Origin of the sequence: Undibacterium sp. 5I1, assembly GCF_034314085.1 — a bacterium.
GTDB lineage: Bacteria > Pseudomonadota > Gammaproteobacteria > Burkholderiales > Burkholderiaceae_D > Undibacterium.
On record NZ_JAVIWI010000001.1, the window covers coordinates 57,672 to 115,342 of the forward strand.

Here is a 57,671-nt window from a genome sequence, read left to right on the forward strand (position 1 = left end):
GGTGCATTGCGATGTCTCCCGCTTTATTAAAGAGATGAAATTAGACGAGGGTGATGCCGTGCCGACCGAGGCAGAAACGATCACGCCGCAAAATCGTCTGGCGAATTTGAAAGCCTTGTTAAGTCGTCCAAAAGAATAAAATTGAGAGATATTTAAGCCGATTTAAATATACTCCCCATTATTTTTATAGAAATAGCCTTATTGTCCAATGATTATATGGACAACTTAAATATACTAATAGGGAGTAATATAGTTTGAAGATTCGTTTAGCAGGCAAAGAATACCGTGCACACTTGAGGATTGATTTTATTTCCATCTGATGAAAACTATTTTGAAATGACGAATCAGACCGACGATAAGCTAGTTTCGGTTGACGGGCAAAGTACAGAGCAGCAAGCAGTACAAGGGGTGATTGAGCAAGCATTCATACCAATATCGCCGTCAAACCCGTCAAACTCAGCAAACGGCTTGCATCATTATTGCAAAACCGAGTTACAAGATTTCTGGCGATTTATTAAACGTCCTACCCGCCGTTTGCAACCATCATTAAATGCCGGAGGACGCTGGCAGAGGCTAGCTTTTTTTCTATTCCTGAGTGTGTTGTTCTACCTGATTTATATGGTCACGATAGGTTGGGCAATTGATGCGCTGACGAGTATCACCTCAGATTTAGATTTCTCTAATTTAAAATTATTTGCCTTTGCCGCATTGATCATAGCGCCCATTTTGGAGGAATTAATTTTCCGTCTTGGGCTTAGAAATGCGACCTACACCTTATTTTTCGGACCTATCTTAGTGACGATTTTTTCGGGCAGTTTTTTCGTCACGCTGGGATTGACGGCTGTGATCGTTTTAATGGCGTTGGTGTTTGAAATTCAAGAACGCTATCGAACTAGAAATGGAAAATCGGGGCATAATTTTTATCTAGGACGCCAGTTTATCCAGGCTTACCCTAAGGTATTTTGGCTATATGCATTTGCTTTTTCGTTCGTACATATTGCCAACCACAGCTTTGACGATGCCTCTGGGTTTCTGGTAGTTTTTGCTGTTATCCCACAATTGGTATTGGGTATTTTTCTTGGCTACTTACGCTTACGTGATGGCATTACCAGCGCGATGAGCCTGCATTTTTTGAACAATCTGCTGGCAGCTAGTCTGATTTTTATTTCGCCAGATTCTTAAGCGAAAATCTCAATCGACATCAGACTGAATGATCGCGATTAGTCTGCCTTATTGGTTTTCCTTGCTTCCCTTACTTTCCAATCCGCACGCGATATTGCATACGTAGCCGTGTCCATATCGTTCCAGCGCTCAATGCCGCGGTACTGCATGCCAAGTTTTTTCATGACATTGGCAGATCCGACATTATCCTGATCACAGATTGCAAACAGTGAGTCGCCGCCGATCTGATCAAAGGCAAATTCTGCCATCCGCTGCGCTGCCTCGGACGCAAAACCTTGGCCCCATTTATCTTGCCGCAGGCGCCAGCCAATTTCTAAAGGATTTGCGGGATCACGTCCCAAATACTGTATGCATCCAGCACCGATAAGCTCGTTAGTCTTCAGCTCAATAAAACTCCACCAGGAAAAGCCAAATTCGATCCAGCGTACTTTGATGCGTTCAATCATTGCGATTGTCTCTTCGCGGGTTTCGGGTTTGCCGGTGATATAGCGCATGACTTCCGGATCACTGTTCAGGCGGAAAAGACCATCAAGATGGTCATCATTTAAAGGTTCCAGGCGCAGACGTTGGGTAGTGAGTATGCTCATATTCAGTCGGATTAGATTAGGACTTGCGCAAAACTGCCCTTGCTGCGATGCAGTGCTTGTCATTCTAATTATCTCAGGCATGTTTGCTCCGAAAATAACATCTTGACGGAAATGTCACATGCATTAATATCATGATAAGCCCACCATATGATTGCTGTTTTATTTTTATGTAATTGTTGCCACCAATTTTAGTCAAACCGTGGAAATTTGTTGTTCTATAGCTTAATTCCTGCTTTGGTATATGATCAATTTCAGGCAAATAGTGACCGTAATTAGCTAGCTTTAGAGCTAGTCATTTATCTACCTATCCAGTACCCACCCCATAGCTATTGAATACTTCCAATACTAAACATTCATGAATCAAAGTCAGCCAAACAATAATGCCCGTCCTAACGCAGATCAGATTGATGATGGTAATCAACGTGTGCTGTTACTGTATCAAGCCTGTTTAGCAGAAATTGCAAAAAATGCACCGCTGGCTGAAACCCTTAGTCTGGTTACACATGGTATTGAAGAGCAATGCTCAGGATTGATTGCCACCGTTTTAGTGCTGACAGAGTATCATCAGCTTGGGATGGTGGTTGCACCCTCTCTGTCGCCAGCTTGCGTTGCTGCGATCAGCAAAATGACGGTTGGTATGGACCTACTAGGATGTCGCTGCAATGTGGTAAGTGCGCCTGATATTGAAACTCGAGCTGACGATCCATGTACATACACCAGCTTGTTCTGGAATAACTTACAAGTGTTGGCCGCGCAACACGAGTTGTTTGTCTCGTCAGCTTTACCTGTTGTTAACGGATCAGGTACCCTGATCGGGATGATTGCTTTGTTTGCAAAACATAGCGGCAGAATTTCTGTAGCCGATCATCACAGGATCTCTGGACTTAGTAGTTTAGTTGTCATCAGCATAGAGCGCCATCATGACCAACGCAGAACTATTGTAGCCAACGAGGCAATGAGACAGAGTGAAGCCAATATGAGCCGTATGGCATTGGCGATTGAGGGCAGTGCGACTGGCATCTGGGATCGCCATATTCAAACCGGAGAAATTCATTATTCGTCAGGCTGGAAAGCACTATTAGGCTACACCGAGTCAGAAATATCCAACCGGATTGAAGACAGCTATACCCGCGTTCATCCTGATGATCTGGCTTATGTGCAAGCAACGATCCGTGCTCATTTTGAAGGTAAGACCGATAGCTATGCAGTAGAACATCGCGTGCGCTGTAAAAACGGCAGCTATATCTGGGTTTCTAGCCGCGGTAAAATTGCGGTTCGTGATGCCGACGGTACCCCATTACGCATGATAGGTACCACTACCGATATCACAGCAATGCACCTGCTGTCAGACCGGCTGCAACACAGCGTTGATCTTGTCACCAATCTCACTAACGAAGTACCTGGATTGGCATATCAATATCAACAACTACCCAATGGCCCAGAACATTTTTCTTATGTCAGCGAAGGCATCAAGGATATTTATGAGTTGTCGCCAGCGCAAATCACGGATACAGTTGCGCTAGTCCATCAACTGATACATCCAGACGATTTTGGCGCTTATCGTGCTGCGATCGATGCATCTGCCAAAGACCTGCATCAGTTGCACTTAGAGTTTCGCGTTAATCTGCCGCAACAAGGGTTGCAGTGGCGTCAGATGGCGGCTCGTCCACGCCGCTTGCCTGACGGGGGCACCTTATGGCACGGTTTCATTACCGATGTCACCGAGCGTAAACGGCTAGAAATTGAGTTGCAGGCACTTGCCACTATCGATTTTTTAACTCAAATACCCAACCGTCGTTATTTTATGGGACGCATGGCAGAAGAGCTGGCGCGCGTTCAGCGCGCCGTTGGTAAACCATCGGCAGTGCTGATGTGCGACCTTGATCATTTTAAAAGTATCAATGACCGGCATGGGCACGCCGTCGGTGACCTTGTATTAAAACACTTCGCTAACATTTTGCGCGACGAACTACGCAAGAGCGACTCCGCAGGCAGAGTTGGTGGTGAGGAATTTGCCGTCGTCTTATCCGGTACCAGCATCTTAGATGCGAATGTGTTTGCCCAGCGCGTCCAAAAACAGTTGCATGACACTCCGGTCAACGCCAACAATCAAATAATTCCAATTACTGTTAGCATCGGTATTGCCATGATGTCTGCCAGTGACACCAGCCCAGATGCCTCGCTGTCCCGTAGCGACATGGCTCTGTACCTGGCCAAGGAAAGTGGCCGCAATAAGATTACGATTGCGGCAGACTAATTCGTTTTAGGCGATAAAAATATCGCTTTGTTAATGCATCTTCAAAGAAATTTAGCGGTCTATTAGAAAATCTGGGTTGAATATACTCCCCTACTTTTTTCTTAAAATAAGCCGGATGCCCAGACTTTGATTAGATAATTAAAACATATGGGTAGGGAGTAATTTTTTAATGCAGGCAGTTTGCAAGCATCCAGCTGCTACCGGTTAATTTTAAGCCCTGACATCCTTCAATTTTTCTATCCGGCGTTGTAATACAAAAATCGGTTGCGCCCACTCGGTGTCTTTTTTCTTTTTGCTGGTGATCAGCGTCAATTCTGATGGATCGTAGACGTCGGTGTTGTGTGTCAGCGGGGTGGTCATTAGATACTGTGCATCGGTGTTTTTCAGGAATTCACCGACTAGCTGAATATTGCGGATGTCCAGATGAGCAAATGGTTCGTCAATGAAGACAAAGCCGCCGGAACCATCTTCGGATTTCAGCAAACCGATTAGCAGGATCAGCGATTTCATCACTTGCTGACCACCAGACGCTTCGCCGTCATTCATACCGATCGGGCCTTTGCCGTCGAACTTAAATCGCACATGCAGGCCAGCTTGAGATAACTGGATGTCGTCATTCTCCAATTTGACCGGATCGGTATGGACTTCGATCCCTGCGAGTTCGCCCAACTGTTTGATGTTTTTGCTGTAAGTCTTAATCGTAAACCGCAACCGGTCCATGTAGGCAGCACGGGCATTAACGGTGGCTTCTGAGGCGCGGTTATTCTGGTAGCGACGTTCGTCAGTTTCTGCCTGTCGACCTTGCAGCAATGCGTTGAGCCGGACAAACTGATCCACTACTGTGGAGTCAATCTCCCAGTCTACACGCGCCAGATTATTGCCCAGACTACGCAAGCGTAATTCTATCTGGTGGACGTTTTCATGTTCTGCGACTAGCTGTTGTCTGTGCTTGGCGCGCTTCCAGTTGAGGGGTAATTGATGCCAGGTCTGGCGCATGCTGGTTAGCGTTTCAAAATGTCCTTTACGTTCATCTGCCAAGCGTTTTTCTGCACTACGTAATTGGGATTCTGCGTCGGCAATCGCGGCTTTAGCTTGTTCCCATTTCAGATGGGCGACGGTACGTTGTTCGGTCGCTGATTTAAGCAAAGGCGAAATCTCACCAAGGCGGCTACCGACGACGATCCTTTGCTGTCTGAGAGGTTGTATGTGATGGCTAGCCTCTTCAAATTCAGCGTGACGGGCGCTGAGTTCTTTTGCCGCATCGACACCGGCCAGGCGCGCTTTAAAGGCACTGATTTCGCCAGCAAGTTTGCTGATGGTAATCGTGAGCTGGTCCTCTTGCGATTGTAATCGTGGTAAAGAGCGTTGCAATGCCTCCAGCCTTTGTGTACGACCTGCACTGCCAAAACGATAGCGTGAAGCCTCGACAAACAGCGACCGACCACCACGACGTTCGCCGTGATAGGCGTCGGGTGTGATCCATTCTTGTGACTTGGATTTTGAGTCGGACTGTGATTTATTAAAACTAAGGCCGACCTCAACAGAGTCGACCATTTCAATACGTTGCAATTGCTCGATCAACCAGGCAGGGGCAGCGGCGGTGAAGTTGACTACCGATAGCAGACTTTTATCTTTGACCACCGGTGCGTGGATACGTTCTGGCACGATGAAGTGACCATAGCGTTGCTTCTCACCGACGCGATAGGCTGCGCTGGCATCACTGGCTTTATCCAGCAAAATGACCGAGGTGTAACCGCGCAAGACACCTTCGACCGCGCCTTGCCATTTGGGATCAGTCACTTCGACGATCTCCGGCAGCATACTGTGTGAAATGCCTGCATCGTTCAAAGCACGGCGCATATTGCGTACGTTCTCAGGATCGGGCAAGGTAGCTTTGCCTTGCAAGGCGGCGATGGTTTCCAGCTCGGCTGCGATGCGGTTAGACAGCGTGTCGCGCTCTTGTTTATTGCGTGATAGTTCGGCTTCTTTTTTCTCTAAATCGTCCGCAACGTTAGCGACGTCGGCATCTGCCTCTGCCGCAAGTTTTTGCAAGCGCGCTTTTTGCTCAAGCAGACTTTCTTGCGGCTTCAGCTTAGCGTTGATGTGTTGTAGTTTTTCGCGTAGCTGTGATTCTTCTGCTTCTAATGCTGCCTCGTGTTGCTGCGCTTCGGAGCGACTTTGTGCTTGCATTGCCAGGTTGCCACGGCGCTCTGACAAACCGTCTTCTTGCGTTTTTAATAGACGTTTTCCATTGCGCAGACTTTGACTGGTAGCAGACGCCTGTTGCAAGGCCTCGTGATATTGCAGCGTTGGCAAAATCTCTTCCTGCAAATCACGCTTTTCTTTATTCAGACTCTCCCACTGGTGATAATTGGCTACGCGCAGACGCAGACCTTCCAGATTGGTTTTTGCGCCTTCGAGTTCGGTCTCAAAGCGCTGTAATTCTGTTTCTGTATCTCGCTGGTGGCGCTTGGCATCGTCGTAGGCGTCCAGTACTTCTTTGTCACCAAATACCTGAAAAACCAAATCCAGCAATTGACGTGGTGCGTACTCACAGAGTTTGTCTGTCTCGCCTTGTTCCAGCGCGAGAACTTTGCCCATGGCGGTCGATAAGCCCGCATGGGACAGGCGTTTCCTGTAGCTTTCTACGCCCAGCCAATCATTGGCTTCCTGAATATCTTCGATCTCGACTTTGCCGCTGCGCATCAGGTATTGACGCTTCCAGTCGCCGCCATTTTTTTGGATCTGGCAAAACAGCGTGACCTCATCCTCGTACAGGCCGGACATGCGGAAAGGACGATTAGAAATCTGCGGCCCCACCGCGCTGTTATCCACTACCGCGCGTATCCAGGCAGTTTGCTGGCCAGAGTGACGGGCGTAATGTTTGTACGAGCGCCCCATTGAACATTCGAGCCCGAACAGGGTGCGCAATGCATCCAGCAGTGTGGTTTTGCCCGAGCCGTTTTGTCCGGCAATCGTGATGATTTTGGCGTCGAGCGGGATATTCTTGATACGTTGCCAGTAGTCCCAATGGACCAGTTCTAGTGATTTGATATGGAACATGTGGCTTATTCTTCTACGGAGGTATTGTTATCGATGACTGGCTCGTCAGGGTCTGCGCTGGTGGCTGCATCGTTAGCTGCACTGATTGGCGCCATGGGTTCAATCAGCGCAGGTGTGCGTACTGGAATTTTGAAGATGTCCGACAGCGCACCATTGATGATGCGGTCTTTTAACGTGTCGGTATCCATCATCAGATCGAGCAACGGACCTTCGACGATCAGATCGGCTTTACGCTCCACAAAACCATAACGTACAAGCTGGCCGAGATTCATATCCATACGGGTTTTTTTACCGAGCTTCTCGCCAAAGTCAGCTAATAGTGCACGGTAAGAAATACCGATGGAGGTATCTTCTGCGCGTGGCATAGGCTTATCTTTGCCGAACATATCGTTTTGATTTTCTTCGGCGAGTTGGTGTGCTTCTTGCCGTTCACGCTTAGGCAAAATAATCAGCGACCATAAGACAACTAGCAGCGCAACACCATCACGTGCCAGGCTAAAATTATTGTTCTGCCAGGTTTCTCTGGTGCCGAATACTTTGGATTCGCTATCACGGGTGAGTGCCAGCGTGACGTGATCGGCGTAGACGTTGTCGATAAACTTCATACCGCAGGCTTTTAACCGGGCATCCACATCGGCGCGAAATAATTCGTCCGAGAGGGCGCGCTTGACGAGCTTGTCTTCACGGCGCAGGGTTTGATGCGCGAGCAGGCGGGCGATCAGGAATTGTGCATCTTCTGTCATTCTTGCGTACTCGATTGGGTTGGAACTGGGATTGAAACTGGAGTCGATGCTGGAGCCGATGCTGGAGTCGACACGACTACTTTAGCGGATTGATTTACCGGACTTAATACCGTCAGGCTGGCGACTGACATTGCAGAAATAGACGGATCAGATACCCGCTGCATTTTGTCTTTGGAATTAAATTCCAGTGGTAGTCGCGCCAGGGCTGCGGTTGCGCCTTGCAATGCAGATTCGTTCACATCACCCAGCAGCGGTAATAGCGATGCACGATACGAGGCGATGGCAAAACTCGACGGCAGTAATAAATCCTGTAGCGGCACCGGTTTAGTAGCTTGCTGGTGTTCGGTGTTGCTTAGTTGGCTAAGTTGGCTTATTTGACTTAGGCGGTCTAAGCGATCCAGCCAATGATCAAGTTCCAGCAGCGCATCGCTGGCTTCATTGGCGATCTCTGGCGCATTCTCGCCAGTGGGCAAAATGTTAGCAACCGCGGACAGGCGATTGGTCAGTAATTCGCTCTCTGCTACGTCTATGATTTCTGATGGCGTAATAAACAGCGGCGTCATCGGGTATGCCAAGGCATCATCCGCCAGCGAGGCCAGATCAGGGTATTGCAACAACCAGGTTTTAATATCGGTAGTGGACAGACCAGATTGTCCGAGGTGCACGCGCTGACGTTCGATCTGGTTGAGCGCACGTGAAAACATACCTTGCATATTTAGCAGCGCGCTCTGGGCACGCCCGATCGCTTGCGCCGCTCTGTGCGTTGCCGAGTCGGCCCGGCTGTCGTTGGTGATCGCATGAATGATCTGCGAGCCCTTTTCTACCCAATCGCATGCGGTATGCCATTTCTGTTGCGCGGTACGGAGCTGGAATTCTGAGCCTGATGCAATCGCATCAGAAAATTCTTCCGTCAGTTCGATCAGGCGACCCAGCAGATGATGCAACTGCTCAACCGACACGCCACCGACCGCTTGTGCGCCTGCAACTTGGGTCAGCATGTAGCTCATCTCGGCTTCGTCACCTTGTTGCTCAGCCTGATTCTCAGCTTGTAATAAGGACGACAAGGCCGCCAGTACATTACGAGCGGTTGGTGTGATTCTATACACCGACTGAGCTGCATCCCAGGCCAACAGTCCATGAGAGCGCAAACGCGTGAGGATGGTTTCTAAGCGGTCAGGGTCAATATAGCCCAGCTTGGCATTGATATCGGCACGCGACAGCGACGGCGTGTCGACATCGGCAGCGAGTTCGCGCAACACCAGCAAACGCAACATGACATTGTTAAAGCCGCCATGGAATAAGGCAGTAAAAGCCTGTAGCAGCGGCTGCGCACGTCGCAAAGGGAAAATAGGAGATACGTCATCGGGGCTGATGCCCGGCCGAAAAAACGACTGAAGCGCGTCGTCATCTTCGCTAATCTGTTCAGTTGCTTTATGTGTATCGTGGGTAAAATTTTGCATGCCGCATTTTACCTTCTCGCGTGACAATTTAGTATTGTTAAGAAGTTATGTATTGAATAGTATCGTTATCCGAAAGAGCCTGGCTCTTTGCCGGGATTCGAGAATTTTATGGAAATATCATGGATATATACTGGTTAGTAGTATATTTTATTGTCCATGTATTAATTGGGGATTAAGTGGTATTTGACTACATACTCCCAAAAAAAGTAGTTTTACTTGAATTTTAAAAAACCTCTTAATCATCGCAGATCAAATTTTCTCACCATCAGCCACTTGCTTATCAGCCCAATCGGGCAATATAGATTGCAGCTTAGTGCCGTAAAAAACGCATTGTTCCACCGGAAAATCCGGCTTGAATGCGGCTTGCAATGAAATGTAAGAAAATAGCCCGTCGTCCGACCAATCATCAATATCGCAAGCTCATTGCAAATTCATCGCAAACCGACTGCAAATTCGACCTCAAAAAGGAAAAATCATGACTTTATATTCATCGCCTGCAACCAGCGTCGCTACTTTGGGTGGCGGCTGTTTTTGGTGTACAGAGGCCGTATTCCAGCAAATCCGCGGCGTGTTAAAGGTGGAATCTGGCTATAGCGGCGGCGCCAACCCCAATCCGACTTATGAGCAAATTTGTACCGGACGCACCGGTCATGCAGAAGTTGTCAGGTTGAGTTTTGATCCTGCGGTCATCAGTTATCGTGAGTTGCTGGAGATTTTTTTCACGATTCATGATCCGACGACATTAAACCGTCAGGGTAATGATGCAGGTACCCAATATCGCTCAGTGATTTACTTCCATGACGATGAGCAAAAAGTCATTGCACAGGACGTTATTAAAGGGATGAAAGCCGTTTGGGACGATCCTATCGTCACTGAGTTGACTGCCGCGCCGACGTTTTATCTGGCGGAGGCTTATCACCAGAATTACTTTAAGCAGCACCCCGAGCAAGGCTATTGCTCGTTTGTGGTAGCGCCTAAAGTGGCGAAGGCGCGCAAGCTTTTTTCTAGCAAGCTTATAGGTTAAGTTTATTGAATAAGCTCGACAAACCCTAGTATTCACACTTCACTATTACCGGTAGTGTCCTTAGCCTCATGTTCTGCATGAGGTTTTTTTTCGCCGCTGAGTCAGTGTGCTTTCGGATGCTAGCGGGATTTTTTATTTTTCTTTTGCTCATGCTGCTCGATATAGTCTTTTCTGACCAGAGACTTAAATTGTTTTGGCAGCCACGGCCGTGCAGCCAGCATAAAACTGATGCGGTGTTTTTCTTCAAACGGCAGCTTGGCATCTTCCTGATGCTGCTCTGAGAATTCACGGGCGACTTGTTTCAAGCGATTGAGCAGCGCAGCGACTGATTGCTTGGAGAGCATCACGTTCACCAGGCGCATGATTTCATGCTCGCCATCAAAATTGGATTCCAGATATTCCGCATAAGCTTGATCGCGGAAATTACTTTGGATAGGGCCATTCGGTATCCAGCGGAAAGTACGTGCAACCAGTAACTTTACCCGGTTATTTGGTAGCAATTCTAAAAACCCAATTTTATCCAGACGCAACAAATGTTTGACCACTTCAATTTCTGAAATGTCATAAATGCGTGTCATTTGCTCTACCGTCAGCAAATTCAGCGCCGATACCGCGACGATAAATTTTTTTGGATCGCTGATGATTTCTTTTTCCTGATCGAAGGTCAGTTCTGAGATTAAGGGTTCTTCATTCGATGCCAGCGCCAGATCGCGCAGGCTGATCTCGGTCGCTTGCAGGATTTCATCCAACCGTTGCAGCGTAAAGTTCTTTTGGGCAAACATCCGCTTGACGCTGGCCTCTGATATGTCAATCCGGGCTGCCAGATCGGCGTAAGTGATACTTCTGGCCTCCAGTTCGCGTTTTAAGGCATCAATTAACAGGCTGGCTTTGAGCATAAAATTCTCAACAATGTAAAAGAGTATTAAAAAATGATACACCAAGCGACCCCAGCCGCAACTCTTTGTTTATGTATTGATCACTTTCTTTGTTGACTTGATAATCCACTCCGTCGCTTAAATAGAGCTATGTATTTAGATACTGTTTATGGCGATCATTTCGTAAGAAACAGAGTCAGTCAGTATCTGTAGCGATTATAGAGAATTCAAGGGGGAAACAACATGGGATTAGAAACGATCATTTTTGGCGGCGGCTGCTTTTGGTGTACTGAGGCCGTATTTCAGCAAATTCGCGGGATTAAGAATGTTGAGCCTGGTTATGCCGGCGGACACGTCGATTTTCCTACATATGAAGATATTTGCGAAGGCGATACGGGGCATGCCGAAGTAGTGCGTCTGACGTTTGATACTGATGTAGTGAGCTTGCATGCTCTGCTAGAGATTTTTTTCACTATCCATGACCCTACCAGCATCAACCGCCAGGGCAGCGATGTGGGTAGTCAATACCGTTCAGTAATTTATTGTGAATCTGAACATCAAATGAAACTGGCGGCACAAGCTGTGATTGATGTTGCACCTAACTGGAATGCGCCCATCGTCACTGAAGTAGCGATGGCACCTGTGTTTTATCCGGCAGAAGACTATCATCATAATTATTTTAAGATGAACAAACACCAGCGCTATTGCACGATAGTGGTAGCGCCAAAAGTAGATAAAGCACGCAAATTTTTCTCAGGCAAACTGGTTGCTTGATTGAGCTTGAATGAGTTGCTTTACTCTAATCAATGTCAGGGCTGCAAGCGGCTAATCGCCCATGTCCCATCTGCATGTTTGGTATAAACAATCCGATCATGCAGACGCGAGCTGCGACCTTGCCAGAACTCTAGTCGCTCCGGCTGCAAGCGATAACCACCCCAATGCTCGGGGCGCGGCGGTTGTTCACCAGCTTGTTCCACGACTTCTGCCATGCGGGTTTCCAGCAACTTCCGGCTATCTACTTCTGCACTTTGTTGTGACGCAATCGCGCCGTGGCGACTTCCCAAAGGGCGGCTATGAAAATAGCGATCACTTTCTTCTGCTGACATCTTTTCTACTCTGCCTTCGATTCTGACCTGTCTCTCCAAGACGACCCAATGGAAGAGTAAGGCGGCATAAGGATTGACATCCAGATCATGTCCTTTCTTGCTCGCATAATTGGTAAACCAGCAAAAGCCACGTTGATCAAATTCTTTAACTAAAACGATACGGGAGGAAGGACGACCCTGGGCATTGACGGTTGCCAGACTCATCGCGTTCGGTTCTGCCACATCGGCGTTTAATGCCTGCTCAAACCAGACCGAAAATTGCTGTATCGGGTCGCTGGCGACTTCTGATTTGGACAAACTGGCATGCTGATAATCTTTACGTAAATGAGCGATAGACATGTTGATTCCTTGAATAATATGGATGCTAAGCAGAACATCATCGGTAAAAAATTATCCTCTATTTAGCGCCAAGTCGCTTGCGCTGTATCAAACAAACCGGATTGTTCTAAAGCATCTTGTAAAATGGCGAGATATCTATTTTGAGTAAATCCCCATGCAAGAACAGTTAGAAGTTGATTTTGAACGTCGTTTTGGCGGTATCGCCCGCCTATATGGCAGCGCGGGACTAGAGCGCTTTAAACAAGCGCATATTTGTGTGATTGGTGTCGGTGGTGTGGGTTCCTGGGTGGTGGAGGCGCTAGCGCGTAGTGCGATCGGCCAGATCACGATGATCGATCTGGACAATGTGGCCGAGTCCAATATCAATCGGCAAATACAAGCAACCAGCGAGACCATTGGTAAAGCCAAAGTCACCGCGCTGGCGGAGCGGATTGCACAAATCAATCCATTTTGTACTGTCCATGAAATCGAAGATTTCATCGCGCCTGATAATTTGACGCAGATGATAGGCGCTCATCAGTTTGACTATGTGATCGATGCGATTGATAACGTCAAAGCAAAAACTGCGCTGATCGCTTATTGCCGCGAGCATGCTGTACCGCTGATCACGATTGGCGCCGCGGGCGGGCAGACTGATCCGGGCAAAATTGAAATACGGGATTTATCCCGCACCGAGCAAGAACCTTTGCTGGCATTGGTGCGCAAACGCTTGCGCCAAAATCACGGTTTTCCACGCGGAGCAAAAAGTAAATTTGGGATTGATGCGGTGTTCTCGATGGAGGCATTGAGCATGCCCGAGACGGTAGAAGCGTGCGAGGTCGGGGATACGTTAGCTGGCAATCCGGGCACGAACAGTGTCGCTGCTGTTACTGGATTAAACTGCGCTGGCTTTGGGTCTTCTATCGTCGTGACTGCGTCGTTTGGTTTGATGGCAGTGGCGCATGTACTGCGCAAATTGGCTGGATTAGGTTAAGAAATTATCACATTGGATATGGGGTTTTTAGAATTTCTCCGGCGTGAATTTTTTAGGTATATTTAATATACTCCCCTTATTTTTATTGAAAATTGACAAATTGTCCAAGGAATATATGGACGCTTGAAATATACATGGTGGGAGTATTTATTTCTTCCCGCGCTGCGTTAGGAGATTTCTGGCATCCAATTCTGCGTAATTTCCTGCATAATTCTCCACTTGATCTCTTCCGCTAGTCGCTCGACCATGTAGGAATTTCGATCATAAATTTGAGATCGGCGGAAGGCACAAACCAGCGTTTGTGCCCTTTGCAAACGAAAGCGACTATCCGTCTGCGCCATCTGCTCAATCTGCCATTAGGCAGAAATTGCATTACGACTTACCAAACACCTCATTCAATTGCTGCGTCACACGGATAAAGGTCGTGCGTTTGGTCAGCTCCTTAAGCTTATGCGCACCGACATAAGTACAGGCTGAACGCACACCGCCAAGAATATCCAACAAGCTGGCATCAACCGGACCACGATACGGGATCAGCACTTCTTTACCTTCCGACGCGCGGTATTTGGCAACGCCGCCAGCATATTTGTCCATCGCGGCTTTGCTGCTCATACCGTAGAAACGTTTGTATTGCTGACCATCGCGCTCCACCAGATCGCCAGCGCATTCATCATGCCCTGCCAGCATGCCGCCCAGCATAATAAAATCTGCCCCGGCACCAAATGCTTTCGCCAGATCGCCCGGTACAACGCAACCTCCGTCAGCACAAATTTGTCCGCCCAAACCATGTGCTGCATCTGCGCATTCAATTACAGCAGACAGTTGCGGGTAACCTACGCCCGTCATCTTACGCGTGGTGCAAACCGAGCCTGGACCGATTCCCACTTTGACGATATCTGCGCCAGCAAGTATCAATTCTTCGGTGATGTCGCCAGTCACGACATTACCCGCCATGATGGTGATATGAGGATATGCATCCCGGACTTTTTTGACGAAGTGGATAAAGCCTTCCGTATAGCCATTGGCAACGTCGATGCAGACGTATTCAATTGCATTTTTTGCACGCGTCATGACTGCTATGAATTTTTCGAAATCAGATTGCGTGATCCCCATCGAATAAAACGCAGTCGATTTCTTTTCTAAACCAGTGAAATAGGTCACCAAAGTGTCTTCATCATAATGCTTATGTAAGGCAACAGAAAGCTGATGCTGTCCTAGTGCAGTCGCCATTTCTAAGGTGCCAGTGGAATCCATATTGGCAGCAATGATAGGAATGCCCTGATACTTTTTGCGGGAATGATGGAATATAAATTCGCGTTGCAATTCAACTTGCGAGCGGGAAGTGAGGGTAGAGCGTTTAGGACGGATCAATACGTCTTTAAAATCGAGCTTGAGGGTTTCTTCAATATGCATTACGACTCCTGTGTCCGGTTGGCAGGCGCACGAAAACAGTCATTTCAACATTAAAATGACCGTAGAAAGTTTCGAGCCGTGCTTGAGTATAGTAAGTATTTGGCCGATTACCGATTTAATTTCGATATAGGCGGTATCAGCGATGACATATACCAAGAACCGGATTGGGAAAATGCGTTAATCCACGATGTAGGTCAGTTTTGCGTAAGTCTTAAGAGTGTATTAATAGCTATTTAGTGACAGACTCCAACACCTTTGTCGGTAAAGCCGCTGCCATCTACAGGGATAAATTCCCACTCATAGTTTTTGTCGTGGAGCGTTAGTTTGAGTACGCCTGCGGTCGAATTGTCACGCACTTCTGTGATCACTTTTGGGAAGAACATCGGCGTCAATTTTGCTCCGCCGGTGCCGACTACAAAACTACGTATGCCGTTTTTTTGATCGATTAATCCATCTGCATTCAACGGTGCAAAGCGCTCGTAGTCATGGTCGTGGCCTGCCAGAACGATATCTGCTTTTGCTTCTGCCAATAATTTCCATGCGGCCTGCATGACTGCATTATTGCCATGTCCACCAGAGCTAAATGCAGGGTGATGCCAAAAGGCTAGCGTGCAATGAGTTTGATGTTTATTGCTGAGCTCATCTTTCAGCCAATGCAATTGTACTTGCATTTGTACGCCTTCAATATTGCTGTTGAGCGAAATGATCTGCCACTGACCAACTTTGGTGCTGTAATAGCCGCGCTTCTCAGGGCCGGCAAGTTCACCAAAATAATTGTAATAGCCTTGCGCTGCTGGCATATCGTAATCATGATTGCCGGGAGAGGGGAGGGTGCGTGCTTTAAATTTGCCCCAGGTAGGTTCGTAGCACTTATTAAATTCTTCCGGATTACCGACTGGATAAGTATTGTCACCCAACGTAATTGCAATGGCTTTGCTGTCCGCGGCTAAGCCCGCTTCGATGATGTTTGCAGTTTTGGCAGCCATGGTGTCAGCTGCTGCTTTTTTTCTGCAATCGGCGATGTCGCCAGCCGCAAATACGGTGACTGTCAAAGCAGATGCTGGAGCTGTCGTTTTTGCTTTAGAAGTCCTGTTCTTGGACGGTAATGATTTTGGTTGTTGTGGGTTCTCAGCATTAGAAACATCGTCCTTTTGCACAACGTCGGTATAGCGAGCTGCATTTGTTGAAGTTGGAGCGCTGATAAAAGTGAGTAATAAAATCGCTGTGGAGAAAAATACAAATCGTGACATGTAGATCAATCTGAATAAATGAGATGACATTGATGACGTCAGCAAAAACCGCGCCAGCTGCGTTACAGCTTTAGTTGTACCAAAAGTATGGCCTTAGTGACTGCGCCTTGCTGCGACAATTTTGTATAAGTTCTATTTTTATAGCGTGTCGTTGGTTTGGCTTATTCGTCCGGAGCAGCATTTTACCCGTTTACCGTCGCTTGGTTTTTGTGTCCCGCAGTGTTGTTGCGATATTTAAATAAATCAGCCGGTCGATTAATCAGAGTTTGGCGTGCCGCAAGCGTAATGCATTTCCAATCACCGAAACCGAGCTCAGGCTCATCGCCGCGCTGGCGATCATAGGACTGAGCAAGATGCCAAACCAGGGGTAGAGCACTCCTGCTGCGATGGGTACGCCGATAAAATTATAGGCAAATGCAAAGAACAGGTTTTGCCGGATATTTTTCATCGTGTGCTGACTCAGGCTACGTGCTTTAAAAATGCCGACTAAATCTCCTTTGACTAGCACTACTTTTGCGCTATTCATCGCGATATCGGTGCCGTTACCCATGGCAATGCCCACATCGGCCTGCGCTAATGCTGGCGCATCGTTAATGCCGTCCCCCGCCATTGCAACAATTCGTCCTTCGCCTTGAAGTTGTTTGATGAATCGAAACTTATCTTCTGGCAGGACATCTGCATGGACTTCGGCCAGGCCGAGTTGCGATGCGACTGCTTTGGCGGTCAACGCGTTATCACCGCTCAGAACGATGATGCGAAGTCCAGATTCTTTTAACTGCTGAATTGCTTGCAAGCTCGTTGATTTGATGCTGTCTGCAACACTGATTGCGCCCGCTAGCACATCATCTAGCGACAGCAGCATCACGGTATGACCCAGACCTTGAAGTTCCGCAATGCGCTTATCGAGTTCTAGCGTTTGTATCTGGTGATCTCGCATCAGTTGCTGATTACCGAACAGAACACGTTTTCCTTCCCATTGTGCGCTGACACCTTTGCCTGTGATGGCTGCAAACTCACTAATCGTCGCTGCTTTTACTTGATGCTGTTTCGCGTAGCTGAGAATGGCATGCGCCAGAGGATGCTCACTTTGCTGCTCGATCGCGCAAGCGATCTCGATCAAACTTTGCTCTTTCACGCCATTGGTGGCGACAATTTGTTGCAATGTCGGCTTGCCTTCAGTCAGCGTCCCTGTCTTATCAATGACGAGGGTATCGATTTTCTCCATTTGCTCAAGCGCTTGGGCGTCTTTGATCAGAATGCCGTCAGTTGCGCCACGTCCAATCCCTACCGTGATCGAGATCGGGGTTGCGAGGCCGAGAGCGCAGGGACATGCGACGATCAGTACCGACACTGCGGCCATTAAGGCATTTGCCATGGCTGGCGCAGGCCCAAGCCATGCCCATACGATAAATGCGATGACTGCAATCCCGATCACGCCGGGTACAAACCAGCCTGATACTTTATCTGCCAGACTCTGGATCGGCGCACGCGATCGTCCTGCTTCATTCACCAGCTGGATAATTTTTGAAAGTAAGGTGTCATGTCCAATGCGCTCCACACGGATGCTGAAGCTACCTTGTTGATTAATCGTACCTGCGCTAACGTGATCATTGATTTGTTTGGTGACCGGAAGCGGTTCGCCAGTAATCATCGATTCATCGACATTTGAGCGACCGTCGACGACGACACCATCTACCGGCACGTGTGCGCCCGGCTTTACCCGTAATAGATCTTTTAACTGAACCTGATCGATGCTGATTTCAGTTTCTTTGCTTTCTGCATCAAGCCGGAAGGCTGTTGCGGGTGTCAGCGCCAATAAGGACTTTAAGGCAGCATTGGTGCGTGAGCGTGCGCGTAGTTCTAATACCTGCCCCAACAATACCAAGGTAATAATGACTCCTGCAGCCTCAAAATATAAAGGTGCCATGCCATCCATCAAAAAAGCCGCAGGTAATATTTGTGGCAATAGCAAAGCCACGACGCTAAATAAATAGGCGGTGGCAGTTCCTATACCAATCAGACTAAACATGTTCAGATGGCCGGATTTAAAAGAAGCAACGGCTCGTTCAAAAAAGGGTTTTCCCGACCATAGAACGACGGGTGTCGCCAGTCCAAATTGTAGCCAGCTAAATAAACGCATTCCTAATCGCTCGTGCAATTGCAGCGCAGGCAGCATGTCGCCCATACTGAGCAATAGTAGGGGAATGCTGAGTGCGACACTGATTTTGAAGCGGCGCGTCATGTCATCGAGCTCAGTCGTATCTTCCTCAGCGCTGGCTTCCATTGGCTCTAACGCCATACCGCATTTGGGACAAGTTCCTGGGCCGACTTGTTGTATTTCTAAATGCATGGGACAGGTATAAATCGCATCTTTGGCTACAGGTTTTTTGGATGCATCCTCGGTCTTTGGCGTCAGATATTTTTGTGGATCTTTGCTAAATTTGTTCAGGCAGCCAGCGCAACAGAAATAATATGTTTGATCCTGATATCGATAATGATGTTGACTGTCTTCCTTAACACTCATTTTGCAGACGGGATCAGTGTGTTGAGTGACTGAATTCTGACTCGTGCTCGACTCATCAGAATTCCCGCCACAGCAGGCGGTAGCCGAATTTGCAGTGGAAACGGTCTGCGTCGATTTTAAGCTACCTCCGATGAGTTTTTTTGCTTTCACAAATCCGTCTGGATTGGCATTGAATTTACTGATGCAAGATTGACTACAAAAATAGTAGGCAATACCTTGATATCGAGCCATTTTTTCTGGATTTTTGCGAACTTGCATACCGCACACCGGATCGATATAGTTCTTTTCGTTGCTCTCAACAGGAGTCGATTTTTGCTGCGCGGTAGTTTCTGTTACGCCGCAACATGATTCGCCCTGCAGATCATCAGTTTTTTGTGAGGTTTGATTCATCGCAACTACTCCAGGCTATTTCAACGTATCTATTTCAATTGGTCTGTTTCAATCTATCATAGACGCCGTACCCAACTACGTAGTCAAGCACTTTATGGAACATACTTCAGCTAGCTTTTGCACCATAGGACGTTTGGCGCGTGCCGCTGGAGTGGGAGTAGAGACCATACGCTATTACCAACGTCGCCAACTGTTGCCTATCCCACATAGCAATAGTTCGGGCGGTTTTCGTGCCTATCCCGTGGCCTTGGTGGATCGCATCCGCTTTATTAAACGGGCGCAGGAATTAGGTTTTACTCTGGATGAAATCAGTCATTTATTGCTGCTAGAAGACGGCGATGACAGGGTAGCGATACGCGATGTTGCGAATGAAAGATTACTGCAAGTACGTGCAAAACTAGCGGATCTGCAAAAAATGGAACACATGCTGTCGGGCTTAATTCAACAATGTGAGGCGAGTGCAGACGCCGCTAATTGTCCGATTATTCATGCTCTAGCGCACTCAAAACCTCACTGCTAGAAATCCATACCACTTGCTCTGCTCTGAGCGGTCACTGGCCACGTGGCGTCCGTACACATCGTCAATACATTAGATATTTAAAAATCGTATATAAATCATGGGTTTATCGAAATTCTTGTGGTTGGCATATTTCGTGCTGAAAGAACATTATTCTTTCCAAGGAGTACACCATGAATCCCGATTCGACCTCGCGCCCCGTAGTTAGCTTACAGCGATTTTTTGAATTGACAGCGACCATTTTGCTGGGATTTGTCTTATCTTTATTGATGACATTTTTCTTGCTCGGCAACGGCAAGATTGAACGACTCAGTTCTTATTCTCCTTGCCATTTACTACATGTCAGCGCATCGCTTCAGTGGTGTGACAGTGCTGAATGGACTGCGGAAATTTGCGCTGATGTACAAGAAACCAGCGGCTTCCTGCTCACTAAATTTCTATCAGCATTGGCTATTTGTACGCATGCAGAGCATCGCATTCCATTTTTTAGTTTGGGCGATGACACTCAGTTTGCCGTGTCCGGTGGGATTCAATTAGTGTCCGCTCATTTGTTCGCGGACACTCCGCGGACACAGCGCACAGTCAATCGAAAAAAGCTAATTCTCAATAAATCAATGACTTAGATCTGGCACGAATACTGCAATACATTAATTAAACACTCACATTACAAAAAATAAAATGATCCGCGATACTTCTGCTCAAGATTCTGTCATTGCTTCTACGCCGATCTGGCGCAGTAAAAAAGTCTATTTGATCTTGGCAATCGCAGCCGCGATCCTGATTGCGACTGTTGTATTGCTTAGCGCTTGGACTGGTAGTTCTCAGTCGGTCAGTGCATCCCGGCTGAGTATCGCGACCGTAACACGCGGCAAACTGGTTAGAGACGCTGCGGTTAACGGGCGCATGGTTGCCGCGAATAGTCCTACGTTATATGCCACAGCACCTAGCACCGTCACGCTGAAAGTCAAAGCAGGCGATAAAGTCAGTAAGGGTGATGTCGTTGCAGAACTGGAGTCACCAGACCTGAGCAATGAGCTTAAACGTGAACAGGCCAATTATGAACAGTTAGAAGCCGAAGTCGCCCGTCAGCACATCCTCGCACGCAAGCAAAAATTATTAGCCAGACGTGATGCCGATCAGGCCGAGATTGATCGGGTCTCGGCTGAGCGCACTTATCAACGGATTGAAAATGCGGGGCAATTGGGTGTCGTGGCAAAGATCGATTTTTTAAAAGCCCAGGACGCGATGAAGTCTGCACAAATCCGCGCCAAGCATGCAGAGCAGGCGACAGGTTTAGAAAATGAGGATGTTGATCTGGTGCTGAAAACTAAGAACAGCCAGTTACTGCAACAGCGTTTAGTCCGTGATAACGCACAACGTCGTGTGGACGATCTCAGATTGCGTGCGCCAGTTGATGGCATCGTTGGTACTTTGTCTGTGGCGAATCGTAGTGTAGTCGCTGCGAATACGCCGCTGATGACTTTAGTCGATCTGTCACAACTGGAGGTTGAATTAGAAATTCCAGAAACCTATGTCGCTGATTTAGGTCTTGGTATGAATGTAGAGATCACCATCAATGGCATCAATGCGATTGGTAAGTTATCTGCACTATCTCCTGAGGTCGTCAAAAACCAAGTGCTTGCCCGGGTACGTTTTAACGGTCAGCAACCCGCAGGATTACGACAAAGCCAACGCGTCTCTGCCCGCCTATTGATTGAGGAAAAGCCGAATGTCTTAATCGTCCCCCGTGGCCCTTTTGTCGAGAGTGAAGGCGGTCGCTTTGCCTACGTTGTCGAAGCTGGTGTCGCTACCCGGAAGCCGATCAAAATAGGCGCAACCAGTGTCACTTCAGTGGAGATTTTAGAGGGGTTAAAAACAGGTGATAAGGTCGTTATCGCCGGAACCGACACTTTCCAAAATGCGCAACGTGTCACGATCAACAATTAGATTGTCTACTCATGACCAGCTCAATATCAATATCAGTTCAATATTAAATCAGCATCAATTTTTAAGCCTAGCCTGCCGTCATCAGATATCAACCATTAGTTAATTACATCGAGAGTACAACTATGTTACGCATGAATAATCTCAGCAAAGTGTATCGCACCCACATGATAGAAACACATGCATTACGTGGTTTTGAAATCCATGTCAAAGAGGGCGAATTTGTGACTGTCACTGGTCCATCCGGCTCAGGTAAGACGACGTTTTTGAATATCGCGGGTTTGCTGGAAGAATTCTCCGATGGCGATTATTTTTTGGATGGAGTCAATGTTAAGGGCATGAATGACAATGACCGTTCGCGCTTACGGAATGAGAAGTTAGGATTTATCTTTCAAGGCTTCAATCTGATCCCTGATCTAAGTTTGTTTGATAACGTCGATGTCCCACTGCGTTACCGTGGTTTTAATGCGGCTGAACGTAAGCGCCGGATTGAAGAGGCGCTCACACAAGTTGGTCTGGCCTCCCGTATGAAACATTATCCAGCTGAGCTTTCTGGCGGTCAGCAACAACGGGTTGCAATTGCCCGTGCTCTGGCTGGCTCCCCCAAATTACTGTTAGCTGATGAACCGACCGGTAATCTGGATACCCATATGGCACGCAGTGTGATGGAGTTGCTGGAAGAAATTAACGCACGCGGTACAACCATACTGATGGTGACTCATGACCCTGAACTGGCAGTTAGAGCGCAGCGCAATGTACATATTATTGATGGCCAGGTATCCGATCTGATACGTCAATCGCCATCGCTGTATCAGACTGAATCAGAGTCCGCCAGTAACTCAATCGCTGCCTAGGAAATGCCATGATTCAATATTATTTTTTTCTGGGTATCCGCAGCCTGCGACGTAATCCGGTATTGACAAGTTTGATGGTGTTAACGCTGGCAATCGGGGTCGCGGCGAGCGTGTCTACGCTGACGATTTTGCACATGATGTCAACTGATCCTATCCCCTCAAAAAGCGATCGCCTGTTTGTGCCTGTCATGGACAACTCTCCGTTGGAAGGTTATGTCCCAGGTGCGCCGATTGAGGAAACGCAATTATCTTATCCTGATGTAACCAATTTTTTAAAAGCGGATCAGGGCGTGCGACGTGCGGCGGTGTATGGCGTTCAAATGACATTAGAGCCATCCAGACCAGATTTACGTGTTGCCGATATTCAGGGACTTGCCGTCAGCGCCGACTATTTTGCTATGTTTGAAGTTCCTTTTTCTCAAGGTCAGGGTTGGACTAACGCAGAAGAAAAAAATGCAGCCAAAGTCGTTGTATTGAGCCAGACCTTAAGCGAAAAATTGTTCGGAAAAGAGAGCGCACTTGGCAAGCGCTTACGTATGCAAAATAATGAATATCAAGTGATCGGCGTCTTGGGTAAATGGAATCCCTTACCCCGCTTTACCCATTTGATCAACGGTAGCGGAGGAAGTTTTAAAGGGGAAGATGAGTTTTATATTCCTTTCAATACAGCAGCCGTAGTCGAGATAGGACCAAGTGGGTCTATGTGGTGTCACGGTCCTATGGGTGCTGGCTTTAAGGGAATCCTTGCCTCTGATTGCACTTGGCTACAATTTTGGTTTGAAACAGCAACAGCCTCAGATCATACCAAGCTACTTAATTACCTGAATGCTTACACCGCAGATCAAAAGAAAGTAGGCCGCTATCCTCGTGGCGCACCGAATCTTTTGTTGAACGTAAAAGAGTGGATGAGCTTTCTGAAAATTGTAAGGGACGATAGTAAATTATCTGCATGGCTGGCATTTGGATTCTTATTACTCTGCCTGGTGAATACCGCCGGATTATTACTGGCAAAATTTTCTGTGCGATCGTCGGAGGTTGGAGTGCGCAGGGCGCTTGGTGCTAGTCGGGCAGATATTTTTATGCAGTTTTTTATTGAGACCGGTGTGATTGGTTTAGTTGGTGGTCTTTTTGGATTAGTTTTAAGTTTCGGCGGACTTTGGCTGATCTCAAGACAGTCGGGTGAGATGGCAGTGCTGGCGAAGATGGACTGGAATATGCTAGTTTTGACCTTCATCCTCGCTGTGAGTGCCAGTGTGCTGGCAGGCTTACTCCCGACCTGGCGCGCATGTCAGGTGACGCCAGCGCTACAACTTAAATCCCAATAATAGTAAAGAGGATCAATATGGAAATCCGTCCGATTTTATCTGCGTTGTTGAGAAATAAAACAGCACCGCTGTTAGTTGCAATACAGGTTGCTATCAGCTTGGCGATTTTGACCAACGCCATGTATATCGTCCAGCTGAGGCAAGAGGCATCCGTACGCTCCAGCGGTATTAATGACGAAGCTAGTGTGTTTCATATTACTAGCAGTCGTCTTCAAAGAAAATCAATGGATGACTTTAAAGCGGTATTACAGAGCGAAAAACAAATTCTGCGTGCGATCCCCGGTGTAGTCTCTGTGGCGCAAACATCGCAGGTGCCGATGTCGCGTTCAGGTAGTCGTTCAAGTATTTCTGTCGACCGTCTACAAACCTTGCCCTCCACTACAGTTGATAATTACAACACCTCTGATTCTTTGGTAAAAACCTTAGGATTAAAACTGATTGCCGGTCGTGATTTTAATCCTGATGACGTACTTGAATATGATCCGCGCGAACAAAGTGACTTAAGACCGCGTGTCGTGATTGTGACAAAAGCGGTAGCCAAAGAACTCTATCCCAATGAGGCAAATGTGATTGGAAAATCCATGTTTTGGGGCACAGGCAATGATTCCGATGAATCGAAAATCATTGGCGTCGTCGAGAGTTTACAGACCACTGAAGCAGAAAGTACAGGACGGTTTGAGGATTCTGTTATTGCCCCTTTAACTACCGTCAGATCATCGAACACCTATTTTGTGCGTGTTGAAGCAGGTCAAAGAGACCGTGTAATGAAAGAGGCAGAATCAGCACTGACTAAAGCAGCCGGAGAGCCAATGATTGTTCGAATGGATACGATAGATAATGAGCGATTTAAGCGTTATCGCAGCGATAAGGCTTTGGCGTGGATGCTGATTACCGTGAGTGCATTGTTGATGTTGGTGACTGCCAGCGGGATTGTCGGTATGAGTACCTTATGGGTTGCACAACGTCGCAAGCAAATCGGTGTGCGCCGGGCTTTGGGTGCGCGTAAGGTAGATATTTTGCGCTACTTTATTACCGAAAATATCTTGATTACGACTGGCGGAATTGTTCTCGGCACTATGCTCGCGGTAGGGCTCAATCAATTACTGGTCAGTCAGTTTGAGTTAAGCAAATTGCCGTTCCAGTATTTATTCTTTGCACCCTGCGTGTTTTGGATATTGGGTGTCGCTGCTGTGTATGTGCCTGCTTTGCGTGGGGCGAGTATTTCACCTGCTACGGCGACACGTGGCGCTTAGAATGTGATCGGTCCTATCTTATCGGCGTATCGGAAAAACTTTATGTGATGTTCTGTTTTTTTGTGTTGTACGATGCGGTTTAATCCGATATTCCATAATCAATTTCTCTATGCCTAATGTACTCATCATTGACGACAACCCCTCGATTGCCATCGCACTGGAGGTGCTGTTGTCTTTGCACGATATCGCCGCAATCAGCGCGCAATCGCCGGAACAAGGCTTAGCGTTATTAGAAAAAACCAGTGTCGATTTAGTGATACAGGACATGAACTTTAGCGCTGACACTACCTCTGGTGAGGAGGGCGTAGCCTTGTTTCATCAGATTCGTCAACGTCATCCCGATCTGCCTGTGATTTTGCTCACCGCCTGGACGCATCTGGATGCTGCTGTTGGATTGATTAAAGCAGGTGCTGCGGATTACTTAGCTAAGCCTTGGAATGATCAGCGTCTGATGGCGACAGTAAAAAATCTGATCGAGCTAGGTCAAGCCAATCGGGCATTGCAGCAGAGAGTGTTGCGTGAGCGTAAAAATAAACGCGAGCTGGAACAAAAATATGACCTGCGTAATTTAGTCTGGCAAGACGCGGCAACAGAGCGAGTGTTGACTATGGCCTGTCAGGTTGCACGCTCAGATGTATCTGTGCTGATCACAGGGCCGAATGGTGCTGGCAAAGAGAGAATTGCCGAAATTATTCAAGCTAATTCCAGTGTTAAAGATGGTACTTTTGTTGTGTTAAATTGTGGTGCACTTCCTTCTGAATTGATTGAGGCAGAATTATTCGGTGCTGAAGCCGGTGCTTATACCGGTGCCATCAAAGCGCGGGAGGGTAAGTTTGAGGCAGCTGATGGCGGTACCTTATTCTTAGATGAAATTGGTAACTTACCGCTTGCAGGGCAGATGAAGTTATTACGTGTGTTGGAGACTGGACGTTTTGAACGTCTTGGCTCTAACAAAGAGCGTCAGGTTAAGGTCCGGGTGATCAGTGCGACCAATGCTGATTTAACCGCGATGATTAAAGCGGGAAGCTTCAGAGAGGATTTGTATTATCGCCTGAACGTGATTCAGCTCAATTTACCGTCCTTGGCAGATAGACCGGACGACATCATTCCCTTAGCGATGCATTTCTTAAGTCGTGGTGAAAGCGCTGCTAAAACTCTACATCCGACAGCACGTGCGTTGTTGCTGCAGTATACCTGGCCCGGTAATGTGCGTGAATTAAAAAATGTCATGCAAAGAGCAAGCTTGCTTGCCAGCGATTCAGAGCTGAAAGCCAGCGATCTAGGCTTGCCAGTGATCGCGCAAGCGCGCGTCAATGTCGAGGTGGAACTGGATCGTGCGACGATAGAAAAAGCCTTAAGTAAGGCAAATGGGGTGATTGCTCAGGCGGCCACGGAGTTGGGGTTAAGCCGTCAGTCGCTCTACCGGCGGATGGACAGACTTGGCATTAGCAAGGCCGGGTGATCTGAGTGACGCCTGACGACTCTAAAACCAAGCTAGGTATATCGCTGACAGCCAGATTTACTTTGCTGTCCGTTTTTTTAATCGCGATGAGCATTGCTCTGGTCTATACGTCGCAGCATTTTTTTCCTAAAGAGTTTGGTCTGACAGTATTACTTGTCGCACTGGTGATGTTGCCGGTTACGGTCATGCTGGTACGTAACCAGATGCAAGCGATGTTGGCATTATTCCGCGCGCTGAGTGGTACCGTCATTAGCTATCAGGATGGAGATTATTCGTTTGGACTGCATTGGCCGCGGCATGATGAGCTGGCGGATTTGGTGGATGCCCATAATGCGTTGGGTGATGTATTACGCGAGCAGCGCCTGAGTCTGGTTCAGCGTGAGTTGTTGCTGGATACAATGCTACAAAATACGCCGGTGGCAATGCTGCTGGTTGCCGAAAAAGGCCCGATTGTTTTTGCCAATATCGCCGCGAGACAGTTGCTCAACGAGGGTCGTAAGTTAGAAGGCCATACTCTTGATGCGTTGTTAAAACATCTCTCAGCTTCGTTGCGCGACGCCATCGATAAAGGTGGCGACGGTTTGTTCACGGTCAATGCCAAAGAGGGCGCAAACAGACAAAACGGTGATGACGAGGAGGAGGTGTATCACCTGGCACGTCGTAACTTCAGTTTGAACGGACGGCATCATGAACTGCTATTGTTGCGCCACTTGACGGCAGAGCTGCGCCGGCAAGAAGTCCAGACCTGGAAAAAAGTCATCCGTGTGATCAGCCATGAATTGAATAATTCGCTGGCACCGGTGGCCTCACTCGCCAACTCTGGCGCAGAGTTATTGCGGCGAGGGCAAACTGAGCGCTTGCCAGAAATTTTATCCACGATAGAAGAGCGTTCCCGCCACCTGGAAAGCTTTATTCAAGGTTATGCGAGTTTTGCTAAATTGCCGACCCCGCGCACAGAAACGACCTCGTGGCAGCCATTTATTTCTCGCTTGCAGTCGCAGATGGATTTCCACCTGATCGGTGAATTACCTGATGAGAAGGTCAGTTTTGATATCGCGCAAATGGAGCAGGCGTTACTCAACCTGTTAAAAAACGCGCATGAATCAGGATCAGCGCCTGAACATGTCAGTTTAGGTGTGCGTCGATTGCACGGCATGATACGCATCGAAGTCATGGATCAGGGCAATGGAATGATCGATGCCGTTATGTCAAACGCGCTGGTACCGTTTTATTCGACCAAACGCAGTGGTACCGGATTAGGATTGGCGCTGGCGAGAGAAATTATCGAAGCGCATGGCGGTCGCATCTTGCTGCGTAACCGTCAAGGCGGTGGCGTGATAGTGACTTTAGTATTGCCTGCATAATATTAAAAATAGGCAGTAGTAAGCTGTAAAAATAGATAAATAGGGGAGTATAGGCAATAATATAGGGTATCGTCCAGATAATCATTGGACGTTAAAAAATACACCGGGGTAGTAATTTTATGAGGGATATAGCAAAAAACGCCAGTTCATCATCCCTGCGCAGGCGGAGAGCCAGCGTCTTTGCTGATACTTTTGCTGACCGATGCTAGCTGTCCACCCGCACTAGAACGATAAATTGACGGATGTTCAACCACTGAGCCTGATCGAAATTTCAGGCTCAGTGATCAAGCTCAGTGATCAAGCTCAGTGATTAAGCGTAGTGAATAACATCGTAATCAGACGCAACGATCAAATCTATGCCGCCACTTTCGCTTCTTGCATCGTTGGATAATCGGTATATCCTTTTTCTTCACCACCGTAGTAGGTCGTGCGATCACCCTGATTGAGTTCTGCGCCTGCTGCAAAACGTGCGACCAGATCTGGGTTAGCGATATAAGGGCGACCAAATGCAACGGCGTCAGACAAACCGCTGGCGATCAAAGCTTCTGCTTCATCGGCGGTGTAGCCACCGCAGCAAATCAATGTGCCTTTGAATGCAGCACGTAATTGCTTACGGAATGCTTCCGTCAACACCGGACCGCCTGCCCAGTCAGGTTCTGCAATATGCAAATAAGCGATATCACGCTGGGTGAAGGCTGCAGCCAAATACAATGCCATTTCTTCGGCTTCAGTATCAGCAATACCATGTGCGACGAAGTGTGGCGAGATGCGAACACCTACGCGGTCAGCGCCGATTTCTGCAATCGCTGCATCGACTGCTTCCAACGTCAGGCGTGCGCGATTTTCCAGTGAGCCGCCATAGATGTCGGTACGGACATTGCTGTTGGTCGACATGAATTGCTGTAACAAATAACCATTGGCAGCGTGGACTTCCACCAGATCAAAACCGGCTTGTTTTGCGCGTACTGCCGCAGCACTATATTGCGCAACGATGCCTGGCATTTCTTCCAACAGCAAAGCGCGTGGTGTTTCGGTCGGGACGTTGGCGGGCGTGCCATCTGGTTGCACAACGAAGCACTGACTATTGGCCGCGATGATCGCAGACGGTGCTACCGGTGCTGCGCCGTTTTCTTGCAACAGCGAGTGAGAAATGCGACCGACATGCCAGAGTTGCAGTGCGATTCGGCCACCTTTGTTGTGCACGGCACCAACCACTTGCTTCCAGCCGGCTTGTTGTGCGTCGGTATAAATGCCAGGTGTCCATGCATAACCCTGACCTTGACGGGAGATTTGGCTAGCCTCGGTCACGATCAAACCTGCGGTGGCGCGCTGTGCGTAGTACTCAACATTCAGTGCGCGTGGTAGATCACCAGGTTGCCCTGCACGTGAGCGTGTCAATGGCGCCATCACTACGCGGTTATTTAAATGGATGCTGCCGGTTGCTACAGGGGAGAGTAAATGCTTAAGCATGTGTATCCTTTAAGAGTAAATAAAATAGACCAGTCGTCTAGTCTGGATTAAAAATAAAAGGCAATTAATTGCCTGTCTCGGTTTGATCAGGATTAAAAAACCTGGTCTTTAATATTGCGTCAGTCTTATTGCTAAGGGGTTTGTAGCGGTTGTAGCGGTTGTAGCATTTGCTGCGTTTGTTTATAGGCTAAATCCATTGCCTTGATATCGTGGTTAACCTTGGTCAATAATGACGCGCCAACCCACATGCCATATAAAGATTCGGCTAGTTGTGCGGCATCTAACTGCTTGGACAGACTACCTTCGGCCTGCGCCTGTTCCAACACTTGCGCGATTTGTTCGATGATGCGCGTCATGCCCTTGCTCAAAGCGATACGCATCGGCTCTGACAAATCCGCGACTTCAGCGGCCAGTTTTATCGCCAGGCACATGACCTGACATTGGCTGTTGTCGGCAACTTTGCGCCAATTGCCAAAGTAAGCTAACAGGCGTTCGCGCGAGCTGATTGATTCGTTACAAAACAACAGAGCAGAGCGTGCATGATAATCATCAAAGTAGCGTTCTAACAACGCAACGCCAAAGCCTTCTTTAGATTGGAAGTAATGATAAAAAGAACCTTTAGGCACTTCTGCGCGAGTCAAAATCTCATTCAAGCCGATTGCACTAAAGCCACGCCCCACGATCAGCTCTTGGCCAATGGCGAGTATGCGTTCTCGGGTATCTTGATATTGATCTATTCTGTCCATAACACAAGATATTATTAGACCAGTCGTCTAGTGTCAAGATATTTGATGTTTTAAATCATGTTTAGTCACGGCATGGTGGTCGCAATGAGGTGTATTACTTATTGTTGGTTTAACCCGAAGGACGCATGCTAATTGAGTCTTCGTCGCATTTTATGCGATAATCTAAATTTCCGTGTGGAAATAAAATTACTCTAATGTCTCCCATGTTCAATCATGTTCCGCTGGCTTTCGCTTAACGAAAGCGGGCTAGATCCAACAGAGCACACCGTATGGAAAATAAGCGCTTTGCGTATTATTTTGGTGTCAGGTTTTTTGTTGGAAGCAATTGTTGCCGTTGATAGTTCGCTCAAAGCGATTGCTGTCGGGGCTTATCACGTCTTATGGGTTGTGGGCTTGTTTTACCTTGCCTTGAGTATCGGCCTGTTTTATTCGGCGCGCCATGTTGCCTTAAGTGCGGGTGTGTTAATTGGCACGGTATATGGCGCTGCGTTTGCCATGCTCAGTTTTATTGATCAATTTGAAATCGCCAAACTTGGTGTGATTTTTATCTACACCACACCCATCATCGCAAGATTATTTTTTAATACCCGACTAGCAGTTGGGTTGATGTTGGTGAATAGCTTGCCGTTTTTACTGTTACTGCATAATCAACCGATCTTCCATTTTCCTGGTATTAATATCACGCTGCCAGATAGTCACGGCTATGTTCAGTCTTTGCTGTTCCTATTTTTTAATGTCTGTGTGCCGCTCGCAGTATTTCGCGTCCTACATGCTCTGGATGCATCTGCTGCCCGTCACCGCAAGACCAGTGTCGAGCTTGAGGTTAGCCATGCCCAGTACCACGAGATTTTTCAAAATGCGGGAAGTGCGCTGGTATTGACCGATAGCAACGGCACAATTTTGCAAGCGAATAATCTGGCGAATGCTTTACTGGGATGTGTGACGGAGGTATCCGCAAATGGCTCTACTATTCTTGGGGCTACTGACAGCAAAGACACCAATGACACCAGAGGCAGTCAATTATTTGACTGGTTGTCTTTAGATAATAGTGTTCGCCTCAAAGTAAACACATCTGCGTCTAGCTCAGCTATTAATAATATGGCTAATGAAGAGGTTGCCAATCTACGTATGTCCGCATACCGGACGCGTGACGGTAAATTGGTCTCGATGGAAAATATTTCTCAGACCAAAAACGAAAACTATATCGTCGCGCTGCGTGATGTTTCGCACTTGTACTCGATGCACAATGCCTTGCAACTGAGTCAGGAGCGTGAAAGCTTTTTGACCAATCACGATACCTTAACCAATTTACCTAACCGCGACATGTTGCGCCAGCATTTGCGGCGTATTCTGGCAAATCCTACGCCAGATAAAGTGACTGCATTGGTCTCGTTTCGCCTGAATAGTATCCGTCATGCGAATCAAAAATTAGGCGTACATTTTGGCGATCAATTACTGCGTCGCTTCGCAGAAGAATTATCCACTGTTCTGCCGCAAGATTGTTTTTGTGCGCGCTTACGCAGTATTGTTTTTTCCTTCGTTGTCGAGCAATACAGTACGCCGGGCGATATTATTAAACTGGTCGAGCGTGTGCGACATGCCTTGCCTAAAGAGATTTTGATCGATGGCGAAACTTTGCTGGTTCAGTTTTCAGCAGGTATCGCGCTGGTCAGAACAGACGAGACCGAAGCCGATGATCTGATACGCCGTAGTGAATTGGCGCTAGACACCGCGCGCCGCTCCAGCGAATCGGGCGCGACTTTATTTGATGATGAGGACGAATCAGAAATCCGGCGCAGTATCGAAATCGAAGTCGATATTATCAACGGCCTTAAGCAGCGTGAATTCAGGCTGGTATATCAACCCAAGATCACACAAGACGGCAGTCTGGCTGGGGTAGAGGCGCTGATACGCTGGCAGTCCTCCAGCTTGGGTAATGTGTCCCCGGTTGAATTTATTCCGATTGCAGAGCGCGCTGGTTTAATCCGCGAGATCAGCAATTTCGTACTCGATAGCGCCTGCTCACAAATCCGGCAATGGCTGGATGAATTTGGCGACAGTCCGGTAGTGGCGGTAAATCTGTCCGCCTCTGATGTGGCGCGTAGCGACTTACTGGAACTGATAGAGCGTACTTGTGCCCAGTATGCGGTGACAGCCCAATATCTGGAATTTGAAATCACAGAAACCGGTCTAATCGCGAACGAATCTCTGGCAGTAGAGCATTTAAATGCGCTGAAAGAAAAAGGCTTTGGCATTGCGATAGATGATTTTGGTACTGGCTATTCTTCCTTATCAAAACTAAGCCACTTCCCCGCCCGCAGCGTCAAAATTGATCGTTCGTTTGTTGCGCAGATTGGCAATAATCAAAAAAGTGAAATGATCATCAAAGCGATTGTCTCGCTAGCCAGCATCTTGTCTTGTACGACAGTAGCAGAGGGTGTAGAAAACCTAGAGCAAGAGCAATTCCTGAAAGATATCGGCTGTGATTATTTCCAGGGATATTTGTATTATCGTCCTTTGGAAGTCGCCGATATGCACTCCTTGCTCGCACAGCAATTCGACATGACCTGCCAAATTTTAGCCGCTTGTTGATCGTTGATTTGCGCTGTTCGCTACGAACTTAGCTGACTTCTTCATTACTTTTTTCGTTCGTCACAGCGGTTACTTTCTCCTCCTGATTGCCACGTTCCCTCTGCGCAACTGATTCAACACATCATTTAGACCAATGGCTAAATAAGTCCTTGACTTCATTTAGATGATTAGCTAATCTTCAAAACATGAATCAGATATTTAAAGCCCTCTCCGATCCGACTCGCCGTCAGGTACTGGCGCTACTGCGCAATGGTCCACAAACGGCAGGCGAGTTAGCGGACTATTTTGACGTGTCCAAACCCACCATGTCAGCCCATTTTTCTATCCTGCGTGAAGCTGATTTAATCGCTTCCTCAAAACAAGGCAAGACCATCGTGTATTGCTTGCAACTCTCGGTACTGGAGGACGCCTTGCTTGGGTTTGCCCAACTGCTGGGCAGTCAGCTTAAGGCGGACTCATCACCAATGTCACCGCCATTAACATCAGCAGCAGTGCCAGATGCTCAACCACCATCCTCACAAACTGAAGGAAAATGATGAAAACTATCTCCGAGCAACCGCTCCGCACATTCGCCATCCTCATCAGCACATGGGTAGTTTTTGCCAGCAGCTATCTGTGCTACCTCCATCTTGCCCGTCCTTGGCCTTATGTCCTCGCGCTCGCTATCATCGGTATCGCGTGGATCGCTCGTCAGTTGTTACCAACAGGTGCAGCAGTTGGCTCGGCAGGCCAAGTCAATCGCCGTAAAATTACGCAAGCCATAGTGCTAGCTGGCTCAATGCTGGGACTCGCTTTGCTTATACCGTTGGGATGGACGGATGGATTAGTCAGTCAGTTTGCCGAGCGGAGCAATAGCGTGATGATGGGAGTCATCGTTGTCGTCTTTGCCAACAGCATCCCCAAACAAGTAAGCACAGCACGTGGTCTCGCAATGCGCCGGATTGCAGGCTGGGCTTTGGTAGTTGGTGGCTTGGGATATGCGCTGTCCTGGTTATTCTTGCCGCTAGCCTACGCAAATATCGCAGCACCACTCATACTATTTTTAGGGCTGATGTATGCGCTAGTACGCATCCTCGGAGATCGTGTACTACGTAGTGCTGGCGGATGTTGATTTTCTCGTTAAATTAATATACTCCCCTCTATTTTTTTAAAATATGCCTTAGTGTCCAGTATTTAATTGGACTACTTATATATACAGAGTGAGAGTATATTGATTTTGCAATAGTGTTCTGCTTGTATATCAATCTTATTGTTCACCATGTTCGCCCGGCATTTTGATGAACCACCACAGTAATGATTGTCCGAATTGCCGCCCAAACTACTGAATCGCTGAATCAGTGACTGCTCCAATCTTCACCCAAATTTCCACCCGGATTTTTCAGATTAAATCCTCCTGACTCCGCGATAGCATTCACTCTCTCTTCATCAATCCTGAAGAAAAATTCAGGACTTCTTAAGTATTTCTTCAGACACACATCGTTAAAATGCAACACCTGAGTCCTGACGTCATTCTCAGGTCAAATACCGCAAATAAACTCTAGGCCAAATTCAAGGCTCAATTCAAAACTTTATGGTTCTGAATTGATTGTGGCTGGTTAACAACTTTGCATACTCTGCTTGCTCATCTGAGAAGTAGTCCCAAGACCGATCATCGTCTGGATTTCTTTCCGGTAAAAATATACCCAGACTAGCCCCCACTGGTCGTTACGACCAAAAATCTGCAGCACTGACATTGTCGTGTGAATAAACAATGAGGCAAACCTCAATGAAAATGATAAATCCTATTTCCACGATCACAAAAAATCGTCAACGTCTTACGGTGCTTGTTGCGATGCTTGGTAGCTTTGCGCTAGTGGTTTTGATCGCTGACAAATTGTCCGCCTCTGCTGGTGCAACAACTGCCAAAACATCAGATGAGGAACAAATGATGATCCGGCAGGGCGATAAAATTAGCGTCCCCGCTAAATCACCTTTGCGATCCCGGCTGGCTGTTTTGCCAGTGGCAACGTCGGTGCCATCGCACATCATTACCGTACCTGCGACGGTGGAGGCTGACCCTTCGTTGACAGTCAATATTTTGCCGCCGTTGACCGGGCGTTTGGTCGAGTTAAAAGTAAAGCTGGGGGATGTCGTTAAACAAGGGCAAGTGCTGGCGCTCATCAGCTCGCCGGATTTGGCGCAAGCCTATGCAGATGCCGATAAAGCGCAGGACGGCCTGGAGTTATCGCATAAAGCGCTGGAGCGCGCGCGTGGCGTGAATGCTGCGGGTGGTAATGCCGCCAAAGATTTTGAGCAAGCGACTAGCAATTATGTACAAGCCCAAGCAGAAGCGCGACGTGCTGAAACCCGTCTGAGGGTGTTGAATGGCTCCACAAACACGCTCCAAAGCAATACCAGCAATACCAGCAATACCAGCAATACTGGTAATGCCATCAACACCCACACCAAAGCCAGTTCCAGATTACTCAGCATCACTGCACCTATCTCAGGCGTGGTCACTACGCTTACTGTGGGCAGCGGCGCCTATCTGAACGACGCTACAGCGAGCCTGATGACCGTCGCTAATCTCAACCAGATTTGGGTCACGGCCAATGTGCCAGAACAATTGGTCTCTTCCGTCGCTAAAGGGCAGTCGGTAGATATTAACTTACCTGCTTACCCTAACCAGACGTTTCATGGCACGGTCGCCTTTGTCAGTGCCGTGCTGGAGCCAGACACCAGACGCAATAAAGTGCGCATCAGCTTTGCCAATCAGGATGGCAAGCTCAAGCCGAATATGTTTGCAACGGCTAGTATTTTGCTTACGCAAACTACGCAAACTACGCAAACTACGCAAACTACGCAAACTACGCAAACTACGCAAACTACCAAAGCCGGATCAACACCTCAAGCGCAGGCGTCACAGCCGGCCTCTATTACACCTATTACGATCCCAACTTCGGCTTTGTTAATGAACAATGACGACATCACCGTATTTGTTGAAGTTGCTCCGTGGACGTTTGTACGCCGCAGCGTGGAATTGGGTCATGAGGATAACGACAAGGTGACCATCTTGTCCGGTCTGACTGCAACAGATCGTGTGGTCGTACGCGGTGGAGTGCTGCTCAATGATTAACCAGCTCATCGCTTTATGTTTCCGGCGGCGTCATCTGGCATGGGTGCTGGCGATTGTGATTTCGATGTATGGTTACGTGTCATGGCAAAAAATGGCAGTCGAAGCCTATCCCGATTTAAGTGATGTCACAGTACAGGTTTCTACCCAAGTGCCGGGTCTGGCTGCGGAAGAAATAGAGCAACAAATCACCACGCCACTAGAGCGCGCGCTGAGTAATACGCCAGGCTTAGTCACGATGCGTTCCAGCAGCACGTTTGCATTGTCTTTGATCACTCTTGTGTTTCAGGATGGCGCAGATGATTATTTCGTACGCCAACGTGTGTTGGAGCGTATTGCATCAGTCTCGTTACCCGCTGGTGTGCAGCCGGGTCTGGGGCCGGTTTCTGGGCCGGCGGGAGAAATTTTTCGGTATACGCTGGAATCCGATACCAAAAATCTGATGGAGTTATCCGAGATTCAGCGCTGGATCGTGATCCCCGGATTTAAGCAGGTACCCGGCATTGCAGATGTGAATAACTTTGGCGGATTTACCAAACAATTTCAGTTAGAACTTGACCCCACCCAGCTGCAACGTTACAACGTGGTGTTGAATGATGTGGTGACCGCGATCAACGCCAATAGCGCCAATGCAGGCGGTGGCCGGATTGCACGTGGCGAGCAAAGTTATGTCATCCGCGGCATCGGGCAGGTGCATTCGCTAGATGATCTGGCGACGGTTGTGGTCACGCAAAATAACGGTGTTCCGGTACTGCTACGTGATCTCGGCAAGCTGCAATACGGACATCAGGAACGTGAAGGCATTCTGGGTAAAGACAATAATCCAGACACCATAGAAGGCATTGTGCTCATGCTTAAATATGAGAACCCTTCTATGGTCTTGCAAGGCGTGCATGCAAAAGTAGAGCAGCTACGCAAAAAGCTGGAGCCTATGGGTGTCAAGATTGTGCCCTACATTGATCGTGATGATCTGGTCAAACTAACGGTGCATAAAGTCAGCCATACCGTGTTGGAAGGCATAGGTTTAGTCTGCCTGGTACTGATCTTATTTTTGGGTAGCCCACGTAGCGCGGTTGTAGCTGCTGTGGCAATACCGATTGCGCTGGTCACGGTCTTTATCATTATGGCGGCGACCAAAATGCCTGCCAATTTATTCTCACTCGGAGCGATTGATTTTGGCATTATTGTCGATGGCGCGATTGTCGTTATGGAGGCGATCTTGTTGCGTCGCGAGAAAAATCCTGATGTTGAATTATCAGAAGAAGATGTCTTGCGCACGACAGGGCAAGTGGCGCGCCCGATCTTTTTTGCGACCTTGATTATTATCGCTGCCTACATCCCCTTATTCGCATTCCAGCGTGCTGAGGGCAAGTTGTTAACACCGATGGCCTACACGGTTTCTTATGCCTTGTTAGGTGCTCTAGTATGCGCACTGGTATTGATCCCGGGACTTGCGTTTACCGCTTTGCGTAAGCCGCGCAAAATATTTCATAACCGCCCCTTAGTCTGGCTAACCCAAAGATACACCAGTCTGTTGCGTCATTCGTTAGAAAATACCTGGATTGCGTACGGCATAGGCGCATTGACGCTGGTGTGCGTCATCATTCTCGGCTCAACAGCGGGACGCGAATTTTTACCTGATATTGATGAGGGAGCGCTGTGGCTACAGGTGCAAGTACCCAGCGGTATTTCTATCGAAAAAGCTAATGAGATGGCGAGTGATTTGCGCAGAACATTAAAAGAGTTTCCAGAAATTTCTTACGTCGTCACTCAGCTTGGTCGTAATGATGACGGTACCGATCCGTGGACGCCATCGCATATGGAAGTGCCAGTCGGATTAAAGCCTTACGATCAGTGGCCCAATGGCGGTAGCAAGGCTGATCTGATCAAACGCCTGAATCAGCGTTTTGCCACTATGCCGGGATTTTCTATCAGCATCAGTCAGCCGATTATTGACGGTGTAAATGACGCGATCGGTGGTGCGCATAGCCCATTAGTCTTGCGTGTGTATGGCGACGATCTGAGAGAAAATCGCCGTATTGGTAATCAGATTGTCGATATTTTGCAGACGATACCCGGTACTGCCTCGGCATCCTTATTCCAGGAGCCGCCGATACCGCAAGTGGTGATTAAAGTGGATAGAGAACAGGCTGCACGTTACGGTATTAACACAGCAGATATCGCGGCCCTGATACAGACCGGAGTTGGCGGTGCGGCGATCTCATCGGTGTATGTGGGCGATCGTATTTACAATGTGACCGCACGTTTTCCTAAAGCCAGCAAAAACAATCCTGAGTCCTTGGGTAGCCTGACATTAAACAGTTCAACCGGCGCAAAGATCGCTTTATCGCAAGTTGCCAGTATCAAACTCCAGACCGGAGAAAGTACGATTTCACATGAGGCGAGTGAACGTCAGATCACTGTCCGTATCGATAATCGTGGACGTGATCTCACTTCTTATTTGGCAGAAGCGCAACAAAGGATTGATGCTGAGATCAAAATTAATCCGCAGAAAATTCGGCTCGAATGGGCAGGGCAGTTTGAGAACGAACGACGGGCTCACGCAAGGCTAATCGTTATTTTAGGCGTGGTATTGGCGCTAATGTCCGTATTGCTGTTCTTCCAGTTTGGAAAAATCCGTCAGGTCATTTTAATCTTGGGTGTGGTACCAATGGCGACCTTGGGTGGACTTGTTGCCTTGCATGTGACTGGCGAGACTTTAAACGTCGCAACCGCAGTCGGCTTTATTGCCTTGTTTGGAGTGTCGGTACAAAACGGCATCATCATGGTTGCTAACTTCCGCCGTGTACGCGGTCAGGGTTTGCCGCTAAACGATACCGTCATTGCAGGTGCAACCGAGCGCCTGCGCCCTGTCTTGATGACGGCGACTGTCGCTGCCTTCGGCATGCTACCTGCAGCGCTGGCAACTGGCGTTGGCACCGATGTCCAGCGTGGACTGGCAACCGTAGTCGTCGGTGGTTTGATCGTATCAACCTTGCTGACTTTATTTATTCTACCCACTTACTATTTTGCGATGGAACGTCTGTTCGAGAGCAAAACTTGGGGTTTGCGATTAAGGCAGAATCGATAATGAAAAATCTGAATCGGCTCTTGATGAAGCATCCTATGTTTCACAATTTATTCAAAAAACCGGCTAATGTTATAGAGCGTATCGTGGCAAAAATTGTGACTGAGAATGCAATGGTAAAAGTGCGAGCATATTGGTCGCCCATCGCTGGCTTGCTGCTGTTATCCGGATGTGCTGCAGGACCTGATTATGTGCGTCCGGCGACTATGCTGCCGTCGACTTATATGTCTGGCACTGCATCCGTTCCTACATCAAACGGTAGCGTTAAAAATCAACCGGATAGCGGCATAGATAAAAATCTGGAGTCACAAAAATTTATCCAAAGTGATATTCCCGCGCAGTGGTGGGAGCTATTTCAATCGCCTGCATTAAGTACCTTGGTCGAGGCAAGTCTAAAACAAAATCCGACTGTAGAAGCAGCGCAGGCCGCTTTGCGTGGCGCGATGGAAAATGTCTATGCGCAGCAAGGCGCGTGGTTCCCATCAGTTGAAGCATCGTTTTTGCCAACCCGACAGAAAATTGCCGGTACCCTCGCCAGCCCGGCTTCTTCCGGTGCCAGCTATTACAACTTGCATACGGCGCAGGTCAGCGTGTCTTATACCTTAGACGTGTTTGGTGGTAATCGCCGCCAGATCGAGTCTTTGCAGGCGCAGGCAGAGGCACAAAAATTTCAGTTAGAAGCCAGCTATTTAACGTTGACGTCTAATGTCGTGGTGGCAGCAATTCAAGAGGCTGCTTTACGCGGTCAGATCGCAGCGACCAAAGAAATCATTGCCAGTCAGACTCAGTTGATGAAGATGATTCAACGTCAGTATGCGCTGGGACAAATCGCACAGATTGATGTCGCGGCACAAGAGTCTGCGCTGGCAAATACAGAAGTGGCGTTGCCATCCTTAGAAAAACAATTAGCCCTGCAAAGAGATTTATTAAGTGCGCTTGCCGGGCGCTTGCCGGATGGGTTTGAGAGCCAACCCAAGAGCCAACCCAAGAGCGAACCCAAGGATAAATCTAATAACGAACATACGTCCGGTCTTGCTACTACGATCTTCACGCTAGACAGCTTGCAACTGCCAGCTGAGTTACCGCTAACGCTACCCGCATCATTGGTTGAGCATAGGCCAGATGTCCGTGCCGCAGAGGAGCAATTACATGCCGCCAGTGCCGCGATTGGTGTTGCTGTTGCTAACCGTTTGCCGAATATTAGTTTGGGTGTGAATACCTATGGCTCTGCTGCCAGTTCTATCAGTGATCTGTTTAAAGCGGGTACCGGTTTTTGGACTTTGGCAGGCAATATCACGCAACCTATTTTTGATGGCGGTACGCTAAAACATCGGCAGGGTGCAGCGCAGGCCGCGTATGATCAAGCGGCCGCGCAATACCGCGCGACTGTGATCAATGCTTTCCAAAATGTGGCAGATGCCTTGATCGCGATACAATCAGACGCGGTTGCGCTAAAGGCTGCACAAAGGGCAGAGCGGGCTGCTGCCAAGAGTCTGGCGATTGTTCAACGGCAACTGGCATTAGGCGATATCAGTAGTGCAAATGTGTTAAGCAGCGAGCAAGCGTATCAGCAATCCCGGTTAAATTTAGTACAGGCGCAGGCAGCTCGTTTGACGGACACCGTTGCATTGTTCCAGGCCTTAGGCGGCGGTTGGTGGAACAGAAATTCTGCAACGGTGACTAAAGACATGGCAGCGTCAAAATAGCGAGGCGCGGATAGCCAGGCCAACATAGCATTACCAATACGCTGCCTTCGGTAACAAAATAAGCAAACAAAAAGAGAATGAGACGATATGGAAATTCTGCGTTTTGAAATGGGATCACGTTTTAGCGAGATGACCGTAGTCGATCTTGGTACTGCTAAATTAATTTATATCGCAGGACAAGTTGCTGAGCATACTTCCTTAGATGTGATGGGACAGACTCGCGAGATTTTGCATTTTATCGATCGTCTGCTGGCCAAAGTAGGCGCTGATAAAACGAATATTGTTTCCGCCAGAATTTATCTGGCATCAGTGGGCGACTATGCCGCGATGAATGATGCCTGGGACACATGGGTAGCGCCGGGCCACGCTCCGGCACGCTCGACCACAGGCGCAAAATTGATTCATCCTGATTACAAAGTAGAGATCGAAATGACGGCGGCTGTTCAAAGCGTTGCTACTTAGATCATTCCTGCTCAGATTATGTAAACAGCGTACAGCCGATGTGACTTTGTCAGAGATCACCAACTACTTCGCCAATCCGTTTTGATGCTTGCTTAATGAGCAGACAAGACCTTAACGATATGGGCAAACTTCCCTTTCTCGCAATTCTCTGGCACTACTTCGACTTCATCATCCAATTTTAAGCTCATGGATTCCGGCACTTCAGCAATGGTATTCAAGCCACGACGTGCATGCTGGTAATGTATTTTGGCGAAATGCTTATTGTCGCGCTCTGAGTCCGTGAGTTTTTCCAGACACTCAGGCAAGTTTTTCCGATCAGACTTCGCATCGTAGAGATTGCTTACCCAGCCATGCTTAAGATTGTCTTTGGCCGCTGGTTCCAGATCAGCTTCATGGCTAAAGGCATTTGGTGTACTGATTGCCAGCGCAGCACAGATACTCAGCAGGCAGATCATCAATCTTGGTATGGTGATTTCTTTCTTGGACATCGTATTCTCCTAAGTCAATAAATTGACGGTTAAGTCACTTTTTGGTCAGATTTTGGCTGATCAATTTAATATACTCCCCATAAGTTTCTATAAAAACCCTATATTGACCAGATAATGTATGGACAATTAAAATATACCTATGGGGAGTATTAATTAATTCATCGATCATCATTACTTTCCTTTACTCCTATTCTTCCTTCGCTTTATCCTTAAATAAGCGGTAGCTCAACGGCAGTAACAGCAGAGTGAAAAAAGTTGCTGAGACAATGCCGCCCACAATCACGACCGCGAACGGGCGTTGGGTTTCTGAGCCGATTCCGTGCGATAACGCGGCTGGCAATAAACCTAAACCTGCCATCAATGCAGTCATCAATATCGGTCTGAGCCGGCTTACCGCGCCTTCAATTGCGCTAGAAAAATCAGCACGGCTGGTTTTCTCAAATTCTAATATTTGCTCAAGCATGATCACACCGTTCTGCACAGAGATGCCCGCTACTGCGATGAATCCTACTGCAGCAGAAACAGAGAAGTGCAAACCCGCCAGTGCTAAACCAGCGATTCCGCCTATCATCGTAAAAGGTACCATCATCAAGATAAGCATTGCCATACGGATGGAGCGAAAGGCCCAGAACAGTAATGCAAAGATTAGGAAAATCGTTATTGGTACAATGATTTCTAAGCGCTTGACTGCACGTTGCTGGTTCTCAAACTGACCACCCCAGACGATGTAATAACCGGTCGGTAAATTGACTTGTTCAGCAACTTTTTGCTGCGCTTCTGCTACAAAACTGCCTTGATCCCGTCCTAACAAATTCGCTTTGACCGAGGCATTGCGGCCACCAGCTTCGCGGCTGATACGTGCCGCACCCTGCCGCACCTCAATGCGCGCAAGATCAGCCAGATCAATCGTGCCTGCACCGTTAGGTAAGTTGATTTGCAGACTACCAATGCCATCTATCGATTCTCTGTAGGCAGCTTTTAATCGGATGGTGATGTCAAAGCGTTTGTCGTCTTCATAAAACGTACTGACGGGTGTGTCGGCTAAGGCGGTCTGTATCGTATTATTGACATCCGACACGTTGATACCTAAGCGTGCAATTTTTTCTCTGTCAATCACAATATTGAGTTGTGTTTGACCACCGCTTTTGATCGCATCTACATCGCTTGCGCCACGAATGCCTTTGAGTATTCCAGAAATCTGCTCACTCTTTTGTGTCAGGATATCCAAGTCTGGACCAAAAATTTTGACCGCGATTTCACCTTTGACGCCCGATAGAGCTTCTTCCACATTATCTTGTATCACTTGGGAAAAATTAGTCGGCACGCCTGGTAGTGTCCCGATCTTGGCGGTCATGCTTTCGATCAGACTTTCTTTATCGGCGAACTTCCATTGATCATGTGGTTTTAGATCAACCAGTATTTCCATACTGTTAGGACCTTTCGGATCAGTGCCATCATCTGGGCGGCCGACTTGGGATACCACGGTGCTGACTTCGGGATAACTCAGCAAAATAGCTCTGACCTGACGCTCTACTTCACGCGTTTTCTCTAGTGCAGTGGAGGGCGGTAAGCTGACGGTCAACCAGATATTTCCTTCATCCAGCTTAGGCAAAAATTCACTACCAAGCCGGGGCGCCAGTAACAAAGTGATCGCAAGTACGATGCAAGATACGATCATGACTGTGCGTTTTTGTCCATCAGCTTTGTAGAGTAGCTTGCGGTACCAGTCCTGTATGGCTTGCATCCAGTTGCTATGCTTTTCTGCCAGGCTATGACGCTTCATCGTCAGCGCCAGTAAGGTCGGGATCAGGGTCATGGTTAAAATCAAGGCACCCAACATTGCAAAGCTTAACGTTAAGGCGACAGGTGAGAAGATTTTTCCTTCAACCCGCTGGAAAGTAAAAATTGGAATAAACGCCAGAATGATGATGGCTTTGGCAAACAGAATAGGGTGTCCCATTTCAACCACGGTTTTTTTCAGTACCTGTTTGCGCCAGAGGAAGAGATTACTCTGATGTTCTAAATCATGGTGTTTCAGGGCCAGCCTCACCATTAATGCTTCGACCAGCACGACCGCACTATCGATGATGATCCCAAAGTCTACTGCCCCCAAAGAAATCAGGTTGGCAGGAATCCCTTTTAGATCGAGCATGATAAAAGCGCATAGTAGGGATAGCGGTATCACCGTTACCACGATTAACGCAGCGCGCCAATTGCGTAAAAACAGGATCAATATCGTCATCACTAATACCGCACCGACGACTAAGTTTTCAAATACTGTTTTGACCGTATGGTTGAGTAGCTCGGTACGATCATAGATCTGATGCAGACGTACACCTTTTGGCAACTTGGTATTGACGACTTCAATTTTTTTCTTCAGATCAGTAATGATCTTGGCCGCGTTACCGCCTTTGACCATTTGCACGATGCCAAGAACATAGCTGTCACCTTGGTTATAAGAGATGTTGCCAGAGCGTGGGCGGCTACCAATTTCTACATCGGCTACATCCGAGAGTAATACTGTCTTGCCGTTTTTTGCATTGACAATGACGCGACCAATATCTTCTTTATTGTTGAATAAGCCGACTCCGCGGACGATCAGCGTTTCGTCACCACGACGAATAGCGCCGCCACCAACGTTAACATTATTATTTGCCAGTGCTTGATTGACTTGGTCTAGAGTGATGCCATAACGTCGTAAGGCATTAGGATCTACCTGGACTTGGTATTCTTTTACAGTGCCACCAAAACTGACGACATCTGCAACACCTGAGACGATTCTTAATTCAGGCCTGACGACCCAATCTTGTAAAGTGCGGATGTCGTTTTCTGACATGCCTGCCGGTGCATCAATCACATAACGATAGATTTCACCAACCGAGGTCGTTAACGGTGCAATGCTGGACTGAATGCCATTCGGTAGTGTTACGCCTTGTAATTTTTCCAGTACTTGCTGGCGCGCAAAGTAGTCGTCCGTACCGTCATTAAAGGTAATGGTAACAACCGACAGACCGATAATCGATACCGAGCGTACTTGAGTCTGGCCTGGCACACCACTCATCTCGCGCTCTATCGGTAAGGTGATGGCTCGCTCAACTTCTTCCGCCGCTTGTCCCGGGAATTGAGTGACAATTTGTACTTGTACATCCTGCACATCGGGGAAGGCTTCAATCGGTAAGTTGCCTAGTGCGCGATAGCCAAATACAACTAGCGCTACTGTCAGTACTAATACAAATACGCGCTGAGTCAGAACAAAATCAACAAACTTATTGAGCATGAGAAGCCACCTCAGCATTGAGTAACAAGCTGCCTTCAGTGACTATCCGTTGACCCGCATTTAAGCCGCTATCGACATAGCTATTTTTCTGGCCACGTCGAACAACGTTGACACGCTGTTTTTGGAATTCACCTTCTTTTTTCTCAACAAAGACATAGCTATAAAGCCCCTCCGCGATCAGGCTTGTATTCGGCACCTTGATGGCTTTTTTGTCGCTGTCACTGAGAAAAGAAATTCGGGCGAACATCTCAGGACGTAGTTTTTGATCGTGATTAGATAATACGCCGCGCACTTGTATGCGTCTGGTGTTCGGGTCCAATGCTAAGCCGACCCGATCTACTGTGGCGTCGAACAATTGATCTGGATAGGCATCAAATGACATTGCCATTTTTTGGCCTGGATGAATGCTGGCGATGTAACGTTCAGGTACATCAATCAAGACCCACAGTTTGCTTAAATCACTAATCACGAATAATGAATTTGGTGCATCAGGACGCACCTCCATACCGGGATTGATTTGTTTGTCTGCAACCAGGCCAGCGATCGGCGCTTTTAATGAGAACTTGCCGTTTTCGTTACCGACTGCGTTCAGGTTGCGCATATGCAGGCTGCACCGCTTAGTTTCTGCTACGGCTTGTAAAAAATCGGCTTCGGCGGATTCAAAATCTTTGCGCGCAATGACTTCGTGCTCGAACAGATTTTTTGCCCGGTCAAAGGCTAATTTCTTACGTTGCTCATCCGCTTTTGCTTTAGCCCAGTCGGCATCTGCAGTGGCTAAATCTGGTGAGTCCAGTTCAGCCAGTGATTGGTTCTTTGCTACTTTGTCACCTGCTTCAACATGCGATGACAATACGCGTCCAAGAACGGGGGAGCTTACTCGTGCGGTGACGTTTTCGTCGTAGGCTATTTTGCCATTCATCGCCTCCGCGATTGGAATACTAACTTCGCTGACGGCGGCCACTTTGATTGAAGACAGTTGAGGTGCATTGTGGGGGTAACTAATTTTCCCTGTATCGGGCTTTACATCTGACTTCGATCCAGCTGATAAAGTAGCTGGCGAATCAGTTTTTTTCTCTGTTGCTTTAACGGAGGTAACGATATAGCTGGTGGCACAAACTACGATGACGGTTACTACAATACCAAAACCCAAATTAATTATTTTATTGCGCTTCATTTCTTTTCTTCTTCCTCTATGCTGATACGCAGGGCAGCCTGCACCTTGGCAAAATCGGCTTGGGCATTAATCGCATCCATCTCAATTGCACGATAAGTTCGCCTTGCATCAAGCACATCCATCACACCAAGCGCACCATTTTTAAATGCGAATTCTGCCGCCTCGGCAGAACTGCGGGCAGCGCTCAATAACTCGCCTTGGAAACGTGCATTCATCTCCTTCGATGCCTGAGCAGATTCGATTAACAGTACCAGCTCATTACGCGCTGCTTCTTTAGTTTTCTCTAAACTCTCATTGGCGGCATCTACTGCGCTCTCTGCTGCGCGTATTTCGCCCTGAAATTCATAGCGCGTAAACAAGGGAATCTGTACGCCAAAACCGACACTGTTACCCGAGCCTTGAGGATTACTGGCGCTTACCGGGTAATGTTCAAATTGAACGCCGACGGAGATGTCTCTGGTTCTTGCTGCCAGCGCCAGCTTACGTGCAGCCAGTGCCGCATCTAGCCGGGCTTTTGCTGCTAATACATCAGGGCGCTTTTGTATGACCAAGTCCAGCGTATCTTGAGCATCCGGGAGTATTTGCGCTGGCCAATCGTCAATTGCATGCACGCTGGTAGCAGGTGCTGTCAGGCTTAATAAAGAAATCAGGTTCGTTTGTGCGTGCAACAGATCGGACGCCGCTTGTCGTGCGTCGTTGTCGGCTCGCAAAGCATCTACCCGGATTCTGGCAGCGTCTGCTCCTGCGATATCACCAGCTTTCTTTCTCTTATCGGCAGCGGCTTGTGTGATAGTGAACAAGTCTCTGGTCTCGTTGGCAACGCGTAGTTTATGTTGTGCTGCTATCAGATCAAAATACGCTGCGCTGACGATTTTCCTGGTTTGTCTGCGCACATCATGCCAGTCTTGGCGTGCTGCAGTCTCCAGATAGCTGGCATTCTCAATCCGTAAATCTCGTTTGCCGCCGCGCTCTATCAATTGATCTACTCTGATCGTACTATCGACAGTTTTATCTTTAGGTTTTCCTGCGCCGATTCCCAGTTTGGGATTAATACCAGCGGTTTGCAGCGTCAGCAAGGGATTAGGCGGCGCAGCAGCTATCGTTTTCATCGCGTTGGCAGTATCAATCGCAATATTGCCAAGCTTGAGATCGCGGTTGTGCTGCAACGCATATTCCAGCGCTTGCTGCAAAGTCAATCGGGGCAGTGACGATACGATCTCCTGCTCATCATGCGCTCCAGAGTTACGACTATTTTGGACGGAGGAGGTAGTGGCGCTATCGATTAAATTTGCGTGTGCTGTGATTGGTGCTAGCAGACTGATCGTAGCAAGCCCGATTAAAAAGACGGCAGATTGGGCTTGCCATGAGTTTGACGAAATCATTACGGTTTCTCTATACAAAAAGGTAGAGATGAAAAAGCATTTTTTTGCTTTTAAAAAAATATTGGAGCTAATTTGACGTCTGTTTTAACGCCATTATTAGTCTCTGTTTTAATGTCAGTTGTACTACGTGTATGAAGCGATTTCCTTCCGGTTTATTTGTATTTTTTTTGTCGTTATGAAAGCAAACATTATACTCAACTTCGCTAAGATGAAAGACATGAATCAGTCACTTTCGCCAGATATGGCCCAACAAAAATGTTTCCAAATGTTTCAATTTTTTTGTCCGGCTTACGAATAAATATTTTCGTAACAGGTGTTGGTAGTTGTTGATCTGCTTTGATGATGACAAAACAATGAGTTTGTCATCTGCTATTGACATAGCTAAATCAGCTTCTAGTGATTTAGAATTTGAGAAAGATTTTTAGTCTTTGAGTGAGGTGAATAATCAAATATTTTTGTGCCGGGTCAGAGGTTTATTTCACATTGATTGTTGACGATTTTCGTTTGCAAAAATAATGGATTTTTAGTGACCTTGATTCAATCAAATATGCCAAGCGCAAAAAATCAGTCAATAAAAAAGCGCCGGTGATTGTTTGTATTAAACAATCACCGGCGCTTTTTTACTTTTATTTCACATAGCTAATGCATTTTAATGTGCGCTTTATTTCATCATCTGACATTGGCGTAATTCACAACGCGCCATAAACGTGCCGCCGCCTTCACAGCTCATACGATAAATTTCTATTGGACCAGGTGGCGTCAGCAAGCCCGCTCCTTGCCCTCCATTGCAGTTATTTTGTTTCGCTAGTTTCTCTACCGTCACCGATGAACTTCCAGGACGGAATTCTACTTTTTGCAGCGACGCAGTTCCATTGCCATCCATTATTTGACTAGAAGCCCTGTTGCTGGATGACGCGAACTTTGTGCTGTAGGCACCGGATATAGTGATTAATTCAGAACCATTGACCCCAGCTTGACCCGTTGTTGCATCGACCAATTGCAATTTGCTGCCCGCCGATATAAACCCTAATTTGACTTCTTGCCAGACAAAATAATTTTTCCCGGCTTCAGTCATAATACTTAAAACTGATTCGTTTTCTGCTTTTGATGCCAACTTGTGTTGACCAGGATTAACGCTGACTAACACGTAACTTTTTGACGTAGTCTGGCCGATTTCTTTTCCGTCGAGTTCTACCGGCATTTTGCTGACGGCACCAAAGAGCTCATTGCGATAAATGTAGATATTGGCTTGGCTTGGATTAGTTTTAAAGGTTTTAGCTCGTACATCCTGCTCTTGGCTGGCCATTTGTACCGATGCACAACCAGTTAACAGGCCGGAGGCCAAGCTAGATAGCGCTATTACGCTGAGTGTAAGTAATCTGAGTGATCTGAAAGTGCCGAGCAAACGTTTCATGTTTTTCCTGTTGATAAAAATAGCGCTCCTATTTAAGCAAATTCTTGCTGACATGAAAAGCTAAATGTTACAAATGGAGAAATGCTTGCACGACGCTTTGGTGTCGCCGCCACAAAGTTGGCGTTTAGTTTCTGCTTAATTACATTTAAATTTGAATTAGCTTGCATCTGTAGAAAAAAATTATTAGGGGATATGCTTTTGATTTTTACGGATAAATATTTAATGTTTCGTTTGAGACACAAAATTTCACGAATTTCGCCAACTTTTTTTGTAAATTCACCTACACTAAAGTTGTAGGGTGCATAAAAGCAAAGTGTCGGAACTCTAGTTAGCTTGCTTTGTCTATCAGCTTATCGGTCTATCGCTATCAAAGGAGATCACTATGAAAATCTTTGACAACTACACAGCACGGTATGAGAGGACTCGTGAAGAAGAATATTCTTTGCCAGAGTTCTTAGAATTATGTAAGAAAAATCCATTGGCTTACGCCACCGCCCCCGAACGCATGCTGGCCGCGATCGGTGAGCCAGAAATGGTTGATACGCGTCATGATTCCCGACGTTCACGCATCTTCTCCAACAAAGTCATCAAAATTTATCCCGCCTTCCGAGAATTTTATGGAATGGAAGAGGTGATAGAGCAAGTCGTATCTTATTTCCGTCATGCTGCACAAGGCTTAGAAGAGCGCAAACAAATCTTGTATTTGTTAGGCCCCGTCGGTGGCGGTAAATCTTCGATAGCCGAAAAGCTGAAGTATTTGATGGAGAAAATTCCGTTTTATTGTATTAAGGATTCGCCCATCAACGAATCGCCTTTGGGCTTGTTTGATGAGGCTGAGGACGGAACGATTTTAGAAGAAGATTTTGGGATCCCACGGCGCTATTTACGCAATATTCCTAGTCCTTGGGCGGTTAAACGCTTGCATGAATTTAATGGTGACATTAATCAATTCCGTGTGGTCAGGCGCTACCCATCTGTATTGAAACAAGTAGCGATTTCTAAGACCGAACCTGGCGATGAAAATAATCAGGACATTTCTTCTCTGGTCGGCAAAGTAGATATCCGCAAGTTAGAAGATTATGCACAAGATGATCCCGATGCCTACAGTTACTCGGGTGGCTTGTGTCTTGCCAACCAGGGTTTGATGGAATTTGTAGAGATGTTTAAAGCGCCAATCAAGGTGCTGCATCCATTGCTGACTGCGACGCAAGAAGGTAATTTTAAAGGTACTGAAGGCTTTGGCGCGATTCCGTTTGAGGGCATTATTTTGGCGCACTCAAACGAATCTGAATGGAAAACTTTTAAGAACAATAAAAATAATGAGGCTTTTTTAGATCGTATTTATATTGTCAAAGTACCGTACTGCCTGCGGGTCAGCGATGAGGTAAAAATTTACGACAAGCTGGTACGTACATCTTCATTGTCCGAAGCACCTTGCGCGCCGGGCACATTAAAAATGATGGCGCAGTTCGCCGTATTATCACGGCTGAAAGAGCCGGAAAATTCCAGCATCTTTAGCAAGATGCAGGTCTATGACGGTGAGAACTTAAAAGACACTGACCCCAAAGCAAAATCGCGTCAGGAATACGCGGATTATGCCGGCGTTGATGAGGGAATGAATGGACTTTCTACCCGTTTCGCTTTCAAGATTTTATCGAAAGTATTTAATTTTGATAATACCGAAGTAGCTGCAAATCCCGTTCATCTCTTGTACGTACTGGAGCAGCAAATTGAACGTGAACAGTTTGCCCCAGAAACGGAGCAAAAATATTTTTCCTACATTAAAGAATATTTAGCACAACGTTATGCAGAGTTTATTGGTAAAGAAATTCAAACCGCTTATTTAGAAAGTTATTCCGAATACGGCCAGAATATTTTTGACCGTTATGTAACCTTTGCCGATTTCTGGATACAAGATCAAGAGTTCCGCGATCCTGATACCGGTGAAAGTTTTGATCGTGATGCACTAAACAATGAATTGGAAAAAATTGAAAAGCCAGCAGGCATTTCCAACCCTAAAGACTTTAGAAACGAGATCGTCAATTTTGTGTTGCGTGCCAGAGCACAGAACGCTGGTAAAAATCCTACCTGGACAAGTTACGAAAAATTACGCACGGTCATAGAGAAAAAAATGTTCTCTAATACCGAAGAGTTATTGCCAGTCATTTCATTCAATGCCAAGGCGAGCGCCGACGATGCTAATAAGCATCAGGAGTTTGTGTCGCGTATGGTTGCAAAAGGCTACACGGCCAAACAGGTACGCTTGTTATGCGAATGGTATTTGCGAGTGAGAAAGTCTTCTTAAGCTGAAAGCCGTGATGATTGGGCTGATTCAATCTAGGTGAGGTTTTAAAACAGTATCTTTACAGGAGACCGCTTTGGTTCATCTGATAGATAGACGTGTACAGGGAAAAAATAAATCTGCCCCAAATCGTGAGCGGTTTTTGCGGCGCTACAAAGGGCAGATTAAAGAGGCGGTTGCACGCGCGATCAAAGGGCGTTCAATTACTGATTTTGAAAATGGCGAAAATATTCGCATTCCAGTTAAGGATGTAAGTGAACCTACCTTTGGTCATGACAGAGGTGGTGTGTGGGAGACAGTGCAACCTGGTAATCAAGAATATCTAAAAGGTGATCAGGTTGCCCGGCCCAAAGGTGGTGCAGGATCAGGAAAAGGGCAAGCCGGTAATAGCGACGAGTTAAGTGAGGATGATTTTGTTTTTCAGCTTAGCCGTGAAGAATTCATGAATTACTTTTTTGAAGATCTGGAGCTGCCAAATCTGATCAAAACTCAACTGGCATCCACCACTGATTTCAAAAGCCAGCGCGCCGGTTACAAAACCTCAGGCACCACCTCCAGCTTGCATGTACTCCGTTCTTTACGCGGCGCTTTAGGGCGGCGTATTGCCGTCGGCGGCAGATCTGCAAGACGATTAAAACAAGCAGAAGCCGAAATGGCAGATTTGTTGCAAACGGTCTCCGACATGGCGGATGAGCGCATCGTGTTGCTAAAACAAGAGATACATCATCTGCGTACTCGTTTGTTGGCAATCCCATTTATTGATCCGTTTGATTTGCGCTACAGCAATCGCATCAAAGTACCGAAACCCTCTACGCAAGCTGTCATGTTTTGTTTGTTGGATGTATCGGGGTCTATGGACGAACAAAAGAAGGAAATCGCTAAACGTTTCTTTATTTTGTTGTATCTGTTTTTGACCAGAGCGTATGAAAAGATTGATGTGGTGTTTATCCGTCACCACACAGCTGCATTAGAAGTGGATGAGAATGAGTTTTTTCATTCACGCGAATCAGGCGGCACCATCGTATCTTCTGCTTTGCATTTGCTGACCAAGATCATCAAAGAACGTTATCCCAGTGGTGATTGGAACGCCTATGTAGCGCAAGCCTCTGATGGCGATAATTGGGATAATGATTCTATCGCCTGCCGCCAGTTATTGATCAATACAATTATGCCGCTGGTTCAATACTATGCTTACGTAGAAATCACCGAGGGCGACCCCCAAAATTTATGGGAGGAATACGCCCAGGTAACAGATCATCATGCGCACTTTGCGATGCAAAAAATTCGGACACCGGCGGATATTTACCCAGTGTTCAGAGAGTTGTTCAAGAAACAAAGCAAATGAGGTCGGCCATGGACAGCGACAAAAACCATACCGCAATTAGTAAGACAGAAAGCACTGGTGAAGTGAATGAAACCAGTGATGTCAATGCTAACAGTACCAACCGTGCCAATGTAAACGGCGCTACTATACCGACTGACGGAGTGCGTCCTAAAAATCCTCATCGCTTGCCAGAACAGTCCGAATGGACGTTTGAGTTAATCGAACAAGTGCATGATGAAATCCGTCGTGTTGCACAATATTTTCACCTCGATACTTATCCTAATCAATTAGAAATCATCACCGCAGAGCAAATGATGGATGCTTATGCATCCGTTGGTATGCCGGTCTCTTACCACCACTGGTCATTCGGTAAGCATTTTGTATCGACTGAGAGAAATTACAAACGTGGCCAGATGGGTTTAGCGTATGAGATCGTGATTAATTCTGATCCTTGCATCTCCTATTTAATGGAAGAAAATAGTTTGACCATGCAGGCTTTGGTAATTGCCCATGCTGCGTATGGACATAATTCTTTTTTTAAAGGGAATTATTTATTCCGGACCTGGACTGATGCCGATGCGATCATTGACTACATGGTATTCGCCCGAAATTATGTTAGCGATTGTGAGCAGCGCTATGGTGTAGAAGCGGTGGAGTTATTGCTGGATTCTTGCCATGCTTTACAAAATTACGGAGTCGATCGTTACAAACGTCCCGCTAAATTGTCGCTGGCAGAAGAGCGAGAAAAACAAGAAGAGCGCGAGCGATATTTGCAATCACAAGTTAATGACTTATGGCGCACTTTGCCACGCCGCGATGAGACAGTAGCGAGTGAGGAAGTGCTACGCTTTCCTCACGAGCCGCAAGAAAATCTACTCTACTTTATTGAGAAATATTCGCCTTTGCTAGAGCCGTGGCAGCGTGAATTAGTGCGTATTACACGCAAGATTTCTCAGTATTTTTATCCCCAACGCCAAACCCAGGTAATGAACGAAGGATGGGCAACCTTTTGGCACTACACGATTTTGCATCAGCTATATGACGAGGGCATTGTTGGTGATGGTTTTATGATTGAGTTTTTACAAAGTCATACAAACGTCGTTTATCAGCCGCCTGTGACCAGTCGTCATTTCAGTGGAATTAATCCCTACGCGCTCGGTTTTGCGATGATGCGTGATATCCGGCGTATTTGTGAAAATCCAACTGAGGAAGATAAACATTGGTTCCCGGATATTGCTGGCAGCGATTGGCAAAAGACGTTAGATTTTGCGATGCGTAATTTTAAGGACGAAAGTTTCATCGCCCAATTTTTATCACCTAAATTGATACGTGACTTTCACTTCTTTGCGGTATTGGATGATGATAGCCAGGATAAATTAAATATCTCTGCCATCCATGATGAAAATGGTTACCAATACCTGCGCCAGCAATTGGCAGGACAATACAATCTGGGTAATCGTGAGCCTAATATTCAGGTCTGGTCCGTAGATTTGCAAGGCGACAGGGCGCTGACGCTGAGGCATACCGAATATCAACGGCGTCCGTTAAATAAGCAAACCGATGAAATGCTCAAACACGTAGCGCGCTTGTGGGGATTTGATGTGTATCTGGAGACCGTCGATACGCAAAATAAGATATTACATACACAAGAATGTAAATGGGAGAAACGTAGCCGCGTACGTTAACTCCGATTGATTCACGTTAAGTAATTATGGTGCTCTGAACAAGCGCCATAAAATGCAAATACCCTAGATTAACTTAGATTAAATTTGCAACAGCCCTCAATTAATGTCGGTCTATCGGATAGAATAAGCGCAGCACTGATGCGTATCCACTGTGCGATGCAGCAAGCATCGTTAAGAAAAACATCAGAATTCTCTCAGCTAAACCATTCGACGGAGTGTGCAAGATGTACCTCGACCATCCAAAAATTTCTGCAACCCACAGTGAGACAGAGCCGGACAGGCTGGAGCGTTTATACCGAGTATATGGCTACGCCATTGGTCTGGCGGATGTTGATGGCAACACCACTTGCATTACCAAGTTAGCCAAAGTCCATGATCACAAAGGTACGTTGATGGTGATCTGGCATGTTGCACCGACCGAAAAAGAAAAGCAGTATTTTGTCCGCGCCTGGCAAAGTAAAGTAGGCGATGAATCCTCACAGGTAGAACACGCGTTGATGTTAGCTGAGACGCCGATAACAGCGGTCGCAGCTTGATTGGTTTTAGGCCGAGTAGCTGAGCTTATTTCTTTATAGAGTTTAAAAAAAGCGCCATGCAATCTTACTTGCATGGCGCTTTTGCGTAAGTCCAAATTTTTAATGCAATTTCAAATCCACTAGCAAATCAGAAATTCCCGTCCAGCCAATTTCAATACCAATACAAAGCAAAATAAAAGCGGATAAACGCAACAAAACGATCGCTCCGATATCACCTAAAAATCGCTCCATATTGCGGGCAAAGCGATAGCACAGATAGATTACCAAAGTTGTCAACAAAACCCCAATAGCAGAAGCGATACTGGTAATCAGAAAATCCACCGGCTTGTTTGGCATTTGCGTGCCCAGTGTGACCGATGCCGCAATCGTTCCGGGACCGACCGTTAACGGAAAACTAAAGGGATAAAAACTACGACGACGCAATTCTTCTTTGCTCCATATACCTATTTGTGACTCGGCAACCGAAGTGCGCAACTTATCTTGCTCTTGGTCATTCAATAGCTTCCAGCCTGCCATCGCTACGACTATCCCACCCGCTACCCGCACGATAGGGAGTGAGATACCGAAAAAATCCAGAACATAAGAGCCGATAAAAATCGCCCCCATCAACAAGAAAAAACAATTCAGTGCAATGCGCTTTGCCAGACGACGAGCAACAATCGTCTCAATCGGCCCGGTCATTGAGAGAAAAATCGGCGCAATCGCTATCGGATTTAAGATGGGCAGCAGCGTGATCGGAACCACGATCAAGGCCTTAAAAAAAACAATCACTGAAATGCTCATAACAACTCCTGAAAAATCTGAGCCTTGATTATAAAGTTGTATTGAGGTTTAAAGCGAATTTGCGTTATTTATAGATTTCAAAAATAGTAGTCCAATCATTCTGGGGCTTGTAGCGCGAAAATGGCCTGGAAGCCGCATAATGATTGGACGATGCTTTTTTTAGGAAATGTCTAAAATCTATTTGTTTGCTCTTCGCTTCTGTGCAGTGATCATCGCTAGCAAGCGATATTCTTAAACCCAGATTTTCCATTAGACCGCTACCACTTCGCAAAAAACGCAGACGGCGTGCGGTCTTCAGAGGGATAGCACCACCGCGATTTGATTGGGAGCGCTACAGCGATAATTGCACCTTTGGCGAACTGCCTGGCGTTGTTGCTCCTCCTAGCAAGATGCAGCTTGCGTCGTCGTCGCGTCTAGCCAGTCAGTCCGCCAAAGGCGCACTTGTCGCTGTTCCAATGGAAAATCTGGGTTTAAGTGATAGCAAAAGTCCGGAGACGTTTGTTAAATCATGAACGCCGCTGGATTCTTGCTAACAGCACGCAGGAATGACATGCTTAGAGCTTACCTTTATTTAGTTAGTGATCTGTCTTGCACTCAATTGTTTTCACATTACAGGCTGTCTTTGCCACAGCAGTGCACCTGCTTCTAAACTTAAAATGATTAAGAGGCTCATTCCCAGAGTGGGTAAGAAAATACCCAATCCCAGCAAACTGACCCACATCCACCAGGGGACGGCACGTATATGATAGCTTTGGATTTTAGGCGCAGAAATGGATCTTGCTTTGCGGCGTTGTAGCCACATCACATAGCCTGAAATGACGGAGAACATCACGCTTAATCCTACTAACACCAGTAGAGCTTGATTCCACCAGCCAAACTCACCGCGATGGAAAGCGATACCAACTGCGGTGGCGCGTGCCAGGGTCGGTAAGCTTGCCCAGTCAGACTGGTATAAAGCGTTGCCTGCATAGGCATCTAATACTAGCTGAAATCGCTTTGCAGGTTGGCTACGATCATAGTTTTCTACACGCCAGATACCGCCCGAAGCTTTTGGTGGCGTCAATTGCATTTGTATATCGGGTGCGAGCTGTTTTGCCTTGGTATATATGGCTTGCAGGCTCAGTGCAGCAGCTCCATCAACTGGTACGATTGAGATCAGATTTTTGGGTGCTCTGGGCGAATTTTGTGATGTCAGGTTTTGAATCATGCGGAAATTTTCTCCCGCATATTTTGACCAGGTGATGCCGGTTAATAAGATCGTCAGTGTGACTAATCCTAAGGCAACGCTGACGATACTATGCAGATAGCGCCAGTTGGCGCGAGTATTTAGCGCGGTGTTATTTCCTGTCCACTGCAAGACGCTACGCCAACTTGCTTTGCCGCGTGGCCACCAGAGATAGATGCCAGTGATCATCATCAATAACATCCAGCTCGCTCCCAGCTCAATCAGCCAACGCCAGCCGTCACCTTGCAACATATTTGAATGCAGCTTGCGTGACCAGTTACGAAAACGATCCGATTCTGCCAATGCCCCTTGTACTCTTGCCGTGCCGGGATCAACATAGGCAACGATTGTTTCGGCAGCCGCAGGCTGGTTGGTATTGTGCTCTGAATGATCTGTCTTACTTTCCTTACTGATTTTATCGACAGGCGCTGGATGCTTGTGCTCAATATGATCACTGTGCTCGCTAGTGTTTGTTCCTGCCGGTACCGCCGCTATCGATGCTTTCGGTAATAGTTGCTCGCGCTCTTGCCTTGCTTCGCCAAAAACGATTTTGGTGGTTTCACCTTCCAGATACGCTGGGATGATTGTTTTGACGGTTTTTCCTGGCAACGCAGATTGTGCTGCTGCCAGTTGCTGGTCTAGCGGCAAGCGAGACATGATGCGGTCTACCTGATCTAAGTCCTGATATTTCCATGCTTCGATTTGCGGCGTAAAAATATATAAGATGCCGCTGACCGCAGCGAATAAAAGAATAGGTGCAGTCATTAAACCTGACCAAAAATGTAGTCGCCAAAAGATGCGATATAACATGGCTGCGGTGTTGCCGCTTGATGCTTCGTTAGTAGACAGATGAGTGCTCATATTATTCCTTGAACAAAAATAGAGCAGGGCATCAGCGCTGCTCCGTGCTACAAATTAAAATGCGTAACGGGCTTCGGCAAACAAATTGCGCGCTGGTAGAGGATGCGATTGATAAGCGCGATAATCAAATACGTTATCG

44 protein-coding genes (2 of these 44 cut by a window edge) are annotated in these 57,671 nt (G+C 47.2%); 25 read left to right on the top strand and 19 right to left on the bottom strand.

All coding sequences use genetic code 11. The features are described from left to right. Both RGU72_RS00250 and RGU72_RS00255 read left to right on the top strand, forming a co-directional pair. A protein-coding gene (locus RGU72_RS00250) for a UvrD-helicase domain-containing protein (RefSeq protein WP_322117823.1) crosses the window boundary here: on the top strand, positions 1 to 139 show its 3' portion. Its footprint begins 1,892 nt before the window's first position; only the last 139 of its 2,031 coding nucleotides appear in the window; its start codon lies off the left edge, out of view; its stop codon occupies positions 137 to 139. Positions 140 to 336: 197 nt separating this feature from the next. After that, on the top strand, positions 337 to 1,182 hold the full coding sequence (locus RGU72_RS00255) for a type II CAAX prenyl endopeptidase Rce1 family protein (RefSeq protein ID WP_322117824.1): 846 nt from the start codon (positions 337 to 339) through the stop codon (positions 1,180 to 1,182). 38 nt (positions 1,183 to 1,220) lie between these two features. Here RGU72_RS00255 and RGU72_RS00260 read toward each other — a convergent pair whose 3' ends face one another. After that, positions 1,221 to 1,769 (bottom strand): GNAT family N-acetyltransferase, encoded by a 549-nt coding sequence (locus tag RGU72_RS00260; RefSeq protein ID WP_322117825.1) that lies wholly within the window; start codon positions 1,767 to 1,769, stop codon positions 1,221 to 1,223. 355 nt (positions 1,770 to 2,124) lie between these two features. On the opposite strand from RGU72_RS00260, the gene RGU72_RS00265 reads away from it, so the two are divergent. After that, entirely contained in the window at positions 2,125 to 4,026 is a 1,902-nt protein-coding gene (locus tag RGU72_RS00265) for a diguanylate cyclase (RefSeq protein ID WP_322117826.1), read from the top strand. Positions 4,027 to 4,236: 210 nt separating this feature from the next. Here the strand turns inward: RGU72_RS00265 and RGU72_RS00270 are convergent, their stop codons facing one another. Genes RGU72_RS00270 through RGU72_RS00280 form a run of 3 tightly spaced genes read right to left on the bottom strand, consistent with a single transcriptional unit; the run spans position 4,237 to position 9,292 of the window. After that, complete coding sequence (locus tag RGU72_RS00270) at positions 4,237 to 7,089, bottom strand: ATP-binding protein (protein ID WP_322117827.1); 2,853 nt, start codon at positions 7,087 to 7,089, stop codon at positions 4,237 to 4,239. A 5-nt stretch (positions 7,090 to 7,094) separates the two neighbouring features. After that, positions 7,095 to 7,832, bottom strand: coding sequence for a hypothetical protein (locus RGU72_RS00275; RefSeq protein ID WP_322117828.1), 738 nt, complete (start codon positions 7,830 to 7,832; stop codon positions 7,095 to 7,097). Next, positions 7,829 to 9,292 carry a hypothetical protein gene (locus tag RGU72_RS00280; protein WP_322117829.1) on the bottom strand — a complete coding sequence of 488 codons (1,464 nt, stop codon included), beginning with the start codon at positions 9,290 to 9,292 and terminating at the stop codon, positions 7,829 to 7,831. Before RGU72_RS00280 ends, RGU72_RS00275 begins: the two co-directional genes overlap by 4 nt. A gap of 475 nt (positions 9,293 to 9,767) precedes the next feature. On the opposite strand from RGU72_RS00280, the gene msrA (RGU72_RS00285) reads away from it, so the two are divergent. Further along, complete coding sequence (gene msrA / locus RGU72_RS00285; RefSeq protein WP_322117830.1) at positions 9,768 to 10,316, top strand: peptide-methionine (S)-S-oxide reductase MsrA; 549 nt, start codon at positions 9,768 to 9,770, stop codon at positions 10,314 to 10,316. A 119-nt stretch (positions 10,317 to 10,435) separates the two neighbouring features. Here the strand turns inward: msrA (RGU72_RS00285) and RGU72_RS00290 are convergent, their stop codons facing one another. Then, a complete protein-coding gene (locus RGU72_RS00290; protein ID WP_322117831.1) occupies positions 10,436 to 11,212 on the bottom strand; it encodes a helix-turn-helix transcriptional regulator in 777 nt (258 codons plus the stop codon). A 222-nt stretch (positions 11,213 to 11,434) separates the two neighbouring features. On the opposite strand from RGU72_RS00290, the gene msrA (RGU72_RS00295) reads away from it, so the two are divergent. Next, complete coding sequence (gene msrA / locus RGU72_RS00295; protein WP_322117832.1) at positions 11,435 to 11,965, top strand: peptide-methionine (S)-S-oxide reductase MsrA; 531 nt, start codon at positions 11,435 to 11,437, stop codon at positions 11,963 to 11,965. A gap of 35 nt (positions 11,966 to 12,000) precedes the next feature. Here the strand turns inward: msrA (RGU72_RS00295) and pdxH are convergent, their stop codons facing one another. Then, entirely contained in the window at positions 12,001 to 12,636 is a 636-nt protein-coding gene (gene pdxH / locus RGU72_RS00300) for a pyridoxamine 5'-phosphate oxidase (protein WP_322117833.1), read from the bottom strand. 154 nt (positions 12,637 to 12,790) lie between these two features. On the opposite strand from pdxH, the gene tcdA reads away from it, so the two are divergent. Beyond that, positions 12,791 to 13,609: a tRNA cyclic N6-threonylcarbamoyladenosine(37) synthase TcdA gene (tcdA, locus tag RGU72_RS00305; RefSeq protein WP_322117834.1), complete on the top strand. Its 819-nt coding sequence runs from the start codon at positions 12,791 to 12,793 to the stop codon at positions 13,607 to 13,609. Between the two features lie 372 nt (positions 13,610 to 13,981). Here tcdA and RGU72_RS00310 read toward each other — a convergent pair whose 3' ends face one another. The 3 genes from RGU72_RS00310 to RGU72_RS00320 form a co-directional block, all read right to left on the bottom strand. Further along, positions 13,982 to 15,022, bottom strand: a complete 1,041-nt coding sequence (locus tag RGU72_RS00310) for a GMP reductase (RefSeq protein WP_322117835.1) — start codon at positions 15,020 to 15,022, stop codon at positions 13,982 to 13,984. Between the two features lie 233 nt (positions 15,023 to 15,255). Then, entirely contained in the window at positions 15,256 to 16,272 is a 1,017-nt protein-coding gene (locus RGU72_RS00315) for a metallophosphoesterase family protein (RefSeq protein WP_322117836.1), read from the bottom strand. Between the two features lie 259 nt (positions 16,273 to 16,531). Continuing rightward, entirely contained in the window at positions 16,532 to 19,186 is a 2,655-nt protein-coding gene (locus RGU72_RS00320) for a heavy metal translocating P-type ATPase (RefSeq protein ID WP_322117837.1), read from the bottom strand. Positions 19,187 to 19,280: 94 nt separating this feature from the next. Between RGU72_RS00320 and RGU72_RS00325 the strand changes: the two genes are divergently transcribed. The 8 genes from RGU72_RS00325 (at position 19,281) to RGU72_RS00360 (ending at position 27,905) form a co-directional block, all read left to right on the top strand. Next, entirely contained in the window at positions 19,281 to 19,706 is a 426-nt protein-coding gene (locus RGU72_RS00325) for a MerR family transcriptional regulator (protein ID WP_322117838.1), read from the top strand. A gap of 170 nt (positions 19,707 to 19,876) precedes the next feature. Further along, positions 19,877 to 20,326 (top strand): hypothetical protein, encoded by a 450-nt coding sequence (locus RGU72_RS00330; RefSeq protein ID WP_322117839.1) that lies wholly within the window; start codon positions 19,877 to 19,879, stop codon positions 20,324 to 20,326. Positions 20,327 to 20,381: 55 nt separating this feature from the next. Beyond that, positions 20,382 to 21,650: an efflux RND transporter periplasmic adaptor subunit gene (locus RGU72_RS00335; protein WP_322117840.1), complete on the top strand. Its 1,269-nt coding sequence runs from the start codon at positions 20,382 to 20,384 to the stop codon at positions 21,648 to 21,650. Positions 21,651 to 21,772: 122 nt separating this feature from the next. Then, the gene (locus tag RGU72_RS00340; RefSeq protein ID WP_322117841.1) at positions 21,773 to 22,501 is read left to right on the top strand and encodes an ABC transporter ATP-binding protein; all 729 of its coding nucleotides are present in this window, start codon (positions 21,773 to 21,775) and stop codon (positions 22,499 to 22,501) included. Between the two features lie 8 nt (positions 22,502 to 22,509). Next, a complete protein-coding gene (locus RGU72_RS00345) occupies positions 22,510 to 23,826 on the top strand; it encodes an ABC transporter permease (protein WP_322117842.1) in 1,317 nt (438 codons plus the stop codon). A 17-nt stretch (positions 23,827 to 23,843) separates the two neighbouring features. Next, on the top strand, positions 23,844 to 25,079 hold the full coding sequence (locus RGU72_RS00350; RefSeq protein ID WP_322117843.1) for an ABC transporter permease: 1,236 nt from the start codon (positions 23,844 to 23,846) through the stop codon (positions 25,077 to 25,079). A gap of 109 nt (positions 25,080 to 25,188) precedes the next feature. Continuing rightward, complete coding sequence (locus RGU72_RS00355; protein WP_322117844.1) at positions 25,189 to 26,541, top strand: sigma-54 dependent transcriptional regulator; 1,353 nt, start codon at positions 25,189 to 25,191, stop codon at positions 26,539 to 26,541. 5 nt (positions 26,542 to 26,546) lie between these two features. Then, positions 26,547 to 27,905: a PAS domain-containing sensor histidine kinase gene (locus RGU72_RS00360; protein WP_322117845.1), complete on the top strand. Its 1,359-nt coding sequence runs from the start codon at positions 26,547 to 26,549 to the stop codon at positions 27,903 to 27,905. A gap of 354 nt (positions 27,906 to 28,259) precedes the next feature. On the opposite strand, the gene RGU72_RS00365 is transcribed toward RGU72_RS00360, so the two are convergent. Both RGU72_RS00365 and RGU72_RS00370 read right to left on the bottom strand, forming a co-directional pair. Then, the gene (locus RGU72_RS00365) at positions 28,260 to 29,375 is read right to left on the bottom strand and encodes an alkene reductase (RefSeq protein ID WP_322117846.1); all 1,116 of its coding nucleotides are present in this window, start codon (positions 29,373 to 29,375) and stop codon (positions 28,260 to 28,262) included. Positions 29,376 to 29,506: 131 nt separating this feature from the next. Next, positions 29,507 to 30,121: a TetR/AcrR family transcriptional regulator gene (locus tag RGU72_RS00370; protein WP_322117847.1), complete on the bottom strand. Its 615-nt coding sequence runs from the start codon at positions 30,119 to 30,121 to the stop codon at positions 29,507 to 29,509. Between the two features lie 213 nt (positions 30,122 to 30,334). On the opposite strand from RGU72_RS00370, the gene RGU72_RS00375 reads away from it, so the two are divergent. From RGU72_RS00375 to RGU72_RS00405, 7 genes are all read left to right on the top strand, one after another. Next, entirely contained in the window at positions 30,335 to 32,713 is a 2,379-nt protein-coding gene (locus RGU72_RS00375; RefSeq protein WP_322117848.1) for a bifunctional diguanylate cyclase/phosphodiesterase, read from the top strand. 185 nt (positions 32,714 to 32,898) lie between these two features. After that, positions 32,899 to 33,249, top strand: coding sequence for an autorepressor SdpR family transcription factor (locus RGU72_RS00380; protein ID WP_322117849.1), 351 nt, complete (start codon positions 32,899 to 32,901; stop codon positions 33,247 to 33,249). Beyond that, complete coding sequence (locus RGU72_RS00385) at positions 33,249 to 33,824, top strand: hypothetical protein (RefSeq protein ID WP_322117850.1); 576 nt, start codon at positions 33,249 to 33,251, stop codon at positions 33,822 to 33,824. Before RGU72_RS00380 ends, RGU72_RS00385 begins: the two co-directional genes overlap by 1 nt. 654 nt (positions 33,825 to 34,478) lie before the next feature. After that, a complete protein-coding gene (locus tag RGU72_RS00390) occupies positions 34,479 to 35,828 on the top strand; it encodes an efflux RND transporter periplasmic adaptor subunit (protein ID WP_322117851.1) in 1,350 nt (449 codons plus the stop codon). Further along, positions 35,821 to 38,916, top strand: coding sequence for a CusA/CzcA family heavy metal efflux RND transporter (locus RGU72_RS00395; RefSeq protein ID WP_322117852.1), 3,096 nt, complete (start codon positions 35,821 to 35,823; stop codon positions 38,914 to 38,916). The genes RGU72_RS00390 and RGU72_RS00395 overlap by 8 nt, the downstream gene beginning before the upstream one ends. Further along, positions 38,916 to 40,619, top strand: a complete 1,704-nt coding sequence (locus RGU72_RS00400; protein WP_322117853.1) for a TolC family protein — start codon at positions 38,916 to 38,918, stop codon at positions 40,617 to 40,619. Before RGU72_RS00395 ends, RGU72_RS00400 begins: the two co-directional genes overlap by 1 nt. An 87-nt stretch (positions 40,620 to 40,706) precedes the next feature. Further along, positions 40,707 to 41,081, top strand: a complete 375-nt coding sequence (locus tag RGU72_RS00405; RefSeq protein ID WP_322117854.1) for a RidA family protein — start codon at positions 40,707 to 40,709, stop codon at positions 41,079 to 41,081. A 92-nt stretch (positions 41,082 to 41,173) separates the two neighbouring features. On the opposite strand, the gene RGU72_RS00410 is transcribed toward RGU72_RS00405, so the two are convergent. The 5 genes from RGU72_RS00410 to RGU72_RS00430 form a co-directional block, all read right to left on the bottom strand. Beyond that, a complete protein-coding gene (locus tag RGU72_RS00410; protein WP_322117855.1) occupies positions 41,174 to 41,569 on the bottom strand; it encodes a hypothetical protein in 396 nt (131 codons plus the stop codon). 187 nt (positions 41,570 to 41,756) lie between these two features. Further along, complete coding sequence (locus tag RGU72_RS00415; protein WP_322117856.1) at positions 41,757 to 44,846, bottom strand: CusA/CzcA family heavy metal efflux RND transporter; 3,090 nt, start codon at positions 44,844 to 44,846, stop codon at positions 41,757 to 41,759. After that, positions 44,836 to 46,020, bottom strand: a complete 1,185-nt coding sequence (locus RGU72_RS00420) for an efflux RND transporter periplasmic adaptor subunit (protein WP_322117857.1) — start codon at positions 46,018 to 46,020, stop codon at positions 44,836 to 44,838. Before RGU72_RS00420 ends, RGU72_RS00415 begins: the two co-directional genes overlap by 11 nt. Further along, on the bottom strand, positions 46,017 to 47,402 hold the full coding sequence (locus tag RGU72_RS00425) for a TolC family protein (protein ID WP_322117858.1): 1,386 nt from the start codon (positions 47,400 to 47,402) through the stop codon (positions 46,017 to 46,019). The genes RGU72_RS00420 and RGU72_RS00425 overlap by 4 nt, the downstream gene beginning before the upstream one ends. 661 nt (positions 47,403 to 48,063) lie before the next feature. Next, positions 48,064 to 48,816: a DUF2846 domain-containing protein gene (locus RGU72_RS00430; RefSeq protein WP_322117859.1), complete on the bottom strand. Its 753-nt coding sequence runs from the start codon at positions 48,814 to 48,816 to the stop codon at positions 48,064 to 48,066. A 382-nt stretch (positions 48,817 to 49,198) separates the two neighbouring features. On the opposite strand from RGU72_RS00430, the gene RGU72_RS00435 reads away from it, so the two are divergent. The 4 genes from RGU72_RS00435 (at position 49,199) to RGU72_RS00450 (ending at position 54,663) form a co-directional block, all read left to right on the top strand. Next, entirely contained in the window at positions 49,199 to 51,121 is a 1,923-nt protein-coding gene (locus RGU72_RS00435) for a PrkA family serine protein kinase (protein ID WP_322117860.1), read from the top strand. A gap of 73 nt (positions 51,122 to 51,194) precedes the next feature. Continuing rightward, positions 51,195 to 52,463, top strand: a complete 1,269-nt coding sequence (locus RGU72_RS00440) for a YeaH/YhbH family protein (protein ID WP_322117861.1) — start codon at positions 51,195 to 51,197, stop codon at positions 52,461 to 52,463. A gap of 8 nt (positions 52,464 to 52,471) precedes the next feature. Beyond that, complete coding sequence (locus RGU72_RS00445) at positions 52,472 to 54,127, top strand: SpoVR family protein (protein ID WP_322117862.1); 1,656 nt, start codon at positions 52,472 to 52,474, stop codon at positions 54,125 to 54,127. Positions 54,128 to 54,351: 224 nt separating this feature from the next. Beyond that, positions 54,352 to 54,663: a hypothetical protein gene (locus RGU72_RS00450; protein ID WP_322117863.1), complete on the top strand. Its 312-nt coding sequence runs from the start codon at positions 54,352 to 54,354 to the stop codon at positions 54,661 to 54,663. Between the two features lie 99 nt (positions 54,664 to 54,762). On the opposite strand, the gene RGU72_RS00455 is transcribed toward RGU72_RS00450, so the two are convergent. The 3 genes from RGU72_RS00455 to RGU72_RS00465 all read right to left on the bottom strand — a co-directional run. After that, a complete protein-coding gene (locus RGU72_RS00455) occupies positions 54,763 to 55,446 on the bottom strand; it encodes a MarC family protein (protein ID WP_322117864.1) in 684 nt (227 codons plus the stop codon). Positions 55,447 to 56,050: 604 nt separating this feature from the next. Then, on the bottom strand, positions 56,051 to 57,532 hold the full coding sequence (locus tag RGU72_RS00460; protein WP_322117865.1) for a PepSY domain-containing protein: 1,482 nt from the start codon (positions 57,530 to 57,532) through the stop codon (positions 56,051 to 56,053). Between the two features lie 54 nt (positions 57,533 to 57,586). Continuing rightward, on the bottom strand, positions 57,587 to 57,671 hold the end of the coding sequence (locus RGU72_RS00465; protein ID WP_322117866.1) for a TonB-dependent receptor. It continues 2,222 nt past the right edge of the window; only the last 85 of its 2,307 coding nucleotides appear in the window; its start codon lies beyond the right edge, outside the window; its stop codon occupies positions 57,587 to 57,589.

What these genes read in the sequence shown, in the direction of transcription:
- RGU72_RS00255 (WP_322117824.1), top strand. Translation starts at nt 337, where the DNA reads ATGACGAATCAGACCGACGATAAGCTAGTTTCGGTTGACGGGCAAAGT.
- RGU72_RS00260 (WP_322117825.1), bottom strand. Translation starts at nt 1,769, where the DNA reads ATGAGCATACTCACTACCCAACGTCTGCGCCTGGAACCTTTAAATGAT.
- RGU72_RS00265 (WP_322117826.1), top strand. Translation starts at nt 2,125, where the DNA reads ATGAATCAAAGTCAGCCAAACAATAATGCCCGTCCTAACGCAGATCAG.
- RGU72_RS00270 (WP_322117827.1), bottom strand. Translation starts at nt 7,089, where the DNA reads ATGTTCCATATCAAATCACTAGAACTGGTCCATTGGGACTACTGGCAA.
- RGU72_RS00275 (WP_322117828.1), bottom strand. Translation starts at nt 7,832, where the DNA reads ATGACAGAAGATGCACAATTCCTGATCGCCCGCCTGCTCGCGCATCAA.
- RGU72_RS00280 (WP_322117829.1), bottom strand. Translation starts at nt 9,292, where the DNA reads ATGCAAAATTTTACCCACGATACACATAAAGCAACTGAACAGATTAGC.
- msrA (WP_322117830.1), top strand. Translation starts at nt 9,768, where the DNA reads ATGACTTTATATTCATCGCCTGCAACCAGCGTCGCTACTTTGGGTGGC.
- RGU72_RS00290 (WP_322117831.1), bottom strand. Translation starts at nt 11,212, where the DNA reads ATGCTCAAAGCCAGCCTGTTAATTGATGCCTTAAAACGCGAACTGGAG.
- msrA (WP_322117832.1), top strand. Translation starts at nt 11,435, where the DNA reads ATGGGATTAGAAACGATCATTTTTGGCGGCGGCTGCTTTTGGTGTACT.
- pdxH (WP_322117833.1), bottom strand. Translation starts at nt 12,636, where the DNA reads ATGTCTATCGCTCATTTACGTAAAGATTATCAGCATGCCAGTTTGTCC.
- tcdA (WP_322117834.1), top strand. Translation starts at nt 12,791, where the DNA reads ATGCAAGAACAGTTAGAAGTTGATTTTGAACGTCGTTTTGGCGGTATC.
- RGU72_RS00310 (WP_322117835.1), bottom strand. Translation starts at nt 15,022, where the DNA reads ATGCATATTGAAGAAACCCTCAAGCTCGATTTTAAAGACGTATTGATC.
- RGU72_RS00315 (WP_322117836.1), bottom strand. Translation starts at nt 16,272, where the DNA reads ATGTCACGATTTGTATTTTTCTCCACAGCGATTTTATTACTCACTTTT.
- RGU72_RS00320 (WP_322117837.1), bottom strand. Translation starts at nt 19,186, where the DNA reads ATGAATCAAACCTCACAAAAAACTGATGATCTGCAGGGCGAATCATGT.
- RGU72_RS00325 (WP_322117838.1), top strand. Translation starts at nt 19,281, where the DNA reads ATGGAACATACTTCAGCTAGCTTTTGCACCATAGGACGTTTGGCGCGT.
- RGU72_RS00330 (WP_322117839.1), top strand. Translation starts at nt 19,877, where the DNA reads ATGAATCCCGATTCGACCTCGCGCCCCGTAGTTAGCTTACAGCGATTT.
- RGU72_RS00335 (WP_322117840.1), top strand. Translation starts at nt 20,382, where the DNA reads ATGATCCGCGATACTTCTGCTCAAGATTCTGTCATTGCTTCTACGCCG.
- RGU72_RS00340 (WP_322117841.1), top strand. Translation starts at nt 21,773, where the DNA reads ATGTTACGCATGAATAATCTCAGCAAAGTGTATCGCACCCACATGATA.
- RGU72_RS00345 (WP_322117842.1), top strand. Translation starts at nt 22,510, where the DNA reads ATGATTCAATATTATTTTTTTCTGGGTATCCGCAGCCTGCGACGTAAT.
- RGU72_RS00350 (WP_322117843.1), top strand. Translation starts at nt 23,844, where the DNA reads ATGGAAATCCGTCCGATTTTATCTGCGTTGTTGAGAAATAAAACAGCA.
- RGU72_RS00355 (WP_322117844.1), top strand. Translation starts at nt 25,189, where the DNA reads ATGCCTAATGTACTCATCATTGACGACAACCCCTCGATTGCCATCGCA.
- RGU72_RS00365 (WP_322117846.1), bottom strand. Translation starts at nt 29,375, where the DNA reads ATGCTTAAGCATTTACTCTCCCCTGTAGCAACCGGCAGCATCCATTTA.
- RGU72_RS00370 (WP_322117847.1), bottom strand. Translation starts at nt 30,121, where the DNA reads ATGGACAGAATAGATCAATATCAAGATACCCGAGAACGCATACTCGCC.
- RGU72_RS00375 (WP_322117848.1), top strand. Translation starts at nt 30,335, where the DNA reads ATGTTCCGCTGGCTTTCGCTTAACGAAAGCGGGCTAGATCCAACAGAG.
- RGU72_RS00380 (WP_322117849.1), top strand. Translation starts at nt 32,899, where the DNA reads ATGAATCAGATATTTAAAGCCCTCTCCGATCCGACTCGCCGTCAGGTA.
- RGU72_RS00385 (WP_322117850.1), top strand. Translation starts at nt 33,249, where the DNA reads ATGAAAACTATCTCCGAGCAACCGCTCCGCACATTCGCCATCCTCATC.
- RGU72_RS00390 (WP_322117851.1), top strand. Translation starts at nt 34,479, where the DNA reads ATGAAAATGATAAATCCTATTTCCACGATCACAAAAAATCGTCAACGT.
- RGU72_RS00395 (WP_322117852.1), top strand. Translation starts at nt 35,821, where the DNA reads ATGATTAACCAGCTCATCGCTTTATGTTTCCGGCGGCGTCATCTGGCA.
- RGU72_RS00400 (WP_322117853.1), top strand. Translation starts at nt 38,916, where the DNA reads ATGAAAAATCTGAATCGGCTCTTGATGAAGCATCCTATGTTTCACAAT.
- RGU72_RS00405 (WP_322117854.1), top strand. Translation starts at nt 40,707, where the DNA reads ATGGAAATTCTGCGTTTTGAAATGGGATCACGTTTTAGCGAGATGACC.
- RGU72_RS00410 (WP_322117855.1), bottom strand. Translation starts at nt 41,569, where the DNA reads ATGTCCAAGAAAGAAATCACCATACCAAGATTGATGATCTGCCTGCTG.
- RGU72_RS00415 (WP_322117856.1), bottom strand. Translation starts at nt 44,846, where the DNA reads ATGCTCAATAAGTTTGTTGATTTTGTTCTGACTCAGCGCGTATTTGTA.
- RGU72_RS00420 (WP_322117857.1), bottom strand. Translation starts at nt 46,020, where the DNA reads ATGAAGCGCAATAAAATAATTAATTTGGGTTTTGGTATTGTAGTAACC.
- RGU72_RS00425 (WP_322117858.1), bottom strand. Translation starts at nt 47,402, where the DNA reads ATGATTTCGTCAAACTCATGGCAAGCCCAATCTGCCGTCTTTTTAATC.
- RGU72_RS00430 (WP_322117859.1), bottom strand. Translation starts at nt 48,816, where the DNA reads ATGAAACGTTTGCTCGGCACTTTCAGATCACTCAGATTACTTACACTC.
- RGU72_RS00435 (WP_322117860.1), top strand. Translation starts at nt 49,199, where the DNA reads ATGAAAATCTTTGACAACTACACAGCACGGTATGAGAGGACTCGTGAA.
- RGU72_RS00445 (WP_322117862.1), top strand. Translation starts at nt 52,472, where the DNA reads ATGGACAGCGACAAAAACCATACCGCAATTAGTAAGACAGAAAGCACT.
- RGU72_RS00450 (WP_322117863.1), top strand. Translation starts at nt 54,352, where the DNA reads ATGTACCTCGACCATCCAAAAATTTCTGCAACCCACAGTGAGACAGAG.
- RGU72_RS00455 (WP_322117864.1), bottom strand. Translation starts at nt 55,446, where the DNA reads ATGAGCATTTCAGTGATTGTTTTTTTTAAGGCCTTGATCGTGGTTCCG.
- RGU72_RS00460 (WP_322117865.1), bottom strand. Translation starts at nt 57,532, where the DNA reads ATGAGCACTCATCTGTCTACTAACGAAGCATCAAGCGGCAACACCGCA.